The sequence below is a fragment of the Actinocorallia aurea genome (assembly GCF_054783995.1).
On sequence record NZ_BAAGPQ010000038.1, the window covers coordinates 249,060 to 306,730 of the forward strand.

The following is a 57,671-nucleotide window of genomic DNA, read 5'->3' on the forward strand; positions in this document are numbered from 1 at the left end:
CGGCGCTGAGCAGCCTGGTCCGGGCGCTAGCCAACGCAGGTGAGATAGGCCGGGCCGAGACCCTCGCACGCACCATCACCGACCCTTGTCTCACGTCACTCGCTCTGGAGACATTGCTCCGCCATCTTGGCGCAGCGAGGGCTCAGCGCCTGGCTGGCGAATTTCTCCTACATGCGCAGGCAAGCAACATGCTGAAGGCCGTAGCGATCGTTGCGCCCAGCGCGTTGGTGGAAGCCATAGAGCCTGTACGGATGCTCAGTCGGTAGTCGGGCCGCTCGGGCCGGGACCGGCCCGGAGAGGCCGCATGCCCGGCACGGGCGGACCGGCCCCGGCCGCGGAGCGGGCGGGCTTGAACCTGTAGTGAAAGTCCTCGACGCCTAGACCGGGTCGTCGTCTCGGCCGGCACGCTGAGTAGCGGCGTTGCGGGCGGCTTGGATGCGGTTACGGGTGCGTTCGGCCCAGAAGTGTTCTCCGTACAGGAGGCCGCTTCCGGAGTAGCGCCAGTCTTGAACCGTCACTGTTCCCGGCACTGGTTCGGGGTGGCCGGCGGCTCTGCGGGCGTGGGTGGCTCGGGCTTGGCGGAGTTCGGTGAGGGTGAGGGAGTAGCGGCGGGATTTGGTGGAGAAGTGGCCTCGGTAGCCGAGCATGTGGGCCCATTGCCTGAGCGGGACCTCTCGGTAGGCGGGGAGATCCGCCAAGGAGAAGCAGGTCCAGATCATGCGGCGGGCGTGTTCGGACACGTTCAGCCCGGTGATGTGGTGAGCGTGGTGGATCGGGCGGTCGATGGTGCCGGAGTCCTCGGCGCCCTTGGTGGCGTACTTGGCGATGTAGCGGGCGACGTGCTTATCGGCGATGCCGTCCAGCTCTGCGGCCACTTGGATCGGTCGGATGTCGTGCTGCGCTCCCCACCGAAACGCCATCGGCCGGCCGTCTGCGTCGGGGTGCGGGATGTCGACGGACACGGTGTCGATGGCGGCTCGTAGTGCGCGTTCCAGTAGCGCGGTGTCGGCCCATGGCGGGGGAGGGGTGTCGGGGCCGGTGGGTCCGTCGATGCGCAGGACGGCGTGGAAGTGGATGAGGCCGCGCCGTTGGTATTCGATGACGCGGGCGTAGGACAGGCGGGCTTGTTCACGCAGTCGGCGGTGGGTGATGCCCAACTCTGCGGTGAGGGCCTTCGGGACGGCGAGAGTGAAGCGTCGCCATAGTTCCGGGGCGTGGGCGTTCCACAGGACGGCTGCCGGGTAGTCGTAGCAGTCCTCGCAGACCGGCTGTCCGAGCATCCGATCCTCGGGCGCGTGCCGGATACCGCATCCCTGAGGGCGGCCGTGCTCGCAGACCTGGCGGTCTCGCCGGCGTCGGCAGGTGCCGTCGCTGCGGCGGGTGTGGACTGCTCCGAACGAGGGCGCGGTGAGGGTGAGGAACGCACGCGGGTGCGCGCTGACCTGTTCGGGGACGCCCTTGCCGCCGATGAGCCCGGAGATGATCAGGTGGTAGGTGTCTTCCCGGTAGACCTCCGAGCAGGCCGCGCACCTGGACGCGCGGCGGTTGCCGCACGCGGTGAGCAGGTAGCCGTTCGGCTCGTCGGCGGTCGTGTAGGACTCGATGAGCTCACCCGTGGTGCCGTCCACGGTGAAGCGTTCGCCCTGGAGGCGGATGGGCTGTCCGCATCCGCCGGTGGCGTTCATCATCTGGTGCCAGCGCGGGAAGTCCGGCATCTTCGCGCGCTCGATCGCGGCGGCCAGATCCTCAGGGATGAGGGGCGGGGTGCTCATGCGGCACCCGGCATGTGCTCGTCGGCTTGGTCGTCGTCGCCTCGGCGGGCGTCGCCGGCGGGCTCTTCACTGATGTTCTCGGTGAAGGTGACTTGGAAGATGGTCGCGATGCGGGACCATTTCCGTTCGTTCCAGTGGGGGGCGTGGGCTGCTTGGCGGCGGCCCCATTCCATGGCTTCACGGCTCGGCTGCAACAGTCTCCAGACGTCGACGGAAACGCGAGTCGCGCGCGTTCTTCGAGCTGAGCACCGCTGGTGTTCCGGGCAGGCTGCCGCCTGCTGCTCGTGCTCTCGGCGAGTGGATTCCGTCGTGTCTGGGCTCTCGTAAAGGCTGGTGGCGGCCGATCTGACCGCCGGGCGCCTACCCCTTCTGGTGCCGGATGCCCAATCCCGGCGATGGCTCTCAATAACGCCCCGAACGGGGGCATGAGCGGCGGGTTGCCTAGGCCCGCTGCCCTCCACTCCACCGACTCGAAGACGCACTCTGCGACTTCAAACACCACAACTACCCACCAACCAACACAACTGAACCCACCAATACCCGGAAGGCTCACAATGGAAAACCCCTCCATCCAACCGAGAGCGAAGGAGGGGTACCAGTGGACGCCCACGGACACCAGCGGACATTACTCGAATACGCCTATGTGACGGGAAACACAGACGTCGGTGTCAGTTTTCCCGCCAGATGATCTCTAGGAGGTCCGGGTTGAAGCGCTTGCCCGTGCCTCTTCCAGCTGGGCGGACGATGACGGCGTGTACCGCTTCCCTGATGTAGGCGCGCTTCTGGGCGATGTCCAAGCGATCTTCATCGGTCTCGGAGTACCAGCGGCGTCGGATCTCGGTGAAGCCCTGCGACGCCTTCGCTACGGCCAGGGAGTGCCGTTCGCGGTCGGCGCGGAGTTGCGCGATCTCGGGTTCCAGCCGCTCGACCTCGGCGAAGAACAGGGAATTGGAAATGCTGCGTCGGGCGAAGTGGATGCGGAGTTCGTTGAGCTGATCGATCTTCTCGGTCAACTCAACTTCTCGCGCCCAAGGTCGGCTTCCCTGCGGGGCTTGTGCCTCGCGCTGTTCCAGTTTGGCTATCACGGCCTCGGAGACGAACTCGTCGACGAGATCGCCCCGCCTGGCGAGTCCGCCGCAGGAACCGACGAGCTTCGGTTTGCAGAAGTAGCGGTGCCTGCTCGACGGCTGGTGGAAGGCTGCGGAGAGCGGAGTGTTGCAGAGGGCTCCATTGGCGAGGACGTTGCCGCATCGCAGGATTCCGCCGAGAAGCCATCGGTGTTCGCGGAGGTCATGCGGGACGCGCGGCTTGATGGGCGTTCCGGTGTGGTCGACGATTTGCCCCCGGCGGCTCTCGAAGATCGCCCGCACCGCGCGCCACTGGTCGGGCGTGACGATCGGTTCCCAGTCGCCTTGTACCGGCTCGCCCGTCGCCGGGTCGACGATGAGTTCGCCGTTGATCATTCGCCACCCGCAGATCCTCGGGTTCATGAGCACGCGGCGAAGGTTCGTGTGCGACCACGTGCCGCCTACCGGGGTCGTCAGCCCTCGTGCGTGCAGCTCTCGGCAGATGGAGTTCGCGGAGGTGCCTGCGATGAGCCGGGCCACGGCCCAAGCGATGGCGTCGGCCTCGGCGGGTTCGAGGGTGCGGCGGTCCTCCTTCCATCCGAACGCACGGAACCGGCCGCCGGGCGCCCGGCCGGCGAGTGCTCGGCGTCGGTGGTCCTGCCGGGCCCGTCGCTGGATCTTGCGGACCTCTATGCGGGAGAAGACGGCACCGATCAGGCCCATGCTCTCCACATCCTCGCTGTAGAGGTCCTTCGGGCCGCGGGCGTCGGCATACACCCGGCCGTCCTGGTGGGTGATGGCCTCGACGAAGCGTTCGTAGTCGCCGGGGCGGCGGACAAGCCGGTCGTCCGCTACGACGATCACACCTTGGATGGCTCGCCCGTCCGGCAAGGCGCCCTTCTTGAGGGCGCGGATCATGAACTCGAACCCGTCGCGGTAGACGTCGGCCTTGGCCGCTGACTTGTCGTTGTCGGTGACCTCGTCGACGATCGTCCAGCCGAGACGCGCGGCCGTTGCTCGATTGACGGCGTGCTGGTGGTTCACGCCGTGCTCGTCGCGCTGGATGTCGGCGGAGATGCGGGCGTAGGAGAGAACGGGGACATCGTCACTGGGGGTAGTGGCCATCGAGGGCTCCTCATGTCACCTTTGCGGACGTTCTACCACTTCTTCGACACCGTCTACTACCCGTGCCTGGAGGCCAAGCCGAAGATGCCCTACGGCCTCTACGTCCACGGCAACCTCGACACGACCGGAGCCGTCCGCGCGGTCGAGGCGATCGCCACGGGCATGTCCTGGCGGCCCGTCCGCCCTCCGGTGACCGTCGCGGGCCCCGTCACCAAGGCCGACCGCGAGGACTGCTGGGAGCTCGGCGCGCTCCTGGCGGCCGAGATCGGTGAGTCCGCCTGAGCCCGTGCGCCGGCCGGCGCTGTCCGGCGTCGGTCATCACCGGGATCCCGCGGGGATGCGTTCGCCCCTGAGCCGTGACGGGTGAACCGCACGGTGTGGTTCCCGGCCTTTCGGACGGACGGTCCGAGGACCGGCGCGGAGCGGTGCCTTCGGCGAGGAAGGGTGCTCGGGTAGGTCCCACGCGAGAGGGAGGTTACGATCCTGGGCGGTGCGGAGGAGGCCTTCGCAGGTGGGGAGGGGGATCGGTGGGGCAGGGGAGGCTGAGCGCGGTGGAGATGGCGGTGATCGACGCGGCGCTGGTGGAGGAGCTGGTGGATCTGCTGGAGTTGGCGCCGGAGCTGCTGGAGAGGTATCGGGATCAGGTCGGGGGGTGAATCCGGGGGCGATCGGGTGGGTACGTCTGGGCTATGGGTGAGGTGCGGGAGTTCCGGGTTCGGGTGGGGCGTGGGGAGGTCGACGACCTCAGGGAGCGGCTGGAGCGGACGCGGTGGGGGGCGGCGGAGCCGGGGGCGGGGTGGGAGCGGGGGGTGCCCGTGACCTATCTCCAGGGCCTCGTGGGGTACTGGGCGGACGGGTTCGACTGGGCGGAGGCCGAGGCGCGGCTGAACCGGATGCCGCAGTTCCGCACCGAGATCGACGGGCAGACCGTGCACTTCGTGCACCGGCCGTCGGCGCGGGAGGGGGCGGTGCCGCTGCTGCTGGTGCACGGGTGGCCGGGGTCGTTCATCGAGTTCACCAAGGTCCTGCCGCAGCTCACCGACGCGTTCCACCTCGTCGTCCCGGACGTCCCGGGCGTCGGGTACTCGGGGCCGCTGCGCGAGCCGGGCTGGACGACGGGACGGATCGCGGACGCCTTCCTTGAGCTGATGACGCGGCTCGGGTACCCGGAGTTCGGGGTGCAGGGGGGCCGCAGCGGCGCCAGGATCGCGGCCGAGATGGGCCGCCGCGCGCCGGGCCGGGTGATCGGCGTCCACCTGAACGGGCTGGTCACGCCGCCGACGAGTGATCCGGAGGCCCTGACGGGGCTCACCGAGGTGGAGCGGGAGCGCCTCGCCCGCCTCGCGGAGTTCCACACCGAGGGGTACGGGTTCGCGGTGCTCCAGGCGACCCGGCCTTCGACGCTCGGGCACGCGCTCCTCGACTCCCCGGCCGGGCAGCTCGCCTGGACGGTCGAGAAGGTGCGGGCCTGGAGCGACGCGAGGTCGGCGCTGCCGGAGGACGCGGTCGACCGGGACCTCCTGCTCGCCGACGCCTCCATCCTGTGGTTCACCCGCACCGCGGCCTCGGCCGCGGCCCTCTACTACGAGGACGCGCACGACCCGGCCGAGGCGCCGCCGCGGCCGCGCGGCCCGGTCCCGACGGCGGTCCTGGCGACGGGCACGACGGACGTGGCGGTCCGCCGGTTCGCCGACCGGGAGCACACCGTCACCCGCTGGACGGAACTCGAGCGCGGCGGGGCGTTCCTCGCGCTGGAGCAGCCCGCCGCGTTCGCGGAGGACGTCCGCGACTTCTTCGCCGCGGTCCGCGCGGGCCGCCTCCTCACCTGACCGGCACTCCCGGGCCTTTCCGTGGCGAGGTCAGGACGTCAGCGCGAAGCTGGTGACGAGGTCGTCCGCGGTCTCCGCCGAGCAGTGCGCGGGCGCGCAGAAGTAGACGACGAAGGCGGCCGATCCGGCGGGGCGCGGCACGACGAGCACGGTGATCTCCAGTCGGCGCGCCGGGTCGGCGGGGTCGGCGACCGAGCCGCGGTAGGCGTCGGCGCGTGCTCCGCCCGCCGTCACCGGGGCGGCAGGGCCGAGGCTGACCTTGCCGGGCAGCAGCGCGGGCAGGCTCGTGGCGACGGCCGCGGTGTTGTCGAGGGTGTCGCTCACGCCGGCGAAGACGCCCGTCGCGTCCTCGGCGTCGAGGTCCGCGACCGGCGCCCAGTCGGCGGCGACGGGCGTGGCGAACAGCCCCTCGAACACGGCGGCCTCGGGAGAGGCGATCACGGACACGTCGGAGTGGGTGCGCGCCTCCCACGCGGCGGGGTAGGCGAAGCGGAACGGGGCGGCGTCGCTGCCGGGATAGGTCGCCGTGCCGCCGCGCAGCAGCAGGACCCCCGCCGCGCCCGCCGCCACGAGCACCGCGACGGCGGCCCCGATGAGCTGGACGGGACGCCGTCCGCCGATCCGCGGTGACGGGGTCGTCAGACGGGTCAGCGAAGGGGGCACGGTGTCGGCGCGGCGGAGCCCCGGCGGAGGGGTCTGTGCCACGGACGGGGTGTAAGGCACCGAGCGCAGGGACGGGTCGGAGACGACCTCGCCCAGGGCCTCCCGAAGGGCACGGACGAAAGCGAGACAGGAGGGGTAGCGGTCGCCGGGAGCCTTGGAGATGGCGCGGGCAAGGACGGCGTCCACCGCGACGGGAAGGCCGGGTTGGTGTGAGGAGGCCGGAGGAGCCTCCTCCGACACATGCGCGTACAGCAGGCCCATCTGGTTCTCCCGCACGAACGGCGGGGCTCCGCACAGCATCTCGTAGGCGACGCAGCCGAGGGCGTACTGGTCGCAGCGCCCGTCCACCGCGTCGCCGGTGATCTGCTCGGGCGCGATGTAGCGGGGCGTCCCGACGAACTGGCCCTGGCTGGTCAGCCCCGACGCCGACGTCGCCGACTTCGTCAGCCCGAAGTCGGTGAGGTACACGTGCTCGTCGCCTTCGGACTGCCCGGCCGCGACCAGGACGTTGGCGGGCTTGACGTCCCGGTGCACCAGACCGTGCTCGTGCGCGGCGTCGAGGGCCGCGGCGATCTGGCCGAGCAGGCGGGCGGCCCGGTCGGCGGGGAAGGGCCGCTGCCTGCCCATCCGGACGCGCAGGTCCTCGCCGCCGACGAAGCGCATGGCGATGAACAGGAGCCCGTCGGCCTCGCCCGCCTCGAAGATCGGGATGATGTAGGGGTGGTCCATCCCGGCGACGGTCCGCGACTCCCGGACGAACCGCATCCGGAACCGCTCGTCGTACGTCAGGTGGGGAGCGAGGATCTTGAGCGCGACGATCCTGCCGAGCCGGTGGTCGCGGGCGCGGTACACCTCGGCCATACCGCCGCGCCCGACGAGGTCGAGCACCTGGTAGTCGCCGAGGATGCGGCCGGAGAGGCCGGGGCGGGAGTCGCCGGTGTGCAAGGGGTCTCCTTAGGCGGGGTGTCCGCAGTAGCCGCAGAAGCGGTGGGCGGGGCCGCGCCGCATGCCGCACTGGGTGCAGTAGGCGGGGCGGTCGCCCGGCCCGGGCTCGCGCAACACCGGGCCGGGGTGGGCGCCGGCGCCCGGCCTGCTCGTGGCGCCCGGGCCGCCCGGGGTGCCGGGTCCGCTCGGATTGCCGGGTCCGCCCGGGTTGCTCGGTACGCCGGGGAACCGGCCTGGGTCGGACCGGTCGACGGTGGTGAGCGGGGCGGGCGGCAGCGCGCCGGCCACGACGGCGGTGACCGCCGCGTCGGGCGAGGCGGCGCGCGGTTTGCGCAGCAGGAGCGCCCCGGCGCCGAGGGCGGCGAGCAGGAGCGCGGCCGCGCCGATCGTCCAGGGCGTGAAGATGCCGGGGCCGCCGCCGTCCGCGGTGGGCCGCTTGGCCTCCTTGTCGGTGCCCTTCCAGGCGCGCGAGTCGCGCAGGTGGCTGAGCGCGACGGCGTGGTCGGGGCGCAGTTTGAGCACCTGCTCCAGCACCGGGATGGCCAGTGAGTAGGAGCGGTCGTGGTAGTGCGCGAGCGCGGTCTCGAAGACGACGTCCAGGGGTCCCCGGTGGGCGGTGACGCCGGCCGACTCCATGGCGGCGAGGATGTCCTCGACGGGGGTGAACGTGGTCTCTGTCCCGGCCAGGGTGACCAGGCCGATGACCTCGCTGTGCTGGTCGTCGATGACCGCGCCGCCCGCGCCGTCGGCGGTGATCTGGTCGGCGATGCGCTCGCGGTCGTCCTTGAGGAGGGTGCGCGAGCCGGGCGGGTCGAGGTGGGCGACCTCGACCGTCGGGGTGACCTCGACCGACGGGCGCGCCTTGTACGTCATGATGTCGAGCGCCTTGATCTCGCCGCCGTAGGCCTTGGCGAGGGGAAGGGTGGGCAGGTCGAGGTCCTTCGTGCCGCCGGTCACGCGGAGGACGGCGGGCGCGGAGGGGTCGGCGCCGGTCTTGAGGATCTCGGCCGGATATCCCTCATCCGAGGGAGGCTCGAGGTACGGGAAGACCCGTACGGTCGGGGTGATGACGGCGGTGCAGGTGGAGTCGCTGCGTTCGGGCGGATAACAGGATTGGAGGCGGAAGTCGAGGTCGCCGGTGCCCGCGCTGTGCCGCGCGAAGTCGGCCGGGATCTGCTGCTCGTAGTACTCGGCGAAGACCCGGTTGGCCGCGTAGACGGCGGGGTCCTCTTCGCTGTCGACGGTGCCGGTGGCGGTGATCAGCACGCCCTCGGGGGAGACGGTGAAGCCGCTGCCCGCTCCGAGGGTCACCTCGTAGCTGCGCTTGAAGCGTTTGAGCGCGGCCCGGTCGTCCAGCAGCGTGATGTCGACCTTCGCGCCGACCTCGATCCGGACGGCGCCGGGGGTGACCCGGTCGGTGGAGCCGTGCGGGTGCTCGTGCGCCTGGACGGGCGGCGCGAACAGGAGGATGAGGATGAGGGCGGGCAGGAGGGTGCGCATCGGGCGGCTCCGGGGGATGCGAAGGCCGGGTCGACGGACGTCTGCGTCAAGCATCCGCCCAAACGGGGCGGGCGCATTGCGTCGTATGAGGGGAATGTTGGGAGTAAGTGAGATCTCACCTGTCAGTGAGCGTCCCACTGGTGGTCGGGGTTCACGGTCGGGCTCAGCCGGGCGAGGGCTCTCCCGCGGTCACCTGGACGGCGCCGCCTTGGGCCACCTCCGTGCCGGGGGCGGGGTTCTGGGCGGTGATCGGGCCGCGGGCTCCCGCGGGCTCCAGCCGCAGCCCCAGCTTCCGCAGCACCCGCGCGGCGTGCGCGGCGTCCGAGCCGAGGAGATAGGGCACCGCCGCCCGGGTGGGCGCGGCCTCCTCGTCGCCGCTGCCGTTCGACACGTACAAGGTGACGGGCGCCCCCTCGCCGATGGGCGAGCCGGCGCTGGGCGCGGTGTAGACGATCAGCCCGGCGGGCAGCGACGAGGGCACCCGCGCCACTCCGCCGATGGCGAGCCGCCGTCCGGCGAGCGACTGGGTGGCCTTCAGCAGCGTCAGCCCCTCGACCTTCGGGACGGTGCCCGCCGCGGGCGGCCGTCCGGCCCCGTCCGGCCCTCCCGTCCCGATGAGCAGCGTGAGCCCCAGCACCAGGGCGACGCAGACGCTCATGCCCGCGGCGAGAAGGACCATCGTCTTCTTGGACATCTCCGCCGGCGCCTCCTCAGGCACCGGTTCGATCTCGGCCGACATGGCAGTCCTTTCCCGGACTGGCTCGGGGGGCGGGGGGAAACGGAGGAACTCGCCCTGTTCGACTCCGCTTCGCCCCCGGAGGTTCACTCCCCGGGACCAGAAGCGGAGGCCGGGTCCGGAGCGGAGGCCGGGGCGTGGCGGGGGGAGGAGTGCCGACGGGGCCCGGGAACGTCAGGGCAGGAGTTGGTGGAAGGTCAGGAGGGTGAGGGAGAGGGGCAGGAGGGAGAGGGTGGTGAGGATGGCCCAGCGGCCGGTCTGGTAGCCGAGGGGGACGTGGTCGGGGGTGCGGCCCTTGGGGCGCCAGGGGTCGCGGAGGGGGAGCGCGGGAGGGACCTCGGAGAGGTCGGGAGGGAGGTCGGGGATCAGGCTGCCGCGGGACGACAGGGTGAGGCCGGCGACCCAGCCGACGAGGTCCGCCAGGGCCGAGACGGGGGCGTCGAGGCCGGAGGGGAAGACGCGGACCTCCTCGGCGAGCTGGTCGAGGGTGCGCAGGGTGTTGCCGAGGCCGAGGGCGTCCAGCCAGGCGCGCGGATCGGCCCGCACGTCCCGGCCGACGGACGTGCCGACCAGCAGGTCTGTCTTGGTGACGATGACGGCGACTCGGCGCTGCCTGCCCCGGTCCGGGCGGGAGCGCAGATCGTTCAGCACCCGCTGGAGGGTGTCGGAAGGGTCCTCGTCCGACGGCGCGCCGGAGGTGGCGCGCAGCCTTGCCCGCTCCTCCTCGGTGAGGGACCGGCGCACCTCGGGCAGCGCGAACGGGTCGAGGACGAACACGAGCGCCTCGCTGTGGTCGAGGTAGCGCAGCGCCTCCACCGAGGCCGCGCCGGTGAACAGCTCGCCGGCGGGGTCGAACAGGTAGAGGATGCGGTGCTCGTGCGGCAGTTCCGCGTCGACCATCGTCGCGAGCGGCAGCTCCGGCCCGGTCTTGGCGAGCCGGCCGCCGCGCGCGAACTCCTCGACCGCGCTCGCGTACGCCTGCTGGTGGCGCTGCTCGACGAACGCGACATGCCCCTCGATCTCGCGCGAGCGCGCGTGCAGCGCCCGGATCGCCAGGAACATGAAGGTCGTCTTGCCCGCCGCGGGGCCGCCGATGAACGGCACGGGCTCTACCCGGACCCTGCCGATCCGGTCCGGGAGCCGTCCGGCGCAGTGCGGGCAGTGCGCGGTCAGCCGGTAGCGGCCGAGCGCGACGGTCGTCGGCAGCCGTGCCCCGCACGCGCAGACGTGCCGGAACGCCCCGGCCGTCGACGGCACGAGCCTGTCGTGCCGCCGGTTGCAGCGCGGGCAGACGTAGACGGGCAGGCCGATCCGCCGGTAGCAGCTCGGGTGCGGGCAGGTCTGGAGGATCCGGCCGCGGACCGACAGCAGCCGGTCCAGGCCCGCGAGCAGCGCCACGCAGACGAGCCACCCGGCGAGCCCGACCGCGGCGACGACCGCGAACAGGACGGTCAGCGCCGCGCCGATCAGCGCGACGGGCACCGCGGCGAGGACGATCCCGCCGCACAGGGCGGTCCAGACGGGGAAGAGGAAGAACCCCCACCAGCCCTGCAGCAGCGTCTTGGTGAGCCGCCGCACCGAGGTGTCGGCGATCCGGTGGACGCGCGGGCCGACCTCGCGGACCAGCGCCAGCCAGTCGCGCCACACCTGGCCGACGAGGTAGTGCCGGTACCGGCCGTCCGACGGCGTCACGGGAGACAGGCCGTCGGCTCCCGCGGGCACCAGCGCGCGGCAGGCGATGACGTAGTAGTAGCCGAACGCCGCAAGGGTGACGGTGAGGAGGGTGGCCCCGAACAGGGGCGGGAAGACGTACCAGAACCCTGCCGCCATCGCGGCGGTCCACACCACCGCGGCGAGCACGTAGAGGATCGGCACGGTTCTTCTACCCCCGCAGGTCTCGCAGCGCGGCTCGGAGTGTCTGATCGTCCCGGAAATAGGTCTCCAGCTGCAACATGGTGAGCCTCCTGCGTGTCAGCTCCCGCGCCCAGCCGTCCAGGGGGGTGCCGGGGGCGCGCAGCGCGACGCCGACGAGGTCGAACCGGCGGGCGCGGGTGCCCGCGGTCTCGATCCAGCGGTGCGCGAGGAGGTCGCGGACCCGGGCGTCGAGTGCGGTGAGGAGGGCGGCGCGGAAGCGGGGGGAGCGTTCGGTGAGCGCGTCGGCGACGGCCAGCAGGGTCGGTCCGGCGAGCGCCCCGTCGACGCGTTCCAGCGCGCGGGCGGCGGCGCGGGGTTCGCGTCCGGTGGCGACGTCCCGGGCGGCGAGGACGCCTTCCGCGGCGCGGTTTCCGGGCAGGCGTCCGGCGAGTTCGAGGGTGGGGCCGCCGTGGATGCCGTGGCGGGCGGCGAGCGAGCGCAGCAGGTGCAGGGACACTTCGGGCGAGGCCGCCAGGGGGGCGCGTTCGGCGTGGTCGGCGAGGGCGTCGCAGACCTGCCCGGTGAGCACCTCACGGCGCAGCAGCGCCCCGCCTCGCTCCAGCGCCTCGATGATCCCGGACAGCAGTGCGGGCAGCGCGCTGTCGCAGACCCGCTCCAGCGCGCTCAGCACCGCCTTGTCGTCGGCGCTTTCCAGGGTGAGCCTGTGCGCGCCGCGCCGGGTCAGCTCCCCGACGACGGGGATGGCGAGCCGTTCGGCGATCACGGTCAGGTCGGCGAGGGCGGCGAGGTCGGGCGCGGAGGTGAGTTCGCGCGACAGCCGCACCGACAGCTCGGCAGGGTCTTCCAGCGTGAACTCGCCGAGCCTGTCGCGCAGCTCGGGGGAGCCGAGCACCAGGTGCGCGCACCGGTCGCCGGCCGCCCGCGCGACGGCGGGGTCCGGCGCGAGCCGGTTGACGGCCGCCGCCAGCTCGAACCCGAGCTCGTCGACCCGCAGCCGCTCCCACACCCACCCCGGCAGCCCGGGACTCCCCAGCAACGGCAGCGCGAGCGCCTGCGCCGCCTCATCCTCTTCGCCGTCTCCCCGCTCCTCGCCCCAGCCGCCGTCGCGGTCCGCGGCGTCGAAGGCGTTCCCCGGCCCGCCGTTGTGCCGTTCGGCGCCGTGGTTCGTGGCGTCGAACGCGCCTCCTGGCCCGCTCTTGCCGTGGTCGTCCGCGGCGTCGAAGGTGTTCCTCGGTCGGCCGTTGTGGTGGTGCGTGGTGTCGAAGGGCTCGCCGGATTCGGTTGGGCCGGGGGTCGAGGGGGCGCACAGGGCGGTGAGGACTGCGGCGGCTTCGGGGGTGTCGGGGGTGAGGGCGGCGAGTTCGGAGAGGGCGTCGAGGCCGTCGAGGTCGTGGGCGCGCCAGCGGGCGGCGACGGCGGCGGCGTAGCGGGTGGGGGTGTGGGCGGGGGCGGGGCGGTCGAGGGGATGCGCCGGGTGGTCGGTGCGCTGGGAGGCCCAGACGTCGGGGGTGGTGCCGACGAGGCGGTGCGGGGACGTCACGGGGTCGGCCGTGTACGTGGTGAAGGACAGGGCGGCGGCGGCCTCGACGGGCAGCGAGTAGGCCAAGACCGCGAACCAGCGGACGATCTCCTCGATGTCCGGGCAGACCAGGATGATCCGGTTCGCCGGCGCATCGAGCAGCCACGCCAGCCGCGCGTAGGGGTCGTGGTCCAACGCGGCGAGCCAGTGGCACAGGGACTCGGGGTCGAGGGCGTCGCCCGGAGGCGGGTCCTCCAAGACGGCGAGGCTGTCGGCGGGGGATTCGGCCCAGAACGGCGCGCGCCAGAACTCGATCGGCCGCAGTCCTTCCAGCTCCTCGGCGTCGGCCAGGACGGCGTGCGCGAGGAAGTTGCCGAAGCGCCCCGAATAATCCCGTCCGAGGTACCGCGAAAGGACGAGCAGCGGCCTCCCCCCGACGACGTCGTAGCTCAGCGCCTCGGGAAAAGCGGCGAGTTCGGACGGCCCCGGAGCGGGCGGCGCGTCCGGCGGGGGACGGTAGCCGAGATAAGGCGAGACGGCTGCTTCCGCTCCCGCGGGCAGCCCGGGGGAGGACGCGGTGAACTGGAAGCCGGAGCGCGCGGCCGAGCGGGCCGAGGTGTAGTGCAGCTGCCAGGCCATCAGCCGTCCAGCATTCCGAACCGGTGCAGCAGCCACAGCAGCGGGTCCTCGACCCGGTAGGGGCGCACCCCGCCGGGCGCTACCTCGTCGCCACGCGGCGCGCCGCCGAGCGCGGAGACCCCGAACAGCCCGTACTCGGCGTAGTGCTGCTCCAGGTACCGGTCGAGGTCGCCCGCGCCCCACGTGTCGAGCAGCGCCCGCACGTGGGCGTCGACGGCCTCGCGGTCGTCGGTGTCGAGGGAGCCGGAGCGGACCCGGGAGCGCTGGAGCGCCGAGGAGGCGGGCAGCCCCAGCTCGTCGATCTTGGTGAGGGCGACCGCGATGGGCGTGCGCAGCCTCTCCTTGACGTCCAGGCCGTGCCGCTGGCGCAGGGGCTCGGTGACCCGGGCGAGCACGTCCAGCGGCTCGCTCTCGGCCCCGCCGGAGACGAGTTCGAGCGGGTCGGCGAGGAACACGATCGCGTCGGCCGCCTCCAGGTAGCGCAGGTGGAGGTCGCGGACGTCGCGGCTGCGCAGGTCCTCGCCCGCGGTGTCGAACAGCACGAGGGTGAGCGCCTCGGTGCGGCTGCCGAACCTGCCCTTGACCCGCCGGGTCAGCAGGTAGACGAGGGGCTCGCGCGGCGCGGTGACGGCGCTGGGCGTGGTCGGCAGGAGCCGCTGCTGGTCGAACAGGGGCCGGGCGAAGTCGCGCTTGTACCGCTCGATCGTGCGGTCGTCGCAGGCCACGAGCGAGGTGCCGAGCTCGGTGCCGACCCGGTTGCGCAGCTCGTGCAGCAGCACCGCGATGTAGGTGCTCTTGCCCGCGTTCTTCGCGCCGACCAGCGCGACGATCCGGCCGGGCGTGTCGCAGTAGGCGGGCGCGAGCTCGTGGTGGCATTCCGGGCAGACCCGGCGTCCGCTCTCCCGGCCGCAGTCCGGGCAGGACGCCCGCGCGCCGCGCCCGGTGAAGACGGGCGGCAGCATCGCGCCGGCCTGGCCGCCCTGGTAGGCGGCGAGTTCCATGTCGAGGACGGGGTCGCAGCCGATGCCGCGCCCTGCCCTGCCGAGGCAGCGGTAGGCGATCCGGTCCCTGCCGAACAGCGCGAAGCAGTACGGGCAGGTCACGGCGTCCCTGGCGCGGGGCGGCCTGCCCTTGGCGGGCCTGCGGTGCGCGCCGCGCACGCCTTCGGTTCGCATGGTCAGGCTCCCTGCTGGAGGCGGCGGACGGGCGGGTCGGCGAGGTCGACGGCGTCGCCGGTGAAGCAACGCAGCCAGTAGGGGCCGCGCCGCCTGGGCAGCGGGACGCGCAGAACGGTCTCGGCGGGCACGTCGAGATCGTGCCACGACACGAGGCTCTCTCCGTCGCCGGGCGCCTGCGGCATCACCTTGCCGTCGCGCAGGACGAGGTCGAGGCGGTCGAGCCGGACGGGCCGGTCGGGGGTGAGGGTGAGCACGAGTTCCCGCTTCCAGGGCGGCCCTCCGGGCGCCAGGTCGTATCTGACGACGGTGCGGGCGCCCAGCGCGATGGTCGCGGCGGGTCCGGTGAGCACGGCCCCGGCGTGGTCGGAGGCGCCCGCGACGCCGATCCGCACCGCCTCGGTCTCCGGCACGTCGAGGTGCACGCCGCCCGCCGCGGTGTAGGCGGCCCGGGTGACGGCGACGCGCTGAGCCCCGCGATCGCCGATCTCGTAGGTGACGGCCACGGCTGAGGCGTCGCCCGGCCAGGCGAACCCGACCCGGACCTCGTCCCCGCGCCGCGCCGCGGTGAGCCCTTCGGGGACGGGGAGGTCGACGTGGCGGCGGTGCGCGCCGATCGCGGCGACGCTGCCGGCGACGGTCACCAGCAGCAGCACGCCGCTCGCGCCGGGCCGCACGACGAGGCCGCGGGCGTGCGGGGTCGCCTCGATCCGGTCGCCGCGCAGTTCCGCCAGGGGCACGAGCGCGCGCGTCGGCCAGGGCGGGTCGCCCTCCAGCAGCAGGGCTTCGACGAGGCCGTGGTCGGGCAGCGCGAAGCCGAGCAGCAGCCTGTCCTGCCCGTGCGGCTGCGTGGTGAACTCCGTGACGGGGTCGGGCAGCGGATGCGGGGTCGCGACAAGCACCAGCCCGGGGGTGGTCGTCTCGACGGGCCCGTCGGGGTAGACGGCGTGGATCTCGTACCGATGGGTGGCGCCGTTGATGACGGCCCGGTCGGTGAATCCGTCGCGGCCGACGGGGATCGGCACGCCGTCGCGGAACACCGCGACCCGGGTGGCTCCCGGCGGGCACACCCAGCGGCCGGTGACGGTCCCGTCGCCGGTGGCCAGTTCGACGCCGGACGGCTCGGGCCGCAGCAGGACGGGCGGGGCGGCCCGGCCTGGGGAGACGGCGTCGCCGCGCCGCGCGAACACCGCGTAGTGCAGCGGCACGTTGACGGGCGGGGAGGGGTCGGCCGCGGGCACGGTGTCGCCGTCCGCGGGGTCGGCGGGCGGGCGGTCCGCGCGCCGGACGACCACGTGCGCGATGTCGCCGGCGCGGGACGCCGAAGGGGTCCAGGTGACGCGGACGCGCTCCCCGTCGGCGACCGCCGTGACGCCGGTGGGCGGCAGCGGCGGCAGGGTGCGGCGCAGTTCGCGCAGGCCGGGCAGGTCGGCGGCGAGCGCTCCGGCGTCCTCCAGTTTGCGCCAGGCGGCGTCGGGGTCGCCCGCGCCTGCGAGGTCCTCGGCTTCGGCCAGCAGCCTTTCGGCGGAGGCGACCCGCCCCTGGGCCTCGGCGGTCTCGGGCAGTTCCGCGCCGTCCGGCATGCTCATCGCGAGCAGGGCCGCCGCGTGCGCCTCCCCGGCGTCCAGCAGTTCCCGCAGCCTTCCGCCGGGGCCCGCGGGCGCGCCGCCCTCGCGGCCGATGGCGAACACCAGCCGCCGCGCCTCGCCGGGCTCCAGGCCGAGACCGCGCACTGCGGCGTCCATGAGCGCGGCGTCGGAGGCGCGCTGGACGCGGCGCTCCCGCAGCCGCGCGACGAAGTCGTAGGAGAGCAGGTCGTGCAGGAATCCTTCGCGCAGGGCGGCGCGCAGCGCGATGAGGACGGTCTCGGCGTGGGTCGCGCTGGTGTCGCGCGGCCTGCGCGCCCACTCCCCGGCGACCCGCTCCAGCGCGCGGCCCGCGCCCGCGGGGTCGATGGGGACGCCTCCCGCCGACACCCCGCCGAAGATCCGGATGCCGCCGATCCTGTCGCTGCCGAGCAGGAACGCCAGCAGATGCCGGCTGCCCAGGACGTGCAGGGACTCCCGGGCCTTGGCGTAGCCGGGGTAGGGCGGCGCGGCGGGCAGCGGGTCGGGCTCGTGCACCTCGACGCCGTCGATGCGCAGGAGCTGGTTCAGCTCGGCGGCCGAGACCCCGCCGGCCCTGCCGATCGCCTCGCACTCGGCGGGCGACAGCAGCTTGAGCGTCCCGGCGGCGTCCAGCAGGCGGGCGCGCACGTCGGCGCGGCGCTGGGCGTTGCGCTCGTCGCCGCCGCGCAGCCGCTGCCGCAGCGGCCCGAGGTCGCCCTGCTCGGCCGCGGTGAACACCCCGGCGAGCACCCGGTGCTCGGCCTCCAGCCGGTCGATGAGCCTGCGGTACTTCAGCTGGCCGCGCGAACGCCGCCAGCACTGCCTGACCTCCTTGACGCGGGCGGTGACCGCCTCGGACGTCAGCGGCTCGGCGAGCGCGTAGCGGGCGCGCAGATCCTCGGGAGGCTGGTCCCCCGCCGCGCGGGCGGGGTCCAGCACCCGCTTCTTGTAGTCGTCGTCGAACGACACCGCCGGCCCTTCGGGTCAGTTCACCGGTCAGTTCACCTGGACGCGGGACAGCGCCGCGCGGGAGGCCTCGACGTCGTCCTCGGTCATCCGGCCGACCTCCACCTGGAGGTCGAGGCGCTCGCCGGTCTCCTTCTCCTCGGCCGTGACGTGCAGCAGCCCCGACGAGTCGAGGGTGAAGGTGACGGAGATGGGCCAGCCCGCCTCCTTGCCCGCCGGGACCCGCACCGAGCCGGTGGCGATCTCGGTGTTGTCCGACGGCTCCGGCGACTCGACCGCGCCCGCCTGCTCCATGACGCGGACGTCGGCGGTGGTCTGGTCGTCGTGCACGGTGAAGAAGTCCGAGGTGCGGCCCGCGGGCAGCTCGTCGTTGGCGTGCACGAGGTGGATGACCTCCTCGGCCTGGGTGTCGCGGTTGAGCACCACGATCCCGAAGCCGCGCGAGGCGACCGTCTTGATCTTGCGGGCGGCGATCTGCGCCTGCTGCTCGGCCGACAGGCCCGCGCGGCTCGCCATCTCCTCGGCCTCCTCGCGGGCGCCCTCCTGGAGCAGCCTGCGGAAGGTCTCCTCGAAGGCGTACAGCGCGGCGCCCTTGGCGACGGCGAGGTCGGGGTCCTGGAGTTTCGGCTCCAGGCCGAGCTCGGCCGAGAGCCGGGCGGAGACCGCGGGCATCTTGGTCGAGCCGCCGACGAGCACGAGGTCGTCGTAGTCGGTGACGCCCTTGTTGCGGGCGACCTCCAGGGTCCGGCCGGTGATCTCGATCGTCCGATCGAGGAGGTCCTTGGTGATCTCCTCGAAGACCTCGCGGGTGATCTCCAGGGTGGCGACCCGGCCGCCGTGCATCACCCGGACGGTGTGCTGGGTGCGCGCGGTCAGCGCCTTCTTGGTCTCCTCGGCGTCGCGGCGCAGCTGCTGCTCGGTGATCTTGTCGTCGAGGGGGTCGCCCGCGTCGGGGTGCTCGGCGGCGAACCGCTCGGCGAGGTGCTCCACGAGGCGGGCGTCCCAGTCGGCGCCGCCCAGCTCGTGGTCGCCGTCGGTGCAGATGACCTCGATGTGGCCGCCGCGCAGCGCGATGACCGTCGTGTCGAAGGTGCCGCCGCCGAGGTCGTAGACGAGGATCGTGCGGTCGCGGTCGGGGTTGAGCACGCCGTAGGTGACGGCCGCGGCGATCGGCTCGGAGATGATGTCGATGACGTTGAGGCCCGCGAGCCGCCCGGCCTTGCGGGTGGCGTCGCGCTCGGCCGCGCCGAAGTAGGCGGGCACGGTGATGACGACGTCGCGGGCGACCTCGCCCGTCACCATCTGCGCGTCGTTGGCGAGCTTCACCAGGACGAACGCCGACAGCTCCTCGGGGTTGTAGCTGAACCCGTGGATCTCGCGCGGCACGTCGCGGCCCATGTCCCGTTTGATGAGGCTGACCACGTTGTCGGGGTCGATCACCGCGGTGTCCTTGGCCGTCGCGCCCACCGCCACGTTGCTGCCGGACTCGAAGTAGACGACCGACGGCGTGGTGTCGGTGCCCTCCAGGTTGCGCAGCACGGTCGGGCGGCCCACGTCGTCGATGCTCGCGATGCACGAGTACGTGGTGCCCAGGTCGATCCCGTATACAGCCATGTCCTTAAGTGTCCTCAGTCTTCCCTGTACTTGCCGACACGGACTTGTGCTCTGCGCACGATCACCTCGCCGCGGGCGAAGCCGTCCCGGCAGACCTCGACGACGCGGCCGTCGAGTTTCCTGTCGGTGACGGGTTCCACGCCGAGCGGGCGGTGGCGTGCGGAGTCGTAGGGTTCGCCGAACTCGACCTCGAAGATCTCGACTCCGGTGCGGCCCAGGGCCTCGGCGAGCTCGTCGCCGATCATGCCGAGGAGGGGGGCCACGTGGGGGCCTTCGGGAGGCTCCAGCTCGGCCCGCCGCACGAGGTCGTAGAGTCGGTAGAGAGCGGCCCGGACGGGGTCGTGGAGCTGGTCGAGTTCGCCGCGCCGCAGGCGTTCGTTCTCGCGGTGCAGGCGGTCGATGATCTCTTCGCGGTGCCGTGCCCGCTCGTGCTCGCGGCCGACGGCCCCGGACAGCCCGGAAAGGGCGGCGCGGAGGTCGGCCAGGGTGACCTCGGGCCGTCCCTCGGGGTCGCTGTCTGGCAGCCTCTCGCGGGGGGCACCGGGTGTACTAGACACGTTGGAAAACCTTAACGGTCGCCTACCCTCCACGATAGGCCTTCTTGAAGAAGTGACACGATCGGGTAACAGGACCGAAACGCTCATAGTGCAACATTAAGGGACGGAACGCTTACTGGAGGTGGCCATGCTGCTGCGCATCCGCGTGCGGCTCCCGGACAGGCCGGGATCCCTGGGCAAGGTCGCGCGCACCCTCGGCGCGGCGGGCGCCGACGTCGTGCAGCTGTCCGTGCTGGAGCAGGACGGCGGCAGGGCCCTGGACGACTTCACGGTCTCCTGGCCGAACGGAATGTCCGCCGACAGGCTGATCGCCGGACTCGACGCAGTCCCGGGCGTCCAGGTCGAAGGACTCTGGCCGACCATCGAGCCGCAGGGCCTGCACCCCGACGTGGCGCTCATCGGGCAGCTCGCGCTCACCCACGCCGACGGCCTGGTGATCCTCGCCGACGCGCTGCCCGGCATCCTGTCGGCCGACTGGGCGGGCGTCGTGCACGTCCCGTCGGGCAAGCTCGTGCACGCCAGCCCCGGCGGCGAGACCGCCGAGGCCCCGACCGACCTGGAGCCGCTGCGCCTGCGCGCCTTCCGGGCCCCCGACGGCACCCAGTTCGGCTTCGTGCCGCTGCCCTCGGCCGACATGGCGGTGCTGGTGGCCCGGTCCAACGCGCCGGAGTTCCACACGTCGGAGATGTACCGGCTGGAGCAGCTCGTGCACGCCGCCCAGGCCGTGCTCGGCGACCGGCTGTCGCTGCTGGGCTGAGGCCCCGCCGGGCCCCGGCCGGGGAGGGCCGGGGCGCGGGCGTTCAGGAGCCCATGGGGGAGTTGCCGATCGCGGTGGTGTTGCTGTGCCCGATCGGGCCCTTGGCGTCGTAGACGATGGCGTGCCCGGCGGCGATGCCGTCGGCCGACAGGTGGCCGTTCGCCTCCAGCCCGATGGTGTCGCCCTCGGGCAGCCGGGCGAGGTGTAGCGTGTAGTCGGCGTTGATGAAGGCCAGGCCGGCGCCGCCCCAGTGGGTGAGCGGGCTGGCGAGGTCGGCAGCGAGAACCGCGCGCACGAACGGGCTGATCGGCTCGGCGTCGACCAGCGCGCAGACCTCGCGCACCCACGCGCGGCGCCGCCCGCCCGGCCGCATGCCCTCCTCGCCGGGCGTCCACATGTGCAGCGGGAACGAGCCGTCGTGCGCGGGACCGTCGCCGGGCGGGGGCACGTCCCACGCAGGGCGCTCCCAGCCGCCGCCTCCCGGGGGCTGGTCGCCCTCGCGCAGCAGCACGCAGCTCGCCCGCGCGACGGGCCCGTCAGGGCTGCTGACGACCGCGTCGACGACGCGGATGCGGCGTCCGGTGCGCACGGGGGTGAGCGTCACCTGGAGCGGGACGAATCCGGTGTTCTTGAACAGGTCGACCGTGATCCGGGCCGGCCGGAATCCCTCGGGGAAGCGCTCGCCTTCGATCGCCCGGGCGGCGAGGCCGCCGAGGACGCGGCCGTGCAACATGGTGGCGGACCAGGGGCCGCGTGCGCTGACCTGCGGGACGAACTCGGTCCCCGAGGTGCTGAAAAAGGGTTCCACCCGGGCCATCCTGCCTCGACCGAACGTGATTCGGGAAGTCCGGGCCCGGAAATTCACGGCCTCCGACGCCACCGCGCCGCGGCGTCGGATGGCCGTATAGCGGAGAACCTACGGGCATGGGTCGATCGTTTCCGTTTCTCTGCGGTGAATTCGCGGTTACGTGACCTGAGGGAGACGCGGGGCTCCCGGTCCGGCTTGTTGCCCAAGCGCTTGCTAGGTAGAGTGCGAGGGCAGCAGACGCCGAGGGAGGTTGCCATGGACTGGGCGGTCACCGACGAGCAGTTGGAACTCGCCGCGGTCGTGCGCCGGATGCTCGCCGACCACGCCCCCGACGCGGTCGTGCGCGGGCTCATGGAAGGGCCGACCGGGCACGCCCCCGCCCTCTGGGCGCGGATGGCCGACCTCGGGCTGCAGGGCCTCGCCGTGCCCGAGGAGCACGGCGGCGCGGGCTGCGGCTTCGCCGAACTCGCCGTCGTCCTCGAAGAGCTCGGGCGCAGGCTGCTGCCGTCGCCGTTCCTGCCCTCGGCGGTCCTCGCCGTCCAGGCGCTGCTGGCCGCCGGGGACACCGCGGCGAACGCCGCCTACCTGCCCGGCATCGCCGACGGGAGCCTCATCGCCACCGTCGCGCTGCCGATGGGCGACGGGCGGACCGACGGGATCGCGGCCGAATCCGGCGGAGAAGGCGGGGTCCTGCTCACCGGGACGGCCGACCTCGTCCTGGAGGCCCAGGTCGCCGACCTCGTCCTCGTGGCCGCGGGGCCGTCGCTCCACGCGGTGCGGACGGACGCCCCGGGCGTCGCCGTCACCCCGCTGCCGACCCTCGACCAGACGCGGCGGCTCGCCCGCGTCGACCTCGACCGCGCCCCCGCCGCACCCGTCGGCGCCGAGGGCGACGCGGCGCGGGTGCTCGCCCGGGTTCTCGACCTCGCCGAGATCGCGCTGTCCGCCGAGGCGCTCGGCGGCGCCCGGCACTGCCTGGACTCCTCGGTGGCCTACGCCAAGGTCCGCCACCAGTTCGGCAAGCCGATCGGATCCTTCCAGGCGATCAAGCACAAGTGCGCCGATCTGCTCATGGCCGTCGAATCCGCGCGCTCGGCCGTCGCGCACGCCGCCGGGACCGCTGACGCCGCAGACCCCGGCGAACTCGCCGTCACCGCCTCCCTCACCAAGGCGCATACCGCCGACGCCTACTTCACCGCCGCGGCCGAGATGATCCAGATCCACGGCGGCCTGGGCTTCACCTGGGAGCACGACGCCCACCTGCACTTCAAGCGCGCGAAGTCGACCCAGCTCCTGTTCGCCACCCCCACCGCCCACCGCGCGCGCCTCGCGGCGCACCTGTCGCTCTAGGAGCGGCGCACCTCTTGCGCTACGAGCGGGGCGCGTACATGATGAGCGCCACCCCGGCCAGGCAGACGACGGCGCCGGCGACGTCGTAGCGGTCCGGGCGGAAGCCGTCGAAGGCCATGGCCCACGCGAGCGACCCGACGATGAAGACCCCGCCGTACGCGGCCAGCACCCGCCCGAAGTTCGCGTCGGGCTGGAACGCCGCCGCGAACCCGTAGAGGCCGAGCGCGACGACGCCCGCGCCCGTCCACAGCAGCCCGCGGTGCTCCCGGACGCCCTGCCAGACGAGCCACGCCCCGCCGATCTCGGCGACCGCGGCGAGCAGGAACAGGACGATCGAGCGCACGGTGGTCATGGGCGCGGAGTCTAAGGGGCCGCACGCGGTGGGCATGTCCCTACTCGATGGGGATGTCGTTGAACGTCCCGAAAGGCCCGGCGTCGAAGGTGACCGACGTGGTCGCCGCCGGAGGAGCCGGGACATAGAAGAACCCCCGGTTCGTCGTGTCGGGCGCGACGCGGAAGGCGGTCTCCCCGGGATCGGCGAAGACGCTCCGCACAGGGCTCTTCGGGCCGAGGCGCACGCTGCCGTACCGGACGCGCGTCGCCGGGTCGATGACGGTGAACTCGCCGAACTCGCCCCCGTTGACGCCGCCGTAGCTGGTGAGGGTGTCCGAGAGAGGGTCCGGGCCGAGATTGGTGATGTCGAAGACCGCGACCAGATAAGCGCCGTCCCGGTAGAACGGCTTCACGTCGATCCTGCGGCGCGTCTTGAAGCCGAGCCTGTCGACGTCGGCCTCCCGGGACGCGACGACCGGCCCGTCCTCGGCGTGGAAGGGCGCGTTCACGGCGGGCGCGGGCTCCTGGGGGCGCAGCGCGTAGGCGATCTCGACGCGGCGGTCGCGGGCCCGCGCCTCCGCGGTGCCCGACCCCGCGCCCCGCACCACAGGATCGGTCTCGCCCACGCCCTTGGCGCGGTACTTCCACCCGTCGCCGAGCCGTGCCTTCAACTCCTTGAGGACGGTGTCGGCGCGGCGCCGGGACAGGGCGAGGTTGTGCGCGGGGGTGCCCGTGTCGTCGGTGTGGCCGGTGATCTCCAGTTGGACGTCGGCGCGGGCCTCGATCTCGGCGGCGACGTCGTCGAGGATGCCGCGGGCGCGGGCGGACGGCTCCGCCGAGTCGACCGCGAACAGCACGTCCGTGCGCAGGCCCACCTCCTCGCCGTCCGGGCCGCGGCGGACCGCCTGGATCTCGGTCTCGGTCAGCCCGACCATGTCGACCGGCCCGCTCTCCTCGGGCTCCCCGTTCCCGGCGCGCATCGGGAACGCGTACGTCCGCCCGCTGACCGCCTTCGAGGCCGGCTGCGGAACAGGCTCCGCGTTCGGCTGTGGCGTCCCGGCCCCGTCGGTGACGGGAACGCCGGTGAACTCCCCGGCCGTGGTGTTCGTGAGCACGGTCACCGCGCTCAGGTCCGGGGGCAGCGCGGGGAACAGGAGCACATGCTCGTAGCGCACCCCGGGCTGGTACGGCGCCAACAGCGTCTCCGACCCGAACTGCCGCGCCGCGGCGTCGCGCAGCGGAAAGTACGCCCGCTCCCCGACCGGATCGAGGAGCCTCATCGACATCTCGCCGCGCACCGCGAGCGACGAGGTCAGATCCGGAAACGCGGGCCGCTCACCCAGGTTGGTGACATAGAACCGCAGCAGTGCCCGCTCCCCGTACCGCTCGACCGCCCCCACCTCGACCCGGACGTGCACCGGGTCCACCACCCCGGTCCACCCCTCCTTCCCGTGAACGACGGGCGCGGCAGAGGCGCTCGCCGTAGGCGCGGCCTCAGGCGTCTTCTTGCCTTCGGGCCCTTCGGCGTCGCTGCATCCGGCGACGGCCAAGGCCAGGGACAGGACGAGAGCGGTCTTCCGAAGCGAGCGCACGAGCCACAGCGAACCATTGCGTTCCGCGCATTTCAACCATTCACCGCTCATCCGTCCGGCCCGTCCCGGCCGAAACGCCCGACGCCCCGCACTCGGCGGGGCGTCGGGGACGAGCGGGACTCAGCCGTAGCGCTTCATCTCGTGGAAGAAGCCCGGGATGGGGTGGAGGTCGCCGGACGCGGTCACCTGGGTGTGGACCCAGCGGGCCACGGCGAGGTCGAGGACGCCCAGGCCGAAGGGGGAGAAGATGACGGGCTTGTCGGCGGGCGGGGTGATCTTGCCCGTCAGGACGTCGTAGAGGGTGCCGTCCACGAAGTCGCGGTTGCCGGTCTGCTGCTCGGCGAGGTGGGGGGAGGTGTTGGCCTTCAGGCAGTGGTCGACGTCGTCGACGATGTTGCAGGCCGACAGGATGATCTCGGGGGAGAAGTCGCGCAGGGAGACGTGCAGGACCAGCGGGTTGTGGGCGAGGAGCCCCGGGTCGAGGATGTGCGGCTCGCCCGCGACGGTGGCCAGGACGATGAGGTCGCTGGAGGTGAGCAGGGACTCCACCGAGTCGTGGATCGTCACCGGGCCCTTCTCGGTGCGCTCCAGGTAGCCCTTGAACCCCTCGGCGTGCTCGGCCGACAGGTCGAAGATGCCGAGCTCGTCGAACTCCAGGCCGTTGCCCGCGAGGTAGGTGTGCAGGTAGCGGGCGATGAGGCCGACGCCGACGAAGCCGACCTTGCGCGGGGTCACGCCGCGCTTCTCGGCGAGGGTGACGGCGGCGAGCGCGGCGCTGGCGGCGGTGCGGGCCGCGCTGATGATGCTGCTCTCCAGGCACGCGAACGGGTACCCGGTCTGCGTGTCGTTCAGGATGAGGACGGCGCTGGCGCGCGGGATGCCGTCGGCGACGTTGTCGGGGAAGCTGGAGATCCACTTCATGCCGTGCGCGTTCACCTCGCCCTTGACGCTCGCGGGCAGCGCGATGATGCGGCTGTTGGGCCGGTCGGGGAAGCGCAGGAAGTAGCTGTCGGGGTTGACGGTCTGGCCCTCGCCGTGCAGCCGGTAGGCGGCCTCGATCATGGCCGTCACCTGGCGCTCCCGCCCGTGGAGGGCGTTGTGTACCTGCTCCCCGGAGATGACGGAGAACTGGGGGGTCTGGCTCATGCGGAGGGCTCCTAGGTCGAGGAAGGGTGCCGGGGGGATGCCGGGAGATGTCAGGGGAAAGGGAAAGGCGGGTTCCCTGGGGGGATGGGGAACCCGCCGGTCTGGGGGAGGGGTCAGGGAAGGTCGAGGCTACCGAAGTACTCCTTGACCCACCCCTCGGCATAGATGGAGTCCAGGTAACGTTCGCCGAGGTCGGGCGAGACGGCGACCGCGACGGGCTCCTCACCGGGGTACTTCTGGTTGAGCCAGTGCACCGCGCCGCTGACGACGGTGCCGGTGGATCCGCCGAACAGGAAGCCCGCCCCGGCGAGCCGGTGGCAGGTGCGGATCGTGTCGGGCTCGGCGACGTGGACGACGTCGTCGATGTAGGACTCGTCGACGAGCGCGGGCCGGGTGCTGGTGCCGAGGCCGGGCACCATGCGCCGTTCGGGGATGCCACCGAAGGTGACCGAGCCGACGGCGTCGATCGCCACGATGGTGACGGGCTTGCCGTGCTCCTTGAAGTACCGGGCGCAGCCCATGAGGGTGCCGGTGGTGCCCGCGCCGACGAAGAGCACGTCGAGGTCGGGGAAGGCGCGCGCGATCGCCGGGGCGGTGTGCCGGTAGTGGGCGCGCCAGTTGTTGGGGTTGGCGTACTGGTTCAGCCAGACGTGCTTCGGGCTGGACTCGACGAGGCCGCGCACGTACCTGATGCGGCTCTCCAGGTAGCCGCCGTTGGCGTCCTTCTCGTCGACGACGCGGACCTCGGCCCCGAGCGCCCGCATGACCCGCTGGGAGACGGTGTTGCAGCGCGGGTCGGTGACGCAGAGGAAGCGGTACCCCTTGGCCGAGGCGATCATGGCGAGCGCGATGCCCAGGTTGCCCGACGACGACTCCACCAGCACCGAGTCCGGCCTGATCAGGCCCGCGCGCTCCGCGGCGGAGATCATCTCCGCGGCGGCCTTGAGCTTCACCGAGCCGGCGAAGTTGAACCCCTCGCACTTCAGGAACAGCGGGGCGCTCAGCACGGATCGCAGATCGACGTACAGGTCCTCGACGTTGAACTCCTGCGGGGAGCTGATAATAGGCACGTTGCCGACACCCTCTGTATGACAACTAACCGAACGTTGGTGGACAGTGACTGCCGTCCCCGGAGCGACGGGCCCAGCTCGATTCCGGACCGCGCACCTTCGGACCGGAAATTCTCTCGCCATTCATTCCGAGGCTGAATTCAGCTTAGACCCGCCCTCAGGTCTTCGCCGTGATTCGAAAACTTCGGGCTTCTGGAATTTTTCGGGTGACTCTCATCACCGCGGCCGTGATTACCGTACAGTAGGGCAAGTTGGCAGGCAAGCCCAGACTGTCCACTAAAGTACTCAAAATCGGCTAATGACGCACGGGATGTAGGAGCGGATTCGTGACGATCTTGGATGGTCTGCTCGAACTCGAAGCACTGCCGGAGCTGAAGATCTCCTCGGCCGAGATCGGCCGGGCGCGTAAGCTCGCGCTGAGCCGCACTCATGAGGTCGACCTGACCGATGCCGTGATCACCCGGGTGGAGCGCATCGCCGCCGAAGGCGACCGTCCGGCCGTCCGCGACGAGGTCCGCGCCCTTTCCTATGCCGAACTGGCCGAAGAGGCCCGCCGCATCGCCGCGCTGCTGGAGCGCGAGGGCGTCGGGCCGAACGACGTCGTCGCCGTCGGCGGTGTACGCAGCGTCACCGTCATCGCCGCGTTCCTCGCCCTGGAGCTGCTCGGCGCGCTGTACGTGCCCGCCGACACCACCTGGCCGGCCAAGCGCGTCACCGACGTGCTGGAGCAGGCCGGCGCGGTGCTGCTGTTCAACTCCGACCGGGGCGAGACCGCACCCGTCCTCGCCGAGGGCGCCGCCGCCGCAGGGGTGCGCGTGGTGCGCGCGCAGGAGGCTGCGGGCCTCGCGCCGTGGGAGGGCCCCGCCCGCCTCGACGGCCTGGCCCAGCCCAGGTACGTGCTGTTCACCTCGGGTTCGACCGGCAAGCCGAAGGGCGCCGTGGTCGAGCACCAGGGCATGGTGAACCACCTGTGGGCCAAGATCGTCGACCTGGGGATGACCGGCCGCGACGTCGTCGCCCAGACGGCCCCGCTCGGTTTCGACATCTCCATCTGGCAGATGCTGTGCCCGCTGCTCAACGGCGGTCAGGTGCACGTCATCAGCGACGAGGTGTCGTACGACTCGGTGGCCTTCGCCGCCGCGATCGACGGCCAGGCCATCACCATCGTGGAGCTGGTCCCGACCATGGTCCGGCTGCTGCTGGACGACCTGGCCGCGGCCGACGCCGAGGGGGGCCTGGCGGGTCTGCGCTGGATGCTGGCGACCGGCGAGGAACTGCCCACCGAGGTGGCGCGCCGCTGGCTGCTGGAGATGCCGCAGGCCGGACTGGTCAACGCCTACGGCCCGACCGAGTGCTCCGACGACGTCACCCACCACATCGTCACACTGGGTGACCTTGAGCTGCTGCGCCTGCCGATCGGCACCCCCGTGGTGAACACCGACCTGTACGTCCTGCGGTCGGAGGACGACGGCTGGTACGCGTGCGAGCCGGGGGAGACGGGCGAGCTGTTCGTCGGCGGCCACGGGGTCGGCCGGGGCTACCTCGGCAACCACGAGCGCACCCGCGACGCGTTCTTCCGCTCGCCCTTCGGACCCTCTCTGACCAGCCGTCTCTACCGGACGGGCGACGCGGTGAAGGTGCTGCCGCAGGGGGCCCTGCAGTACCTCGGCAGGGTCGACCGGCAGGTGAAGATCGCCGGCGTCCGGATGGAGCTGGGCGAGATCGAGGCAGTGCTCCAGCGGCACCCGAGCGTCGGCGCGGTCGCCGTGGTCGTGCACGACTTCGGCACAGCGCGGTAACGCCCTGGCGCAGCCGGGCTCTCCAGTGCCGTTACCGGGCCCATAGACACAGCGCGGTAACGGGGCGGTAGCCCTCTGGGGAAGGCTTGTCACCAGTGGATCGGCCGGACGGTAACCGGGTGGTCACGTAGCCCGTTTCTTGTCACGGAGGTGAGCAACCGCGCCCGTTAAGTTCCGCTTATGGGAGGATTGCGAAGCATCGGATGCCCTGGTTGACTGTGCTTCCGCTACTGATAAGTAGTGCAACAGGGGGGCTTCACGAGGCGTGCACGACCGTCGGCGGGCAAAGACGGGGGTCGTGCGAGCATTGTGAGAAGTTGCGGGAAAGGGGCCGGCACCCGGTTTTTCGATTGGTAATTCTGCGTCATACGGACTCCACCTCCCGCACCCGCGAAAGCCATTCTTCATGTCGTCTTCAGAGTTCCTCCCCCTGTCCGCGGCACAGCAGTCGGTCTGGTATGCGCAACAACTGAGTCCGGAAACTCCGATCTGCATCGCGCAGTACATCGAGATCGAGGGCGACTTCGATCCCGAGTTGTTCGACAAGACCGTGCGGATCGGCTCGCACGAGGGCGAGGCACTGTGGTTCCGCCTTGTGGAGAAGGACGGAATTCCGCATCAGGCGCTTGACGCGGCGCCCGCGGCGATGCCGCTTCTGGATTTCAGCGCGGAGGCCGATCCCAGGGCCGCGGCGGCGGCCTGGATCGACCGCGAGGTGCACAGCCCGTTCGACCTGATGGGCCCCGAGTTGTACGTCAGCCGGGTCCTGCGGCTCGCCCCGGACCTGCACTGGTGGTTCATGCGGGGCCACCACATCATGATCGACGGCTACTCGGGCGCGTTCCTCAACCGGCGGGGCTCGGAGGTCTACGCGGCGCTCGCCAGGGGCGAGGAGTACGTCCCGCAGAGGCACGGCGACTACCGCGCGCTGCTGGCCGAGGAGGAGGCCTACCGCGCGTCGGAGAAGTTCGAGGCCGACCGCGCCTACTGGACCGAGCGGTTCGCCGACCGCCCGGACGTGGTGGGGCTCAGCGAGCGGACCGCGGCCCCGACCGACAGGTACCTGCGCCGGACGGTGATGCTGGGCGAGGCCGAGACGCGCCGCGTCGCCGCGGGCGCCCGGCGGCTGCGCACCGCGACCCCTGGCCTGGCCATCGCCGCGACCGCCGCGCTCGTCGCCAAGACCACGGGTGCCGAGGACGTCGTCCTCGGCATCGCCGTCTCCGGCCGCGTGACGAAGCTGGCCCGCGAGACCCCGACGCACATGGCGTCGATCCTGCCGCTGCGGGTGTCGGTCCGGCCCGAGATGACGGTCGAGGAGCTGACCCGGCAGGCGTCCCGCGCCACCGCCCGGCTGCTGCGCCACCAGCGGTACCGCCGCGAGGACCTCGTGCGCGACCTCAACCTGGTCGGCCGGCGCATCCACGGGCCCGTCGTCAACATCATGCCGTACGACTACACGGCCGACTGGGGCGGACTGCGCGCCACCCAGCACCCGCTGAGCAACGGCCCCGTCGAGGACCTCGCCATCGCGATCTTCGACGCGGCCGACGGCAGGGGCGCCCGGATCGACTTCGACGCCCATCCCGAGCTGTACACCGACACCGAGGTCGCCGCCCACCAGGCGCGGTACGTCCGGCTGCTCAAGGCGATGGCCGAGGTCGACCCCGGCACCCGGATCGGCGCGCTCGACCTCACCGACGAGGCCGAGCGCGACCTCGTCCTGAACACCTGGAACGACACGGGCCTGGACGTCGCCGCGGCGACCGTGCCCGCGCTGTTCCGCGCCCAGGTGGAGCGCACCCCGCACGCGACCGCCGTCAGCGACGCCTCCTCCTCCCTCACCTACCGCGCGCTGGACGACCTGTCGGACAGGCTCGCCCGCAGGCTCCGCGCCGACGGCGCAGGTCCCGGCTCGGTCGTGGCGATCTCGCTGCCGCGCACCGCCGACCTCGCCGTCGCGGCCCTCGCCGCGCTCAAGGCCGGCGCCGCCTACCTGCCGATCGATCCCGCCTACCCGGCCGACCGCATCGCGTTCATGCTGGCCGACGCCGCGCCCGCGGCCGTCATCGCCGAGAGCGCCGCGCACCTGCCCGCGGGCACCCGGACCCTCGGTCCCCGCGAGGGCCTCGACGGTCCGAGTCTCGCGGGCGGGCCCTGCCCGCACCCGCTCGACGCCGCGTACGTCATCTACACTTCCGGCTCGACCGGCCGGCCCAAGGGCGTCGTCGTCACCCACGCCAACGCGGTCGACTTCTGCGCGTGGGCGGGCCGCGACTTCGGCTCCGAGCGGCTGCGGCACGTGCTGTGGTCGACCTCCCTCAACTTCGACGTCTCGGTGTTCGAGTGGCTCGCGCCGCTGACCGTCGGCGGCCGGGTCGAGGTGGTCCGCGACCTGCTGGAGCTGGCCGAGCGCGGCGGCTGGCGCGGCTCGCTGCTGTCGGGCGTGCCGTCGGCGATGGCCGCCGTGCTCTCCCAGGGCTCGCTGGAACTCGCCGCGGGCGACGTGGTGCTCGCCGGGGAGGCGCTGCCGCCGCAGCTCGTCAAGCGGCTGCGCGCGCTCGTCCCGGACGCCCGCATCGCCAACATCTACGGGCCGACCGAGGCGACCGTTTACACCGTCGGCTGGTACGACGACGGCAACCCCGAGGGGATCGCGCCGATCGGCAGGCCGCTGGCCAACACCCGCGCCTACATCCTCGACGCCGGGCTGCGGCCGGTGCCCGTCGGCGTCCCGGGCGAGCTGTACCTCGCCGGGGAGGGCCTGGCGCGCGGCTACCTCGGCCGGCCCGCGCTCACCGCCGACAGGTTCGTCGCCTGCCCGTTCGGCGAGGGCGAGCGGATGTACCGCACCGGCGACCTGGCGCGCTGGAACGCCGCGGGCGACATCGAGTACCTGGGCCGGCTCGACCACCAGGTGAAGGTCCGCGGGTACCGGATCGAGCTGGGCGAGATCGAGGCGGCGCTCGCCGCGCATCCCGAGGTCGCCCAGGCCGTCGCGCTCGCCCGCGAGGACGGCGGCCACACCCGGATCGTCGGCTACGTCGTGCCGGTGCCGGGCGCCGCGCTGGACACCGCGCGCCTGCGCAGGTTCGTCGCGGGACGCCTGCCGGAGTACATGGTCCCTGCCGCGATCCTCGCGCTCGGCGCGCTGCCCCTGAACCCGAACGGCAAGCTGGAGCGGGCCGCGCTGCCCGCGCCCGACTTCTCCGCCCCCGCCAAGGAGCGGCGCGGCCCCCGCGACCGCACCGAGGAACTGCTGTGCGGGGTGTTCCGCGAGGTCCTCGGGGTCCGCGAGGTCGGCATCGACGACAACTTCTTCGAACTCGGCGGCGACTCCCTCCTCGCGACGCGGGCCGTCGCCCGGATCCGCGCGGCGACCCGCGCCGAGCTGTCGATCCGCGCGATGTTCCACGCGCCGACCGTCGCGGAGCTCGCCGCGCAGCTCGGCGACGCCGAGACCGAGGCGGCGGAGCGGCCCGCGCTCGCCGCGGCCGCGCGGCCGGAACTCGTGCCCGTCTCCTACGCCCAGCGGCGGCTGTGGTTCCTCGCCCAGCTCGAAGGGCCGTCGGCGACCTACAACATGCCGATCCCGCTGCGCCTCACCGGCGCGCTCGACCTCGCCGCGGTCGGCGCGGCGCTGCGCGACGTCGTCGGGCGGCACGAATCCCTGCGCACGGTCTTCGCCGAGCGGGGCGGGACCCCGTTCCAGCGGGTGCTGCCCGCCGCCGAGGTCCCCCCGACCGTCGCCGACGCCGACCCCGACGACCTGGCCGGCCTCCTCTACATGGACGCCACCCGCGGGTTCGACCTCGCCGCGGAGATCCCGCTGCGGGCGCACGTCTACCGGCTCGGGCCGGACGAGCACCTCCTGCTCCTGGTCATGCACCACATCGCGGGCGACGGCTGGTCCCTCGCGCCGCTGGCCCGCGACGTCATCGCGGCCTACGCGGCACGCGCCGCGGGCACGGCTCCGCAGTGGGCGCCCCTGCCCGTCCAGTACGGCGACTACGCTCTGTGGCAGCACGAGCTGTTCGGCAGCGAGGACGACCCGGCCAGCCTCGTCTCCCGCCAGATCCGGTTCTGGACGCGCGAGCTGGCCGCCCTGCCCGACCAGCTCGCCCTCCCGACGGACCGGCCGCGCCCCGAACGGGCCTCCTACCGGGGCGGCCGGACCGCGTTCACCGTTCCCGCCGAGACCGCCGCGGGCCTGCGGGAACTCGCCTTCTCGGCGCACGGCAGCCTCTTCATGGTCCTGCAGGCCGCGCTCGCCGCGCTGCTCACCCGCCTCGGCGCAGGCACCGACATCCCGCTCGGCTCGCCCATCGCCGGCCGCACCGAGGAGGCGCTGGACGATCTCGTCGGCGTGTTCGTGAACACGCTGGTGCTGCGCACCGACACCTCGGGCGACCCCACGTTCGCCGAGCTGCTCGACCGCGTCCGCGACACCGACCTCGCCGCCTACGCCCACCAGGAACTGCCCTTCGAGCGGCTCGTGGAGGTGCTGAACCCGGCCCGGTCCCTGGCCAGGCACCCGCTGTTCCAGGTGATGCTCACCCTTCAGAACAACCCGCGGGCGCGGGTGGAGCTGGACGCGATCACGGTCGAGGTCGAGGACGTCGACCCGGGCGTCGCCAAGTTCGACCTGGAGTTCCTGCTGGAGGAGGAGCCCGACCACGGCGGCCTCACCGGCACGCTGGAGTACGCCCGCGACCTGTTCGACCCCAAGACCGCCGAGGACCTGTGCCGCTGGTTCGTGCGGGTCCTGGACGCCGCGGTCGCCGACCCGTCCGCGCACATCGGCGCGATCCGGCTGCCCGAGGCCGACGCGCTGCTGCTGCGCACCCCCGCCCCGCTGCCCGCGCCCCGGCCCGCCGCCGGGCAGGACAAGCGGCTCGTCGCCTACGTGGTGCCCGCGCCCGGCCACACGATCAGCTCCGAGGAGCTGCGCGCGTTCGTGCTGGAGCACCTGCCGAGCGCGATGGTCCCGGCCGCCGTCATGGTCATGAACGAGCTGCCGCTGACCGCCAACGGCAAGGTCGACACCAAGAACCTGCCCAAGCCGGAACTCGCCCCCGCCGCCGCCGTCCACCGCGCGCCCGCGAACGAGCGGGAGCGGATCCTCGCCGGGATCGTCGGGGAGCTGCTGGGCGTCGCCGACGTGGGCGCCGACGACGACTTCTTCGCGCTCGGCGGCAACTCGCTGCTGGCCATGCGGGTCGTCGCGCGGGCGCGGGCCGCCTTCGGCGTCGAGCTGTCGGTGCGGGCCCTGTTCGAGGACCCGACCGTCGCGGCGCTCGCCCGGCACGTCGAGAAGGCCGCGCCCGCGCGCGCCGCGCTCGTCCGGGCCGAGCGGCCCGCCGAGATCCCGCTGTCCTACGCCCAGCAGCGGCTGTGGTTCCTCGGCAAGTTCGAGGGGCCGTCGGCGACCTACAACATGCCGCTCGCGCTGCGCCTGACCGGCCGGATCGACACCGCGGCCCTCCAGGACGCGCTCACCGACGTCGTCGACCGGCACGAGTCGCTGCGCACGATCTTCCCCGACTCCGGCGGCACGCCGCGCCAGCAGATCCTGTCCGCCGCCGTCGCCCGGCCGCAGCTGGAGGCCGTCCCGACGACCCGGGCCGGGCTGCCGATGGAGCTGGCCAGGGCCGCGGGCCGGCCGTTCGACATCTCGGCGGAGCCGCCGCTGCGGGCGCACCTGCTGTCGCTGTCGGAGACCGAGCACGTCGCGGTCCTGGTGATGCACCATGTCGCGACCGACGGCTGGTCCCTGGCGCCGCTGGCCCGCGACGTCATCACCGCGTACGCGGCGCGGGCGGCGGGCACGGCTCCGCAGTGGGCGCCCCTGCCCGTCCAGTACGCCGACTACACGCTCTGGCACCAGGAGCTGCTGGGCGCGGAGGACGACCCGGCGAGCCTGCTCTCCCGGCAGATCGCCTACTGGAAGGAGGCCCTCGCCGGGCTGCCCGACCAGCTCGACCTGCCCGCCGACCGGCCGCGCCCCGAGGAGTCGACGTACCGGGGCGGCACCGTGAGGTTCACGCTCCCGGCCGAGGTGCACCGCGCAATCGCTGCGCTGGCCGCGCAGGCCCAGGCCTCGCCGTTCATGGTCGCGCAGGCCGCCTACGCCGTGCTGCTCTCGCGGCTCGGCGGCGGCGAGGACATCCCGATCGGCTCGCCCATCGCCGGGCGCACCGACGAGGCGCTGGACGACCTCGTCGGCATGTTCGTGAACATGCTGGTGCTGCGCACGGACGTCTCGGGCGACCCGACGTTCCGGGAGCTGGTCGGCCGGGTCCGGGAGACCGACCTGGCCGCCTACGCCCACCAGGACGTGCCTTTCGAGCGGCTGGTCGAGGTGCTCAACCCCGCCCGGCACATGGGCCGCCACCCGCTGTTCCAGAACGGCCTCACCTTCCAGAACAACCCCGCGGCCCGGCTCGAACTCGACGGGTTCACCGCCGAGCCCGAGCCGCTGCACGCCGCGGTGTCCCGCTTCGACCAGCTCCTCATGCTCACCGAGAGGTTCGGACCCGACGGATCGCCCGCGGGCCTGGAAGGCGAGCTGGAATACGCGCTCGACCTCTATGACCCCGCCACGGCGCGCACCTTCGTCGCCCGGTTCGAGCGGCTGCTCACCGGGCTGCTCGCCGCGCCGGACGCGCCCGTCGGGGACGCGCCCCTGCTCGCCGACGACGAACGCGCCCTCCTGGACGCCTGGGCGGGCGGCGAAGGCGCCGCCGACGGCTCCGGCACGATCCACGCGGTCTTCGAAAGGCGCGCGGCCGAGACCCCGGACGCGCCGGCCGTCACCTTCGAAGGCACGACGCTCACCTACGGGGAGCTGAACGCCGCGGCCAACCGGCTGGCGAGGCACCTCATCGAGAAGGGCGCCGGACCGGAGCGGTTCGTCGCGCTGCGCCTTCCGCGCTCGGAACGGCTCGTCATGGCGGTCCTCGCGGTGCTGAAGACGGGCGCGGCGTACGTGCCGATAGACCCGGACTACCCCGAGGAGCGCATCGCCTACACGCTCGAAGACTCCGCGCCGGTCTTCACCGTGGACTCCGCGCTGCTTTCGTCGGTCGACCTCGCGGGCTACCCGGACACCGACCCCTCGGTCGAGATGTCTCCCGAGCACCCCGCGTACGTCATCTACACGTCCGGATCCACGGGGAAGCCCAAGGGCGTCGTGGTGCCGCACCGCAACGTGCTGCGGCTGATGACCTCGACCGAGCACTGGTTCGGGTTCGGCGCCGAGGACGTGTGGACGCTGTTCCACTCCTACGCGTTCGACTTCTCCGTCTGGGAGCTGTGGGGGCCGCTGCTGTACGGCGGCCGCCTCGTCGTGGTGCCTTACGCGGTCACCCGCTCGCCCGGCGAGTTCCTCGACCTGCTCGCGGCCGAGCGCGTCACCGTGCTCAACCAGACGCCCTCGGCGTTCTACCAGCTCATGGCCGCCGACGACGGCCGGGACCTCGCGCTGCGGTACGTGGTGTTCGGCGGCGAGGCGCTGGAGCTGAAGCGGCTCGCCGACTGGTACGCCCGCGGCCGCGACACCGTCCTGGTGAACATGTACGGCATCACCGAGACGACCGTGCACGTCTCCTACATCGCCCTCGACGCCGGATACTGCGCGACCGCGCCCGGATCCGTCATCGGCGCGGGCATCCCGGACCTCGGCGTCCGCGTGCTCGACGGACGGCTCAGGCCCGTCCCGCCCGGCGTCGTCGGCGAGCTGTACGTGTCGGGCGCGGGCCTGGCGCGCGGCTACCACGGCCGGCCCGACCTGACCGCGTCCCGGTTCGTCGCCGACCCGTTCGGCGCGCCGGGCACGCGCATGTACCGCACGGGCGACCTCGCCCGGTGGCGGACGGACGGGGCCCTGGAGTACCTGGGCCGCGCCGACGACCAGGTGAAGATCCGCGGCTTCCGCATCGAACTCGGCGAGATCGAGGCAGTGCTCGCCGCGCACGAGGACGTCACCGACGTCGCCGTCGTCGTCCGCGAGGACAGGCCCGGCGACAAGCGGCTCGTCGCCTACGCCGTCGGCGGGGTCGAGGCGGGCGCGCTGCGCGCGTTCGCGGCCGAGCGGCTGCCCGCGCACATGGTGCCCGCCGCGGCGGTCGTGCTGGAGGCGCTGCCGCTCACCGGCAACGGCAAGCTGGACCGGCGGGCGCTGCCCGCGCCGGTCGTCGAGGTCGGCGAAGGCCGCGCCCCGGCTTCCGAGCGCGAAGAGGTCTTCGCCGACCTGTTCGCCGAGGTGCTCGCGCTGAGCGCGCGGCCCGGCGCGGACGACGGCTTCTTCGACCTCGGCGGCGACTCGATCATCGCGATCCAGCTCGTCTCCCGGGCCCGCCAGGCGGGCCTCGCGGTGACGCCGCGCGAGGTGTTCCAGCACCAGACCGTCGCCGCCCTCGCCGCCCTGGCGCGCGACGCGGCCGAGGACACCACGGTCGAGGTGGAGCCAGAAGGGGCCGGGCTCGGGCCGGTGCCGCTCACCCCGATCATGGCGTGGCTGCGCGACCGCGGCGGCGCGATGTCCGGCTTCCACCAGGCGTTCGCGCTGCGCGTGCCCGGCGGACTGGGCGAGGAGCACCTCGTGCGCGGCCTCCAGGCCGTGCTGGACCGGCACGACATGCTCCGGCTGAGGCTGGACGGCTGGCAGCCGGTCGTCCGGCCCGTGGGGGAGGTCAGGGCCGCGGAACTGGTCCGCCGGGTCGAGGTCGCCCCGGCCGACTCCTACCAGGCCGAGATCGACGCCGAGGTGCGGCGGGCCGCCTCGGAACTCGACCCTTCGGCGGGCGAGAACGCCAGGTTGATCTGGCTGGACGCCGGGCCGGAGGCCCAGGGCCGCCTGGTCCTCGTGCTCCACCACCTCGTCGTCGACGGCGTCTCCTGGCGCGTCCTCATGCCCGACCTCGTGACGGCCTGGGGAGCCGCCGCCACCGGCGCCGAGCCCGCGCTGGAGCCGGTGCCGACCTCGTTCCGCAGATGGGCGCAGAAGCTCCTCGCCGAGGCCGCCGACCCCGGGCGAGCGGCGGAGCTCGACACCTGGTTCGACCTCGCCGAAGGCCCCAACCCGAAGCTCGGAGCGCGCGCGCTGGACCCCGCGGTGGACACCGCCGACACCGTCCGGCGCCTCGACCTCGTTCTGGACGTGGCCACCACCGAGGCCGTCCTCACCGACGTGCCTGCGGCCTTCCACGGGCGCGTCAACGACGTCCTGCTCACGGGGCTCGCCCTCGCCGTCGCCCACTGGAGGGCGGGCCGCGGCGGCCGGGGGACGGGCGTCCTGGTGGACCTCGAAGGGCACGGCCGGGAGGAGATCGTCCAAGGCGTCGACCTGTCCCGGACCGTCGGATGGTTCACCAGCCTCTACCCCGTCCGGCTGGACGCGGGCCAGAACGCGTGGGCGGAGATCACCTCCGGCGGCGCGGCGGCAGGCCAGGCGCTCAAGCGGGTCAAGGAGCAGCTCCGCCAGGTGCCCGACAACGGCATCGGGTTCGGCCTGCTGCGCTACCTCAACGAGACGACCGGCGAGGAGCTGGCCGACCTGCCGCAGGCGCAGATCGCGTTCAACTACCTCGGCCGGGTCGCCGCCGGCGACGGCGACTTCAGCCCCGCCCCCGAGCAGCTCCCGCCCGGCGAGGACCCGAAGCTGCCCGCCGCGCACACGCTGGAGATCAACGCGATCACCCGCGACCTGCCCGGCGGCCCGGAGCTCGCCGCGACCTGGTCCTGGCCCGGCGGCCTCCTCACCGAGGACGACGTGCGGACCCTCGGCGAGGCCTGGTTCGCGGCGCTGCGCGGGCTCGCGGCGCACGCCGGGGACGCGGACGCGGGCGGCTTCACCAGCTCAGACCTGCTGGTCGAGCTCGACCAGTCCGAGATCGACACGCTTCAGGCGGCATGGAGGAACAAGTGAGCACGGGCCGTACGAACGGGCTCGGTGACGGGCTCTTGGAGAGCCCGGCTGCGCCGGGGAGCCCGTCACCGAGCCGGGATCTGGAGGACATCCTTCCGCTGTCCCCGTTGCAGCAGGGCTTCTTCTTCCACGCCAAGTACGACGAGCAGGACGTCTACACCGCCCAGCTCGTCCTCGACATGGAGGGCCCGCTGGACGTCGCGGCGCTGCGCCGGGCCGCGGAGACCCTGCTCAAGCGGCACGCGAACCTGCGCGCGGCCTTCACCGACGAGGGCGTGAGCCGCCCTGTGCAGCTCGTCCCGCGCGCGGTGGACCTGCCGTGGGAGGAGGTCGCCCTCGGGGAGGAGGAAGCGCGCGCGCTCGTGCTCGCCGAGCGGATCCGCCGGTTCGACCTCATGGAACCGCCGCTGCTGCGCTTCGTGCTTGTCCGTTTGCCGAACGGCCGTCTGCCGGACGGCCGGCTCGGCGAAGACCGGTACCGGCTCGTCTTCACCAACCACCACATCCTGCTGGACGGCTGGTCGACGCCCGTCCTCGCCACCGAGCTCTTCGCGCTCTACCTCGCGGGCGGCACCGACGAGGGCCTGCCCCGGCCCACCCCCTACAAGGACTACCTGCGCTGGCTCGCCGGGCAGGACGGCAAGGCCGCGGAGGCGGCCTGGCAGGAGGCGCTCGCCGGACTGGACGACCCGACGCTCGTCGCGCCGCAGGCAGCCGACCTTCCCGCGGTCGTCCCGCACCGGGCGCTCCTGGAGCTGGACGAGGCGGTCAGCCGCAAGCTGACGCGCGCCGCGCGCCGGCACGGCGTCACGGTCAACACGCTGCTCCAGGCGGCCTGGGGCGTGGTCGTGGGGGCGCTCACGGGCCGCCCCGACGTGGTGTTCGGCGCCGCGGTCTCCGGCCGCCCCGCCGACCTCGCCGGGGTCGAGCAGATGATCGGCCTGTTCATCAACACGCTGCCGATCCGGGTGCGGCTGAACCCGTCGGACACCCTCGCCGAGGTGCTGGAGCGCCTCCAGGAGGAGCAGACCGACCTGCTGGCCCACCACCACCTCGGGCTGACCGAGATCCAGCGCGCGACCGGGCACCCCGTCCTGTTCGACACCATGACGGTGCTGGAGAACTACCCGTTCGACCCCTCGACCATGGACGGGACGCTCGGGGGCCTGCGGCTGACCGGGTTCGAGTCCTACGACGCGACGCACTTCCCGCTGTCGTTCGTCATCATCCCGGGCGACCGGCTGTCCATGCGGCTGCACTACCGGCCCGACCTGTTCGGCCCGGAGGACGCCGAGGCCCTGCTCGGAAGGGTCAAGTCCTTCCTCGACGCGGTCCTCGAAGACGCCGAGCAGCCTCTGGCCGCGCTCGACCTGCTGTCCGACGGCGAGCGCACGACCCTCGACGCGCGCTTCGGCCCCGCCGGGGAGCCCTCGGCCCCGTCCGTCGTCGAACTCCTCCAGGAGCGGGCTTCCACCGACCCCGACGTCACGGCCCTCGTCGCCTCGGACGCGACGCTCACCTTCGCCGAGCTGAACGCCTTCGCCAACCGGATCGCGCACACCCTGCTGTCCTCGGGCGTCAAGGCAGGGGACCGGGTCGCACTGCGGCTCCCGCGCGGGGCGGCCCAGGTCGCGGCGATCTTCGGCGTGCTCAAGACCGGCGCGGCCTACGTGCCCGTCGACCCCGAGTACCCGGCCGACCGGATCGCGCACATGCTCGCCGACTCCGCGCCCGCCCTGGAGATCACCCCGGACTGGCCCGGCCTCACCGCCGACGCGCCCGCCCACGACCCCGGCATCGCGATCCTGCCCGGCGCGCCCGCCTATACGATCTACACATCGGGCTCCTCCGGGTTGCCCAAGGGCGTCGTCGTCCCGCACCGGGGCCTCGTCAACTACCACGACGGGCACGCCGAAGCCTTCTGGGCACCCGTCGCCGCGCGCGCCGGACGCCGCGTACGGTTCGCGCACACGGCGTCGTTCTCCTTCGACACCTCCTGGCACGGCCTTCTCCTCATGGTCTTCGGCCAGGAGCTCCACGTCCTGGACGACGCCACCCGGCGCGACGGAAGCGCCCTCGTCGCCTACGTCCGCGACCACGGCATCGACCTCGTCAACACCACCCCGTCGCACTTCCAGACGCTGCGCGACCTCGGCATCCTGGAAGCGGGCGTCTCCACGGTGCTGCTCGGCGGCGAGGCCGTCACACAGGGCCTGTGGGACGAGCTCGCGGCGCTGCCCGGCCTGGAGGCGCGCAACTTCTACGGGCCGACCGAGGCCAGCGTCGACTTCTTCAACGGTCCCCTGGTCGCGGGCGCGACGCCCAACATCGGCGCCGCCTTCCGGAACAGCCGCCCGTACGTCCTGGACGGGGCGCTGCGGAGGGTCCCCGACGGCGTCCCCGGCGAGCTGTACGTCGCCGGGCCCATGCTCGCCGACGGCTACCTCGGCCGCCCCGCCCTGACCGCCGAGCGGTTCACCGCGTGCCCGTTCGGCGCGCCCGGCGAGCGCATGTACCGCACCGGCGACCTCGTGCGCTGGCTGCCCGACGGCACCCTGGAGTACCTCGGCCGCGCCGACGACCAGGTGAAGATCCGCGGATTCCGGATCGAGCCGGGGGAGGTCGCCTCCACGCTGGAGCGGCACCCCGCGGTCTCGCGGGCCGCGGTCGTCGTCCGGGAGGACAGGCCCGGCGACAAGCGGCTCGTCGCCTACGCCGTCGCCGCCGAAGGCGCCACCGCCCGCGACCTGCGCGCGTTCGTCGCCGGGACGCTGCCGGAGCACATGGTCCCGCTCGTCGTGCTGCTGCCCGACCTGCCGCTCACCCCCAACGGCAAGCTCGACCGCAAGGCGCTGCCCGCGCCCGACCCCGGCCTCGGCGGCGGGCGCGGCCCGCGCACCCCGCAGGAGGAGATCCTCGCGGGCGTGTACGCCGAGATCCTCGGCGTCGGCAGGGTCGGCGCGGACGACTCGTTCTTCGACCTCGGCGGCGACTCGCTCACCGCGACCCGGCTGATCAGCCGGGTGCGCACCGTGCTCGGCGTCGAGCTGCCCATCAGGGCCCTGTTCGAGGCCCCGACGGTCGCGGGCCTCGCCCTGCGCGCCGCGGCCGCAGAGGGCAGCGCCAGGCCCGCGCTGGCCCGTCAGGAGCGGCCCGCCGCGGTCCCGCTGTCGCCCGCGCAGCAGCGGCTGTGGTTCCTCGGCAGGTTCGAGGGGCCGTCGGCGACGTTCAACATGCCGGTGCCGCTGCGCCTGCGCGGCGCCCTCGACCTCGACGCCCTGCGCGCCGCCCTCGCCGACGTGGTCGGCAGGCACGAGTCGCTGCGCACGGTCTTCCCCGACGCCTCCGGCGTCCCGCGCCAGCTCGTCCTCGACACCGCCGCGGCGCTCCCGCGCGTCACCGTCACCGAGACGACGGAGGCCGCGCTGCCCGGCGCGCTCGCCGCCGTCGCCGGGGAGGGCTTCGACCTGTCGGTCGAGCCGCCGTTCCGGGTGGCGCTGCTGAGGCTCGCGGAGGACGACCACATCCTCGTGCTCGTCCTGCACCACATCACCGGCGACGGCTGGTCGATGGCGCCCCTGGCCCGCGACGTCGTCACCGCCTACGACGCGCGCCGGCGCGGCGAAGCCCCGGCGTGGGCTCCGCTGCCCGTCCAGTACGCCGACTACGCGCTCTGGCAAAAGAACCTTCTCGGCGACCCCGACGACCCCGCGAGCCTCCTCGCGAAGCAGACCGCGTACTGGGCCGAAGCCCTCGCCGGGCTGCCCGACCAGCTGGAGCTGCCCGGCGACAGGCCGCGCCCCGCGCAGGCCTCCCAGCGCGGCGCAACCCTCGACTTCACCATCGACGCGGGCGTGCACCGGGCCCTCCTGGACCTCGCCCGGGACTCCGGCGCGAGCCTGTTCATGGTCGTCCAGGCCGCCTACGCCGCGCTGCTCACCCGGCTGGGCGCGGGCCCGGACGTCCCGATCGGCTCGCCCATCGCCGGGCGCACCGACGAGGCCCTCGACGACCTCATCGGCATGTTCGTGAACATGCTCGTGCTGCGCACGGACACCTCCGGCGACCCGACCTTCCGGGAGCTGGTCGGCCGGGTCCGGGAGACCGACCTGGCCGCCTACGCCCACCAGGACGTGCCTTTCGAGCGGCTGGTCGAGGTGCTCTCCCCGGCCCGCCACCTGGGCCGGCACCCGCTGTTCCAGGTCTGCCTGTCGTTCCAGAACAACCCCGAGGCTCGGGCCGAGCTCGACGGGCTGACCGTCGAGGCGCTCGACCTGGGCGTAGGGGCCGCCAAGTACGACCTGTCGCTCTACCTGGAGGAGCACCACTCCTCCGACGGCTCGCCCGCGGGCCTGTCGGCGGGGCTGGAGTACGCGCTCGACCTGTTCGACCCCGCCACCGCCGCCGACCTCGCCGACCGCCTCACCCGGTTCCTGGCCGCCGTCTCGGCCGCGCCGGACGAGCCGATCAGCGCCGCCGCGGTCCTCGGCGACGACGAACGCGCGACGATCCTTGAGCGGTGGTCGGCGGGGCTCTCCTCTCCCGAGTCCTCCCTGCCCGCCCTTCCCGGCTCGGACGACCTCATCCACGCGGTCGTGGAGCGGCAGGCCGCCGCGACGCCGGACGCGCCGGCCGTCACCTTCGAAGGCGAGACGCTCACCTACGGGGAGCTGAACGCCGCCGCCAACCGGCTGGCGAGGCACCTCATCGAGAAGGGGGCGGGGCCCGAGAAGTTCGTCGCGCTCACTCTCGCGCGCTCCCTCGACCTCGTGGTGGGCGTGCTCGCGGTGCTCAAGACGGGCGCGGCGTACGTGCCCGTCGATCCCGACTACCCCGCCGACCGCATCGCCTACATCGTCGCCGACGCGGTGCCCGTCATGACGGTCGATTCCGCGCTGCTCTCGTCGGTGGACCTTGCGGGGCACCCGGACGAGACCCCCTTGGGGAATCCATGTGTGGAGATGTCTCCGGACCACCCGGCGTACGTCATCTACACGTCGGGTTCCACGGGGCGTCCCAAGGGCGTCGTGGTGCCGCACCGCAACGCGATCCGGCTCATGACCGCGACCGACCACTGGTTCGGGTTCGGCGCCGAGGACGTGTGGACGCTGTTCCACTCCTACGCGTTCGACTTCTCCGTCTGGGAGCTGTGGGGCCCGCTCATGAACGGCGGCCGCCTCGTCGTCGTGCCTTACGCGGTGTCCCGCTCGCCCGAGGACTTCCTGAGGCTCCTCGGGGAAGAGGGCGTCACCGTCCTCAACCAGACGCCGTCGGCGTTCTACCAGCTCATGGCGGCCGACGCGGCGAACCCCGGTACGCCGCTGCGCCTCCGGTACGTCGTCTTCGGCGGCGAGGCGCTGGAGCTGGGCAGGCTCGAAGACTGGTACTCCAGGCACTCCGGCCAGGAGCAGGGGGACGACGCGCCCGTCCTGGTGAACATGTACGGCATCACCGAGACGACCGTGCACGTCTCCCACATCGCCCTGGACCGCGCGTACTGCCAGGAGGCTCCGGGGTCCGTCATCGGCGTGCCCATCCCCGACCTGCGCGCCTACGTGCTGGACGAGCGCCTGCGGCCCGTCGCCCCGGGCGTCGTGGGCGAGCTGTACGTGTCGGGCGCGGGCCTGGCGCGCGGCTACCACGGCCGCCCCGACCTGACCGCGTCCCGGTTCCTCGCCGACCCGTTCGGCGCGCCGGGCGCCCGCATGTACCGCACCGGCGACCTCGGCCGCTGGCGCCGCGACGGCTCCCTGGAGTACCTGGGCCGGGCCGACCAGCAGGTCCAGCTGCGCGGCTTCCGGATCGAGCTCGGCGAGATCGAGGCGGCGCTGGTGCGCCACCCGGCCGTCGCCGACGCCGCCGCGGTCGTCCGCGAGGACCGGCCCGGCGACAAGAGGCTCGTCGCCTACGTGACGGCCCCCGCCGGGCAGCAGGCGCCCGACGGCGCGGACCTGCGCGCGTTCCTCGGGGCCGACCTGCCCGACTACATGATCCCGGCCGCCGTGGTCGCGCTGGAGGCGCTGCCGCTCACCGGCAACGGCAAGCTCGACCGCAAGGCGCTGCCCGCCCCCGACTTCGCCGCCCGGGTGGGCGACCGGGCCCCGCGCACCGCCGCGGAGGAGACCGTCGCGGCCCTGTTCGCCGAGGTCCTCGGACTGGAGCGGGTCGGCATTGACGACGGCTTCTTCGACCTCGGCGGCGACTCGATCATCGCGATCCAGCTCGTCGCGCGGGCCCGCCAGTCGGGCCTGGCGTTCACGCCCCGCGAGGTCTTCCAGCACCAGACGACGGCGGAACTCGCCGCCGTGGCCCGGCCCGCCGACGAGGACGCGGTCGAGGCCGAGCCGGAGGGCACCGCCCTCGGCACGGTGCCTCCCACGCCGATCTTCCGCTGGTTCGAGGAACTGGAAGGGCCGACGTCGTCCTACAGCCAGCGGACGCTCCTGCGCGTCCCGCCGCACCTGGACGCCGCGGCTTTGACGGCCGCCTACCAGGCCGTCCTGGACCACCACGACATCCTGCGCCTGCGCGTCGCCGACGGCGTCTACGAGGTGCGGGACAAGGGCGCCCGCACGGCCGAGGTCGAGGTCGTCGACATCGCGGGCCTGGAAGGCCCGGACCTGGAGAGGGCCCTCGCCGAGACCGGCAAGGCCGCCCGCGAAGCGCTCGACCCGGCTTCCGGCGAGATGACGCGGCTGCACCTCCTGGACGCGGGCGACGCCTCGGGCCTGCTGCTGTTCACCGCCCACCACCTCGTCGTGGACGGGGTCTCGTGGCGGATCCTGCTGCCCGACCTCGTCACGGCGCTCGGCGGCGCCCCGCTCCAGCCGGTCGGGACGTCGTTCCGGCGCTGGGCGCAGCGGCTCACCGCCGAGGCGTCCGAGCCGGCGCGCACCGCGGAGCTCCCCTTCTGGGCCGAGATCGCCGCGACGCCCGAGCCCGTCCTCGGGTCCCGCCCGCTGGACCCCGCCCGGGACACCTTCGGCACGGCCGGGCACCTCACCGTCGCGCTCGCCCCGGAAGTCACCGAACCCGTCCTCACGACGGTCCCCGCGGCGTTCCATGGGCGCGTGAACGACGTCCTGCTGACCGCGCTGGCGCTGGCCGTCGCCGAGTGGCGGGACAGGCGCGGTGAGGCCTCCTCGGCCGTCCTGGTGGACCTGGAGGGCCACGGCCGCGAGGAGGTCGTGCCCGGCGCGGACACCTCCCGCACCTCCGGCTGGTTCACCTCGATCCACCCCGTCCGCCTCGACGCGGGCCGCGCGGCCTGGGCCGAGGTGCTCGCGGCGGGCCCCGGGGTCGGGACCGCGCTCAAGCGGGTCAAGGAGCAGCTGCGCGAGGCCCCCGACAACGGCATCGGCTACGGCCTCCTGCGCTACCTGAACGCCGAGACCGGCACGGTGCTCGGCGCGCACTCCGCGCCGCAGCTCGCGTTCAACTACCTCGGCCGCGTCGCCGCCGGCGAGGACGCCGACTGGTCGCCCGCGCCCGCCGCGCTGAGCGAGGCGCTCGGCGGCGGCCACGACCCGGCGCTGGCGCTCCCGCACGCGCTGGAGGTCAACTGCCACACCGAGGACGGACCCGGCGGGCCGCGCCTGTCGGCCACCTGGTCGTGGGCCGCGGAGCTGCTCGCCGAAGCCGACGTGGCCGAGCTGGCCGAGCTGTGGTTCGCCGCGCTCGGGGCGCTCGCCGGACACGCCGCGACCGACGGGGCGGGCGGCTTCACCCCGTCCGACATCGACCTCGTGGCGGTCAGCCAGGACGAACTCGACGAGTTCGCCGCCGACTTCGACGACTTCGACCTCTGAGACGCACTCCGAGACCACCTCCGAGACGAACACCGAGACGACCTGTGAACCGAGGACCTGTGAACGCGGAAGGGGAGGGCCGATGAGCGGCAACCTGGAGGACGTGCTCCCGCTGTCGCCGCTCCAGCAGGGGCTGTACTTCCACGCGGCCTTCGACGGCGACGCCGACGTCTACAGCGCCCAGGTCGTCCTGCGGCTCGACGGGCCGCTGGACACGGCGGCGCTGAGGGCGGCGGCCGAGGCGCTCGTCGCCCGGCACGCCAACCTCCGCGCGGCGTTCCGGCAGCGCAAGACGGGCGAGCCCGTGCAGCTCGTGGCCAAGGCCGTCAAGGTGCCGTTCGAGGAGACCGCCGGGGACGTCGCGGAGATCGCCGCCCGGGAGCGGGGGCACCGTTTCGACCTCGCCCGGCCGCCGCTCCTGCGCTTCGTCCTGGTGAAGGATGAGACGCCCGACGTGCACCACCTCGTCTTCACCAACCACCACATCCTGCTCGACGGCTGGTCCACCCCGCTGCTCCAGACCGAGCTGTTCGCCCTGTACCTGACGGGCGGGGACGCCTCGGTGCTCCCGCGCGTCACGCCTTACAAGAACTACCTGTCCTGGGTGTCACGGCAGGACAGGGGAGCGGCGGAAGCGGCCTGGCGGGAGGCGCTGCAAGGCGTCGAGGAACCCACGCTGCTGCGTCCGGCCGCCTCGGGCGGTGCCGCCGTGGAGCCGCGCAAGCTGCACCTGAGCCTTCCCGAGGACCTGACCGCCGCGCTCACGGCCCGCGCAAGGTCCGCGGGCGTCACGCTGAACACGGTGCTCCAGCTCGCCTGGGGGCTCGTGCTCGGCGCGGAGACGGGCCGCACCGACGTGGTGTTCGGCGGCGTCGTCTCCGGCCGCCCCGCCGACCTGCCGGGTGTGGAGCAGATGGTCGGGCTCTTCATCAACACCCTGCCCGTCCGGGTCCGCACGACGCCCTGGGACACGCTCGACGAGGCGCTGCGCCGCGTGCAGGGCGAGCAGGCCGACCTGCTGGCCCACCACCACCTCGGGCTCGCCGAGATCCAGGGCCTCACCAGGCTCGGCGGCCTGTTCGACACCGTCATGGTGCTGGAGAACTACCCGTTCGACCCCGACGCCGAGGCGACCGACCTGAACGGGGTCAAGGTCTCCGGGGTGAGCATGCACGACGCCACCCACTACCCCGTCGCGGTCGCCGCCGTGCCGGGCCGCGAGCTGGGCGTCCGGTTCGACTACCGGCCCGACCTGCTCACCTCCGCCGAGGCGGGGCGCCTGGCCGGAAGGCTGCGGCGCGTCCTGGAGGCGATCGCCTCCGCGCCGGAGACCCGGATCGGCGCGCTCGACCTGCTCACCGCCGAAGAGCGCACGGCAGCGCGCGCGCTGGGCACCGGCCCGGTCATCGGGCGGAAGGCCGAGACGATCACCGCGCGCTTCGCCGCGTCCGTCGCGGCCCGGCCCGACGCCGTCGCGCTCAGGTACGCGGGCGCCTCGCTCACCTACGCGGAGCTGGACGAGCGCTCGACCCGCCTCGCGCGGCGGCTGCGCGCGGCGGGAGCAGGCCCCGAGACGCCCGTGGCCCTGCTGCTGGAGCGCGGCCCGGACGTCGTCGCGGCGACGCTCGCGGTGCTCAAGACCGGCGGCTACTACGTGCCGATCCACCACAGCTACCCGCCCGAGCGGCGCGCGTGGGCGCTCGCGGAGTCGGGCGCGCCCGTCCTCCTGCTCGACGCGGCCTTCGCCGACCCCGGCTTCACCCCCGGGGTCCGCGCCCTCCGGGTGGACGAGGCAGGCGAGGAGCCGGACGCCGACCTCCCGGGCCCCGCGAGCCCCGACTCCCTCGCCTACGCGATCTTCACCTCCGGCTCGACCGGCCTGCCCAAGCGCGTCGGCGTCGCGCACCGCGAGGTCGCCGCGTTCAGCGCCGACGGCCAGGTGAGCGACGGCCACGAGCGCGTCCTGGTCTTCTCCGCGCACGCCTTCGACGCCTCGACCTACGAGATCTGGACGCCGCTCCTTAACGGCGGCACGGCCGTCATCGCCCCTCCGGGCGACCTCGACGCCGCGGCCTTCGCCGAGGTCGCCGCGGCCGAGCGCGTCACCGGGGCGTTCGTCACCACGAGCCTGTTCAACCTGCTCGCCGCCGAGCGGCCCGCCGCGTTCGCGTCGCTGAAGCGCCTGCACACCGGCGGCGAGGCGGGCAACGCGCGCGCCATGCGCGCCGTCCTGGAAGCCTGCCCGGACACCTACCTGGCCAACGTGTACGGGCCGACCGAGACGACCACGTACGCGGCCTTCCAGCCGATGCGCGACCACCTGGGCGACCGCGCCGCCCCGCCCCTCGGCGGGCCGCTGGACGACACGGTCCTGCACGTCCTCGACGCGGCCCTGCGGCCCGTTCCCGAGGGCGTCACCGGCGAGCTGTACATCTCCGGGGCGGGCCTCGCGCGCGGCTACCTCGGCCGTCCCGCGCTCACCGCGGAGCGGTTCGTCGCCTGCCCGTCCGGGCCGCCCGGCGCGCGCATGTACCGCACCGGCGACCTCGTGCGCTGGAAGGACGGGCTGCTGGAGTACGTCGACCGGGCCGACTTCCAGGTGAAGATCCGCGGGTTCCGGATCGAACTCGGCGAGATCGAGGCGACCCTGGGCGCGCACCCGTACGTCGCGCAGGCCGCCGTGCTCGCCCGCGAGGACAGGCCCGGCGACAAACGCCTCGTCGCCTACGCGGTCGCGCACGAGGGCCTGTCTCCCGAGCCGGACGAGCTGCGCGGCTACCTCGCCGCGCAACTGCCGTCCTACATGGTCCCCGTGGCCGTCGTCGTCCTGCCCGCCTTCCCGCTCAACGGCAGCGGCAAGCTCGACCGCGCCGCGCTGCCCGCCCCCGGCTTCACCCTCGCCGGACGGCCCCCGGCCACCCCCGACGAGGAGCGCCTGTGCGCGCTGTTCGCCGAGGTCCTCGGGCTGGAGTCGGTGCCGGCCGACGCGGGCTTCTTCGACCTCGGCGGAGACAGCATCGCCGCCCTCCGCCTCGCCTCGCGCGCCACCGAGGCGGGCTTCGACCTCACCCCGCGCATGGTCTTCACCCACCAGACCGTCGCGGGCCTCCTCGGCGGCGGCGATCCCGGACTCGGCCTCGACGTCCTGCTGCCGATCCGCACCGGCGGTGAAGGCGCGCCCCTGTTCTGCGTCCACCCGGCCGCCGGGCTCTCCTGGCCCTACTTCGCTTTCCTGCCCCACCTTCCCGGACCTCTCTACGGCCTCCAGTCCCGGGCCCTGTCGGAGCCCGCGTACCGCGCGGAGTCCGTGCGGGCCATGGCCGAGGACTACGTGGCCGAGATCCTGAAGGTCCGCCCGAACGGCCCGTACCACCTGCTCGGCTGGTCGCTCGGCGGGCTCGTCGCCTTCGAGGCGGCCCGGATCCTGCACGAGAGGGGCGAGGAGATCGGGCTGCTGTGCCTGCTCGACTCCTTCCACTCCCAGGACCTCGCCACCGACGAGCGCGAGGTGATCCCCGAACTGCTCCAGTCGATCGGCATCGACGAGAAGATCGTCGGAGACCCGGCCGACCCGGACATCGCGGCGATCATGGCCGAGCTGCGCTCCCGCGGCGACGCGTTCGCCACCCTGGAGGAGGACCAGCTCCTCGCCGTCTACAGCACCTACGAGAACGGGCTCCGGATCGTCGACGGGTACGTGCCGTCCGGCATGGCGCCCTTCCCGATGGTCTTCTTCCGCGCCACCCGCGGCCTGCGCCCCGACTCCCCGGCCCCGGCCACGTGGGCGCCCTACACCGCGGGGCTCGAAGTCCACGACCTCGACGTCGAACACCACTTCCTCATGGAACCGCAGGCGGTCGCGGCGATCGCCGCGGCGCTGGCGGACCGGCTGCGGCCTTAGCCGGACCCCTACAGAACACCCCCGACCCGGAAGGACCCCCGAAATGGCGACGAACCCATTCGAGAACGACGACGCGACCTACCTCGTCCTGGTGAACGACGAAGGCCAGTACTCGCTGTGGCCGACCTTCGCCGAAGTTCCCGCGGGCTGGACGGTCGAGAAGACCGCCGACACCCGGCAGGCCTGCCTCGACCACATCACCGAGCACTGGACGGACATGCGGCCGCGCAGCCTCGCCCGCGCCATGGACGCCTGACCTTGGCCGTTCCCGGCGCGCCGCAGGAGATCACCGTCACCGAGTGGGCCATGGAGCTCCGCCACCTCGGCGACCTCAGACCCAGCCCCCGGCCGGCGGGCGAGATGGCGTTCAGCCTCGGCCGCGTGCCCTCGCCCGACCTCAACCGGGCCCTGTACGCGGCGGTCGGCGCGCGCGTCTGCTGGACCGACCGCTTCTCCTGGAGCTACACCGACTGGGTGAAATGGGTGGACCGCCCGGAACTCGCGACCTGGCTCGCGCTGGCCGAGGGAACCGTCGCGGGGTACTTCGAACTGGAGGCGCAGCCCGACGGCGACACCGAGATCCACCTCGTCGGACTCGTCCCCGCGTTCGTCGGACGCGGCTTCGGCGGCCACCTCGTCGAGCAATGCGTGCGGCGGGCCTGGCAGCGCGGCGTCCTGTGGGGCGACGGCCTGGGGCCGACGCGCCGGGTATGGCTGCGCACGAGTACGCTCGACCATCCGAACGCCAAGGCGAACTACCTGCGGCGCGGCTTCTCCATCGCGTGGGAGGAGACCGGGGTGAAGGCCGTGCCCGACCCCCGGATCGCCCCGTGGCCACTGCCGGGCGACCCCCGCGACCCCGGCTGAGCAGACGAGTGGAAAGAGGAAGACCGTGAGCTGGCTGCGCTGCCCCGACCCCCGGCCCTGGGCGACGACGCGCCTCGTCTGCTTCCCGCACGCCGGAGGCTCCGCCGTGTCGTTCCGGCCGTGGGGCAAGTCCGCGAGCCCGGCCCTCGAAGTCCACGCCGTGCAGTACCCGGGCCGCGCCGACCGGATGCGCGATCCGCACATGACCGACCTGAAGCAGGCCGCCCGCCTCATCGCCGCCGCGCTCGCGCCCCTCACCGACCGGCCGCTCGCCCTGCTCGGGCACAGCATGGGCTCGCTCGTCGCCTACGAGACCGCGCTGATCCTGCAGGCGAAGGGCGCCGCGCCCGTCCACTTCTTCGCCTCGGGCGCCAAGCCCGTGCACCGGCGGACCGACCGCGCGGAGCGGATCTCCGAGCGGGACGACGACGGGCTCGTCGCGGAGCTGACGGCGCTGGGCGGCACCGACACCGCGGCGCTGGCCGATCCTGAGCTGCGCGAACTCGTCCTCCCGTACGTCCGGGCCGACTTCAAGGCGATCGAGGGGTACCGGACGGACGCGGCGGCGCCGAAGCTGGCCATGCCCGTCACCGCGCTCACCGGCGAGGCGGACCCGCACGTCACGGTGGAGGAGATGCACCGCTGGGCGGAGCTGACGACGGGCCCCTGCGAGGTCAGGGCGTTCCCCGGCGGCCACTTCTACCTGGTCGACCAGCTCCCCGAGGTCCTCACCGAAGTGCACAAGGCCCTCGGCATCCCGGCCGCCTAGGGGTTTTTGGGCCCTCTCAGGGCTTTTGTTGCGACGTACCTTCCGGGTGACGGGGCCGTCCCCGATGTGCGGGACCGCCCGCCGACCGGCCCCGGCGGGGAGTGCCGCCATGGGTGTCGAGATCCGGGTGGAGGGCCTGCGCAAGTCGTTCGGCCGGCAGGTCATCTGGGAGGACGTTTCGTTCACCGTCCCCGCGGGCCAGATCTCGGCCCTGCTCGGGCCGTCGGGGACGGGCAAGTCGGTGTTCCTGAAGAACCTCATCGGGCTGCTGCGGCCCGACCGCGGGCACGTCTGGGTCGACGGCCAGGACGTGCCGGAGCTGCGCGAGCGGCGGCTGTACGAGATGCGGCGGCGGTTCGGCGTGCTGTTCCAGGACGGGGCGCTGTTCGGCTCGATGAGCGTCTTCGACAATGTCGCGTTCCCGCTGCGCGAGCACACGCGGCTGTCGGAGTCGAAGGTGCGCGCCAAGACTCTGGAGAAGATGGAGCTGGTCGGCCTCTCCGGCGCGGAGGACAAGTTCCCCGGGGAAATCTCGGGCGGGATGCGCAAGCGCGCGGGGCTGGCCCGCGCCCTCGTCCTGGACCCGGAGATCATCCTCGCCGACGAGCCGGACTCGGGCCTCGACCCCGTCCGGACGTCCTACCTCAGCCAGCTCTTCGTGGACATCAACCACGAGACGAACGCGACGATCCTCATCGTCACGCACGACATCGGCACCGCCCGCGTCCTGCCCGACAACATGGGCCTGCTCTTCCGCCGCGGCCTCGTCGCGTTCGGCCCCCGCGAGATGATCCTCACCAGCCGCGACCCGGCCGTGAACCAGTTCTTCAACGCCCGCCGCGAGGGCCCCATCGGCATGGCCGAGGAGAAGGACCAGGCCGAACTCAGCCAAGAGGTCTACTACGACCCGCCCCCGGCCCCCATCCCGCCCCAGATCATGCCCTCCGACGGCCGCCCCCGCCGCACCCAGACCCCGCCCGGCACCTGGCTCCGCGCCCACGACGTCCCCGCCCCACCCGGCTCCTTCATCGACGCCGAAGGCCGCAACTGGCAACACGACTGGCCCCACCTCACCCCCTGACCCACCTTAAAACCAGACTTACTACGTAAAGGCCCCGGCTCCGGCGTCGCAGACCCGACCCCTAGGCCGAGCCCGCGCTGCGAAGGTCCGCGCATCGGCCAAGGTGCATGCCGCGGGCCCCCCGGGGCCGAGGACCAGTGATCGGCAGCCCAGGGATCTCAAGCGCCCGATCACGCCGCGGCGGAGCCGCGGCAGTTCAGTACGCGCAGCGAAAGCCGATGTTGCCTGTGGAGGAGTCGGGGGTGTTGGCGGTGCGGGCGGCGACGCGGTAGCGGTTGCAGTAGGAGTCGTGGCAGAGGTAGGAGCCGCCGCGCATGGCGCGGCGGTCCTGCGCGGCGTCGAACCAGTCGGCGGTCCACTCCCAGACGTTGCCGACGGTGTTGTACAGGCCGTAGCCGTTGGGGCGGAAGGAGTCGGCGGCGACGGGGCCGACGGCGCCGGTGTGGTGGGTGGGGAAGTCGCCTTCCCAGACGTTGGCGCGGCGCTGGCCGCGCGGGTACAGCTCGTTGCCCCAGGGGAAGGTCATCCGCTCGAGGCCGCCGCGGGCGGCGTACTCCCATTCGATCTCGGTGGGGAGGCGTTTGCCGGCCCAGGCGGCGTAGGCGGCGGCGTCGGCCCAGGAGACGTGGATGACCGGGTGCTTCTGGCGGCGGGTGATGTCGGAGCCTTCGCCTTCGGGGGTCCGCCAGGTGGCGCCTTCGATGGCCCGCCACCAGGGGGTGCCTTCGGGCGACCGGGTGTGCGCGGCGACCTCGGGGGCGAGCAGGCCGTAGAAGACGAAGGACCATCCGAAGGTCTCGGCCTCGGTCACATACCCGGTGTCCTTGACGAACCGGGCGAACTGGGCGTTGGTGACGGTGGTCGGGTCGATCCGGAACGGGCCGACCTCGACTTCGCGGACGGGGCCTTCGCCGTCGAGCGGGTTGGCGTTCTCGTCCTCGTTGCCCATCTGGAAGACGCCGCCGGGCAGAAGGATCATGCCCTTGGGCGGTTCGGCGGGCCGGGCGGGCGGCGAGGGTGGGGGAGCGGACGAGAGAGACAACGTGACCGGAGTCGGTTCCGACGCGGGACGGGATGCGGCACAGCACGGAGGCACTTCGGTCATGCCGCCCAGATTATCGGCGCTCGCCCCCTACCTTGGCTGGGGTGGAAGCCGCCCTCCTCTTCTTCGCCGTCGCGTTCGCCGCCGCCGTGCTCCTGCTGGTCCGGCTGCGCCGCCGTGATCTGGGCGGGCCCGCCGAGCGGGCCGCCTTCGAGACCCTGCACAAGGCCTCCCTCGCGGCCCCGGCGCTGCGCCGGGGGCTGACCCGCTCGGGCGCGGAGAAGGCGGCCCGCCACCTGAGGGAGCTGCTGGGCGCCGACGATCTGGCGATCACCGATCGCGAGGAGGTCCTGACGGGCCCGCGCGACGGCGTCATGGAGCTCGCGGCCCATTCCCTGGAGACGGGGCGGGCCAGGGTCGTCGAGCTGCCGGGGGGCGGGGCGGCGGTGGTGGTGCCGCTGGCGACGGACGCGGGCGTGGCGGGGACGCTCGTGGCGTTCGGCGGGCAGGCGTCGCCGGGGCTGGTGCGGGCGACGGAGGAGGTCGGCCGGTGGGTGGCGACCCATCTGGAGCTGGCGGAGCTGGACCGCTCGCGCGAGCTGCTGGTGGAGGCCGAGGTGCGGGCGCTGCGGGCGCAGATCTCCCCGCATTTCATCTACAACTCGCTGACCACGATCGCCTCGTTCGTCCGGACGGATCCGGAGCAGGCCAGGGAGCTGCTGCTGGAGTTCGCCGATTTCACGCGGTACTCGTTCCGGCGGCACGGGGAGTTCACGACGCTGGCCGAGGAATTGCGCAACATCGACAGGTTCCTCATGCTGGCCCGCGCGCGGTTCGGTGAGGAGAGGCTGCGCGTGACCTTGCGGATCGCGCCTGAGGTGCTGCCGGTGGCCGTCCCGTTCCTCTGCCTGCAGCCGCTGGTGGAGAACGCGGTGCGGCACGGCCTCGAAGGACGCCCGGGTCCGGGCCGGATCACGCTGCTCGCCGAGGACGCGGGCGCGGAGTGCCGCCTGATCGTCGAGGACGACGGGGTGGGCATGGCCCCCGAGGAGATGCGGAGGGTCCTCGCGGGGGAGGGCGCCGCCGGGACGGGCATAGGACTCGCCAATGTGGACACCCGCCTGCGCCAGGTCTACGGCGACGCGTACGGCCTCGTCGTGGAGACGGCGGAGGGCGCCGGTGTGAAGATCACGCTAAGGGTGCCGAAGTACCACCCGGGCGTGACGGCGCGGTGAGGCCGCGCGCCGAGACGGGACCGAAAACGGCCGAATATCGAGAAAATCGACCTTTGACATCCTTTGTGATGGTCGTCACGCTTTGGAGATGCGCGTGCTAGCCGTGGACGACGAACTGCCCGCCCTGGACGACCTCGTCTTCCTGCTGCGGAACGACCCCCGTGTCGCCGGCGTCGACGGCGCGCGGGACGGCGCCGCCGCGCTGCGCGCCCTCGACCGCGCGATCGCCGCGGAACGCCCCTACGACGCCGTCTTCCTCGACGTCAGGATGCCCGGCATCGACGGAATCGTCCTGGGCAGACTCCTGGCCCAGTTCGCCTGCCCTCCCCGGCTCGTCTACGTGACCGCGCACGAGGAGCACGCGGTGCAGGCGTTCGAGCTCCAGGCGGCGGACTACCTCCTCAAGCCGGTGCGGCCGGAGCGGCTCGCCGAGACCGTCCGGCGGATCAGCGACCCCGCCGACCCCGCCGCGGAGCTCCCGCGCGAGCCCGAGCCCCTCCCTGTGGAGCTGTCCGGGGTGACCCGCTTCGTCCATGCCTCGGAGGTCCACTTCGTGGAGGCGCGCGGCGACTACGCCAGACTGCACACCGCGTCCGGCGCGCATCTGGTGCGGATCCCGCTGACCGTGCTGGAAGAGCGCTGGCCCGCCCTCCTGCGGATCCACCGCAGCCACCTCGTGGCGGTCCCGCACATCAGCGAACTGCGCCTCGACGCCGGGCGCTGCACCGTCGTCGTCGCCGGGACCGAGCTGCCGGTGAGCCGCCGGCACACCCGCGAGCTGCGCGACCTCATGCTGCGCAGGCCGCGCCCGTGACCGCGCGCAGGGAGACCGTGACGAGCCCGCGCGCGGCCGTGCCGAGGCGGCGGCCGGGCCCGCGCACCCGCGAGATCGACGAGCAGACGCGACTGGGCGAGGTCTACATGAGCGCGCTGATACGGTCGCAGCTCAAGCTGTCACTGTCGGTGTGCGTGGTCCTGGTGACGCTCATTGGAGGGCTGCCGTTGGCGTTCGCGCTGGTGCGTCCGATGCGGGAGGCGCAGGTGCTCGGGATCCCGCTGCCGTGGCTGCTGCTGGCGGTGGCCGTCTACCCGCTGTTCGCCGGGCTCGGCTGGTGGTACCGGCGGCAGGCCGAGGCCGCCGAGCGGGACTTCGCCGAGATGGTGCAGCGGGGGTGAGCGACCGGTGAACGCCGCGGCCGTCGCCGCGGTCGCGGTGGCGACCCTTCTCGCGGGCTTCTACGGGCTTCGCCTGTCGCGCACCACGTCCGACTTCTACGTGGCCTCGCGCGGGGTGTCGCCGCTGGCGAACGCCTCGGCGATCGGCGGGGAGTACGTCTCGGCCGCGTCGTTCCTCGGGATCGCGGGCCTGGTGCTGGCCGGGGGCGTCGACCTGCTGTGGCTGCCGGTCGGGTGGACCGGCGGCTACCTCGTGCTGCTCGTCCTCGTCGCCGCGCCGCTGCGCCGCTCGGGCGCCTACACGCTGCCGGACTTCGCCGAGGCGCGGCTGGAGTCGATGGCGGTGCGGCGGGCGGCGAGCCTGCTGGTGGTGCTCATCGGCTGGCTCTACCTGCTGCCGCAGCTCCAGGCGGCCGGCCGGGTGCTGGCCGCGGTGACGGGCGGGCCGACGTGGGCGGGCGGCGTGCTCGTCGCGGCCGTCGTGATCCTCGGGGTCGTCGCGGGCGGGATGCGCAGCATCACCCTCGTCCAGGCGCTCCAGTACTGGCTGAAACTGACCGCGCTGGGCGTCCCGCTGGTGTTCCTGCTGGCCGCGTGGCGCTCGGACGGCGCGCCCGGCATCTCCGACACGTCCTGGCTGCTGCCCGGCGACGACGGCCTGTACTCGACGTACTCGCTCATCCTCGCGACGTTCCTCGGCACGATGGGGCTGCCGCACGTCCTCGTCCGGTTCTACACCAACCCCGACGGGGCCGCCGCGCGTCGCACGACGTCGGTCGTGCTCGGCCTGCTCGGGCTGTTCTACCTGCTGCCCGCCGCCTACGGCGCGCTCGGCAAGATCTATGCGGCCGACCTCGCCGAAGGCGGCTCGCCCGAGACCGACACCGTGGTGCTCCAGCTTCCCGGCCGGATCCTCGGCGGGACGCTCGGCGAGCTCCTCGGCGCGCTGCTCGTCGCGGGCGCCTTCGCGGCGTTCCTCTCGACGTCGTCGGGGCTGACGGTGTCGGTGGCGGGCGTGATCGCGCAGGACCTGTTCCGGGGCGGGGTCCGCTCGTTCCGGGCGGCGACCCTGGTGGCGATCGGGGTGCCTTTGGCGCTGGCCCTGGCCGTCCCGTCCTCGCTGCCGGTCGCCACGATGGTCGGGCTGGCGTTCGCGCTGTCGGCGTCGACGTTCTGCCCGCTGCTCGTGCTCGGCATCTGGTGGCGCGGTCTCACCGCGGCGGGCGCGCTCGCGGGCCTCGCGACGGGCGGCGTCCTCGCGGGCGGGGCGGTCATCTGGACCGTGGTGACCGAGCGCCCCTACGACTGGATCGCCCAGCCCGGCGCGTGGACCGTCCCGCTGACGTTCCTGGTGATGGTCGCGGTCTCCCGGCACACCGCCCGCCCGCCGCACACCGCCCGCACGATGGTCCGGCTGCAC

Annotated in this window: 34 protein-coding genes (1 of these 34 only partly in view); 17 read left to right on the forward strand and 17 right to left on the reverse strand. The window is 73.1% G+C overall.

Annotated elements, in window-relative coordinates; translation table 11 throughout:
- Window positions 1-377: 377 nt before the first annotated feature.
- Both ACYVOM_RS39545 and ACYVOM_RS39550 read right to left on the reverse strand, forming a co-directional pair.
- Window positions 378-1,772 carry a replication initiator gene (locus ACYVOM_RS39545; protein WP_460308758.1) on the reverse strand — a complete coding sequence of 465 codons (1,395 nt, stop codon included), beginning with the start codon at window positions 1,770-1,772 and terminating at the stop codon, window positions 378-380.
- A 668-nt stretch (window positions 1,773-2,440) separates the two neighbouring features.
- A complete protein-coding gene (locus ACYVOM_RS39550) occupies window positions 2,441-3,964 on the reverse strand; it encodes a recombinase family protein (RefSeq protein WP_460308759.1) in 1,524 nt (507 codons plus the stop codon).
- Between the two features lie 12 nt (window positions 3,965-3,976).
- On the opposite strand from ACYVOM_RS39550, the gene ACYVOM_RS39555 reads away from it, so the two are divergent.
- The 3 genes from ACYVOM_RS39555 to ACYVOM_RS39565 all read left to right on the forward strand — a co-directional run bounded on the left by ACYVOM_RS39555 (window position 3,977) and on the right by ACYVOM_RS39565 (window position 5,793).
- Window positions 3,977-4,246 (forward strand): hypothetical protein, encoded by a 270-nt coding sequence (locus ACYVOM_RS39555; RefSeq protein WP_460308760.1) that lies wholly within the window; start codon window positions 3,977-3,979, stop codon window positions 4,244-4,246.
- Between the two features lie 245 nt (window positions 4,247-4,491).
- Window positions 4,492-4,620: a hypothetical protein gene (locus tag ACYVOM_RS39560; RefSeq protein WP_460308761.1), complete on the forward strand. Its 129-nt coding sequence runs from the start codon at window positions 4,492-4,494 to the stop codon at window positions 4,618-4,620.
- A 33-nt stretch (window positions 4,621-4,653) separates the two neighbouring features.
- Window positions 4,654-5,793, forward strand: coding sequence for an alpha/beta fold hydrolase (locus tag ACYVOM_RS39565; protein ID WP_460308762.1), 1,140 nt, complete (start codon window positions 4,654-4,656; stop codon window positions 5,791-5,793).
- A gap of 30 nt (window positions 5,794-5,823) precedes the next feature.
- Here ACYVOM_RS39565 and ACYVOM_RS39570 read toward each other — a convergent pair whose 3' ends face one another.
- The 9 genes from ACYVOM_RS39570 to ACYVOM_RS39610 all read right to left on the reverse strand — a co-directional run bounded on the left by ACYVOM_RS39570 (window position 5,824) and on the right by ACYVOM_RS39610 (window position 19,589).
- Window positions 5,824-7,401, reverse strand: a complete 1,578-nt coding sequence (locus tag ACYVOM_RS39570; protein ID WP_460308763.1) for a serine/threonine-protein kinase — start codon at window positions 7,399-7,401, stop codon at window positions 5,824-5,826.
- A gap of 9 nt (window positions 7,402-7,410) precedes the next feature.
- Window positions 7,411-8,901, reverse strand: coding sequence for a hypothetical protein (locus ACYVOM_RS39575; protein ID WP_460308764.1), 1,491 nt, complete (start codon window positions 8,899-8,901; stop codon window positions 7,411-7,413).
- Between the two features lie 163 nt (window positions 8,902-9,064).
- A complete protein-coding gene (locus ACYVOM_RS39580; protein WP_460308765.1) occupies window positions 9,065-9,640 on the reverse strand; it encodes a PASTA domain-containing protein in 576 nt (191 codons plus the stop codon).
- A gap of 171 nt (window positions 9,641-9,811) precedes the next feature.
- Window positions 9,812-11,512 (reverse strand): TRAFAC clade GTPase domain-containing protein, encoded by a 1,701-nt coding sequence (locus tag ACYVOM_RS39585; RefSeq protein ID WP_460308766.1) that lies wholly within the window; start codon window positions 11,510-11,512, stop codon window positions 9,812-9,814.
- Window positions 11,513-11,519: 7 nt separating this feature from the next.
- The gene (locus tag ACYVOM_RS39590) at window positions 11,520-13,670 is read right to left on the reverse strand and encodes a GAP1-N2 domain-containing protein (RefSeq protein ID WP_460308767.1); all 2,151 of its coding nucleotides are present in this window, start codon (window positions 13,668-13,670) and stop codon (window positions 11,520-11,522) included.
- Window positions 13,670-14,845 (reverse strand): TRAFAC clade GTPase domain-containing protein, encoded by a 1,176-nt coding sequence (locus tag ACYVOM_RS39595; protein ID WP_460308768.1) that lies wholly within the window; start codon window positions 14,843-14,845, stop codon window positions 13,670-13,672. Before ACYVOM_RS39595 ends, ACYVOM_RS39590 begins: the two co-directional genes overlap by 1 nt.
- 2 nt (window positions 14,846-14,847) lie before the next feature.
- Entirely contained in the window at window positions 14,848-17,421 is a 2,574-nt protein-coding gene (locus ACYVOM_RS39600; RefSeq protein WP_460308769.1) for a hypothetical protein, read from the reverse strand.
- Window positions 17,422-17,448: 27 nt separating this feature from the next.
- Complete coding sequence (locus ACYVOM_RS39605) at window positions 17,449-19,032, reverse strand: Hsp70 family protein (RefSeq protein WP_460308770.1); 1,584 nt, start codon at window positions 19,030-19,032, stop codon at window positions 17,449-17,451.
- 14 nt (window positions 19,033-19,046) lie between these two features.
- Window positions 19,047-19,589 carry a nucleotide exchange factor GrpE gene (locus ACYVOM_RS39610; RefSeq protein WP_460308771.1) on the reverse strand — a complete coding sequence of 181 codons (543 nt, stop codon included), beginning with the start codon at window positions 19,587-19,589 and terminating at the stop codon, window positions 19,047-19,049.
- 127 nt (window positions 19,590-19,716) lie between these two features.
- Here ACYVOM_RS39610 and ACYVOM_RS39615 point away from each other — a divergent pair, with 127 nt between their 5' ends.
- Window positions 19,717-20,346: an ACT domain-containing protein gene (locus ACYVOM_RS39615; protein ID WP_460308772.1), complete on the forward strand. Its 630-nt coding sequence runs from the start codon at window positions 19,717-19,719 to the stop codon at window positions 20,344-20,346.
- 43 nt (window positions 20,347-20,389) lie between these two features.
- Here ACYVOM_RS39615 and ACYVOM_RS39620 read toward each other — a convergent pair whose 3' ends face one another.
- The gene (locus tag ACYVOM_RS39620) at window positions 20,390-21,163 is read right to left on the reverse strand and encodes an acyl-CoA thioesterase domain-containing protein (protein ID WP_460308773.1); all 774 of its coding nucleotides are present in this window, start codon (window positions 21,161-21,163) and stop codon (window positions 20,390-20,392) included.
- Window positions 21,164-21,409: 246 nt separating this feature from the next.
- On the opposite strand from ACYVOM_RS39620, the gene ACYVOM_RS39625 reads away from it, so the two are divergent.
- Window positions 21,410-22,504: an acyl-CoA dehydrogenase family protein gene (locus ACYVOM_RS39625; RefSeq protein WP_460308774.1), complete on the forward strand. Its 1,095-nt coding sequence runs from the start codon at window positions 21,410-21,412 to the stop codon at window positions 22,502-22,504.
- A gap of 19 nt (window positions 22,505-22,523) precedes the next feature.
- On the opposite strand, the gene ACYVOM_RS39630 is transcribed toward ACYVOM_RS39625, so the two are convergent.
- From ACYVOM_RS39630 to sbnA, 4 genes are all read right to left on the reverse strand, one after another.
- Window positions 22,524-22,856: a YnfA family protein gene (locus ACYVOM_RS39630; protein ID WP_460308775.1), complete on the reverse strand. Its 333-nt coding sequence runs from the start codon at window positions 22,854-22,856 to the stop codon at window positions 22,524-22,526.
- A gap of 40 nt (window positions 22,857-22,896) precedes the next feature.
- Window positions 22,897-24,429 carry an OmpA family protein gene (locus ACYVOM_RS39635; RefSeq protein WP_460308776.1) on the reverse strand — a complete coding sequence of 511 codons (1,533 nt, stop codon included), beginning with the start codon at window positions 24,427-24,429 and terminating at the stop codon, window positions 22,897-22,899.
- A gap of 120 nt (window positions 24,430-24,549) precedes the next feature.
- On the reverse strand, window positions 24,550-25,575 hold the full coding sequence (gene sbnB, locus ACYVOM_RS39640) for a 2,3-diaminopropionate biosynthesis protein SbnB (RefSeq protein ID WP_460308777.1): 1,026 nt from the start codon (window positions 25,573-25,575) through the stop codon (window positions 24,550-24,552).
- A 113-nt stretch (window positions 25,576-25,688) separates the two neighbouring features.
- A complete protein-coding gene (gene sbnA / locus ACYVOM_RS39645) occupies window positions 25,689-26,645 on the reverse strand; it encodes a 2,3-diaminopropionate biosynthesis protein SbnA (protein ID WP_460308778.1) in 957 nt (318 codons plus the stop codon).
- Window positions 26,646-26,971: 326 nt separating this feature from the next.
- Here sbnA and ACYVOM_RS39650 point away from each other — a divergent pair, with 326 nt between their 5' ends.
- From ACYVOM_RS39650 to ACYVOM_RS39685, 8 genes are all read left to right on the forward strand, one after another.
- On the forward strand, window positions 26,972-28,444 hold the full coding sequence (locus ACYVOM_RS39650) for an amino acid adenylation domain-containing protein (RefSeq protein WP_460308779.1): 1,473 nt from the start codon (window positions 26,972-26,974) through the stop codon (window positions 28,442-28,444).
- Between the two features lie 406 nt (window positions 28,445-28,850).
- Window positions 28,851-38,372, forward strand: coding sequence for an amino acid adenylation domain-containing protein (locus tag ACYVOM_RS39655; RefSeq protein ID WP_460308780.1), 9,522 nt, complete (start codon window positions 28,851-28,853; stop codon window positions 38,370-38,372).
- Window positions 38,369-46,180 carry an amino acid adenylation domain-containing protein gene (locus tag ACYVOM_RS39660; RefSeq protein WP_460308781.1) on the forward strand — a complete coding sequence of 2,604 codons (7,812 nt, stop codon included), beginning with the start codon at window positions 38,369-38,371 and terminating at the stop codon, window positions 46,178-46,180. Before ACYVOM_RS39655 ends, ACYVOM_RS39660 begins: the two co-directional genes overlap by 4 nt.
- A gap of 82 nt (window positions 46,181-46,262) precedes the next feature.
- Window positions 46,263-50,081: an amino acid adenylation domain-containing protein gene (locus tag ACYVOM_RS39665; protein ID WP_460308782.1), complete on the forward strand. Its 3,819-nt coding sequence runs from the start codon at window positions 46,263-46,265 to the stop codon at window positions 50,079-50,081.
- Between the two features lie 43 nt (window positions 50,082-50,124).
- Window positions 50,125-50,337, forward strand: coding sequence for an MbtH family protein (locus tag ACYVOM_RS39670; RefSeq protein WP_460308783.1), 213 nt, complete (start codon window positions 50,125-50,127; stop codon window positions 50,335-50,337).
- 2 nt (window positions 50,338-50,339) lie between these two features.
- Complete coding sequence (locus ACYVOM_RS39675) at window positions 50,340-50,948, forward strand: GNAT family N-acetyltransferase (RefSeq protein ID WP_460308784.1); 609 nt, start codon at window positions 50,340-50,342, stop codon at window positions 50,946-50,948.
- Window positions 50,949-50,973: 25 nt separating this feature from the next.
- Window positions 50,974-51,717 carry a thioesterase II family protein gene (locus ACYVOM_RS39680; RefSeq protein ID WP_460308785.1) on the forward strand — a complete coding sequence of 248 codons (744 nt, stop codon included), beginning with the start codon at window positions 50,974-50,976 and terminating at the stop codon, window positions 51,715-51,717.
- Window positions 51,718-51,826: 109 nt separating this feature from the next.
- Window positions 51,827-52,798 (forward strand): ABC transporter ATP-binding protein, encoded by a 972-nt coding sequence (locus ACYVOM_RS39685; RefSeq protein WP_460308786.1) that lies wholly within the window; start codon window positions 51,827-51,829, stop codon window positions 52,796-52,798.
- A 196-nt stretch (window positions 52,799-52,994) separates the two neighbouring features.
- Here the strand turns inward: ACYVOM_RS39685 and ACYVOM_RS39690 are convergent, their stop codons facing one another.
- Window positions 52,995-53,840, reverse strand: a complete 846-nt coding sequence (locus tag ACYVOM_RS39690; RefSeq protein WP_460308787.1) for a formylglycine-generating enzyme family protein — start codon at window positions 53,838-53,840, stop codon at window positions 52,995-52,997.
- Between the two features lie 95 nt (window positions 53,841-53,935).
- On the opposite strand from ACYVOM_RS39690, the gene ACYVOM_RS39695 reads away from it, so the two are divergent.
- The 4 genes from ACYVOM_RS39695 to ACYVOM_RS39710 form a co-directional block, all read left to right on the forward strand.
- Window positions 53,936-55,075 carry a sensor histidine kinase gene (locus ACYVOM_RS39695; protein ID WP_460308788.1) on the forward strand — a complete coding sequence of 380 codons (1,140 nt, stop codon included), beginning with the start codon at window positions 53,936-53,938 and terminating at the stop codon, window positions 55,073-55,075.
- A gap of 88 nt (window positions 55,076-55,163) precedes the next feature.
- Complete coding sequence (locus ACYVOM_RS39700; RefSeq protein ID WP_460308789.1) at window positions 55,164-55,889, forward strand: LytR/AlgR family response regulator transcription factor; 726 nt, start codon at window positions 55,164-55,166, stop codon at window positions 55,887-55,889.
- Window positions 55,886-56,251 carry a hypothetical protein gene (locus ACYVOM_RS39705; protein ID WP_460308790.1) on the forward strand — a complete coding sequence of 122 codons (366 nt, stop codon included), beginning with the start codon at window positions 55,886-55,888 and terminating at the stop codon, window positions 56,249-56,251. Before ACYVOM_RS39700 ends, ACYVOM_RS39705 begins: the two co-directional genes overlap by 4 nt.
- 7 nt (window positions 56,252-56,258) lie before the next feature.
- Window positions 56,259-57,671, forward strand: partial view of a sodium/solute symporter gene (locus tag ACYVOM_RS39710; protein WP_460308791.1) — the 5' portion only. It continues 54 nt past the right edge of the window; 1,413 of the gene's 1,467 nt are visible here — the first part of the coding sequence; its start codon is at window positions 56,259-56,261; its stop codon lies off the right edge, out of view.

What these genes read in the sequence shown, in the direction of transcription:
- ACYVOM_RS39615 (WP_460308772.1), top strand. Translation starts at nt 19,717, where the DNA reads ATGCTGCTGCGCATCCGCGTGCGGCTCCCGGACAGGCCGGGATCCCTG.
- ACYVOM_RS39575 (WP_460308764.1), bottom strand. Translation starts at nt 8,901, where the DNA reads ATGCGCACCCTCCTGCCCGCCCTCATCCTCATCCTCCTGTTCGCGCCG.
- ACYVOM_RS39685 (WP_460308786.1), top strand. Translation starts at nt 51,827, where the DNA reads ATGGGTGTCGAGATCCGGGTGGAGGGCCTGCGCAAGTCGTTCGGCCGG.
- ACYVOM_RS39595 (WP_460308768.1), bottom strand. Translation starts at nt 14,845, where the DNA reads ATGCGAACCGAAGGCGTGCGCGGCGCGCACCGCAGGCCCGCCAAGGGC.
- ACYVOM_RS39550 (WP_460308759.1), bottom strand. Translation starts at nt 3,964, where the DNA reads ATGGCCACTACCCCCAGTGACGATGTCCCCGTTCTCTCCTACGCCCGC.
- ACYVOM_RS39630 (WP_460308775.1), bottom strand. Translation starts at nt 22,856, where the DNA reads ATGACCACCGTGCGCTCGATCGTCCTGTTCCTGCTCGCCGCGGTCGCC.
- ACYVOM_RS39565 (WP_460308762.1), top strand. Translation starts at nt 4,654, where the DNA reads ATGGGTGAGGTGCGGGAGTTCCGGGTTCGGGTGGGGCGTGGGGAGGTC.
- ACYVOM_RS39670 (WP_460308783.1), top strand. Translation starts at nt 50,125, where the DNA reads ATGGCGACGAACCCATTCGAGAACGACGACGCGACCTACCTCGTCCTG.
- ACYVOM_RS39665 (WP_460308782.1), top strand. Translation starts at nt 46,263, where the DNA reads ATGAGCGGCAACCTGGAGGACGTGCTCCCGCTGTCGCCGCTCCAGCAG.
- sbnB (WP_460308777.1), bottom strand. Translation starts at nt 25,575, where the DNA reads ATGAGCCAGACCCCCCAGTTCTCCGTCATCTCCGGGGAGCAGGTACAC.
- ACYVOM_RS39590 (WP_460308767.1), bottom strand. Translation starts at nt 13,670, where the DNA reads ATGGCCTGGCAGCTGCACTACACCTCGGCCCGCTCGGCCGCGCGCTCC.
- ACYVOM_RS39555 (WP_460308760.1), top strand. Translation starts at nt 3,977, where the DNA reads ATGTCACCTTTGCGGACGTTCTACCACTTCTTCGACACCGTCTACTAC.
- ACYVOM_RS39655 (WP_460308780.1), top strand. Translation starts at nt 28,851, where the DNA reads ATGTCGTCTTCAGAGTTCCTCCCCCTGTCCGCGGCACAGCAGTCGGTC.
- ACYVOM_RS39605 (WP_460308770.1), bottom strand. Translation starts at nt 19,032, where the DNA reads ATGGCTGTATACGGGATCGACCTGGGCACCACGTACTCGTGCATCGCG.
- ACYVOM_RS39580 (WP_460308765.1), bottom strand. Translation starts at nt 9,640, where the DNA reads ATGTCGGCCGAGATCGAACCGGTGCCTGAGGAGGCGCCGGCGGAGATG.
- ACYVOM_RS39625 (WP_460308774.1), top strand. Translation starts at nt 21,410, where the DNA reads ATGGACTGGGCGGTCACCGACGAGCAGTTGGAACTCGCCGCGGTCGTG.
- ACYVOM_RS39545 (WP_460308758.1), bottom strand. Translation starts at nt 1,772, where the DNA reads ATGAGCACCCCGCCCCTCATCCCTGAGGATCTGGCCGCCGCGATCGAG.
- ACYVOM_RS39620 (WP_460308773.1), bottom strand. Translation starts at nt 21,163, where the DNA reads ATGGCCCGGGTGGAACCCTTTTTCAGCACCTCGGGGACCGAGTTCGTC.
- ACYVOM_RS39700 (WP_460308789.1), top strand. Translation starts at nt 55,164, where the DNA reads ATGCGCGTGCTAGCCGTGGACGACGAACTGCCCGCCCTGGACGACCTC.